General features: G+C 72.2%; 45 protein-coding genes and 2 pseudogenes. 29 read left to right on the forward strand and 18 right to left on the reverse strand.

All coding sequences use genetic code 11. The features are described from left to right. Positions 1-164: 164 nt before the first annotated feature. The 3 genes from ACFSL4_RS32385 to ACFSL4_RS32395 all read left to right on the forward strand — a co-directional run bounded on the left by ACFSL4_RS32385 (position 165) and on the right by ACFSL4_RS32395 (position 3042). The gene (locus ACFSL4_RS32385) at positions 165-1595 is read left to right on the forward strand and encodes a DUF2252 domain-containing protein (RefSeq protein ID WP_381090945.1); all 1431 of its coding nucleotides are present in this window, start codon (positions 165-167) and stop codon (positions 1593-1595) included. Positions 1596-1686: 91 nt separating this feature from the next. After that, on the forward strand, positions 1687-2649 hold the full coding sequence (locus ACFSL4_RS32390) for a J domain-containing protein (RefSeq protein WP_381090948.1): 963 nt from the start codon (positions 1687-1689) through the stop codon (positions 2647-2649). Positions 2650-2712: 63 nt separating this feature from the next. Then, positions 2713-3042, forward strand: coding sequence for a rhodanese-like domain-containing protein (locus tag ACFSL4_RS32395; protein WP_381091051.1), 330 nt, complete (start codon positions 2713-2715; stop codon positions 3040-3042). Positions 3043-3102: 60 nt separating this feature from the next. Here the strand turns inward: ACFSL4_RS32395 and ACFSL4_RS32400 are convergent, their stop codons facing one another. From ACFSL4_RS32400 to paaA, 6 genes are all read right to left on the reverse strand, one after another. Then, the gene (locus ACFSL4_RS32400; protein ID WP_381090951.1) at positions 3103-4242 is read right to left on the reverse strand and encodes an acyl-CoA dehydrogenase family protein; all 1140 of its coding nucleotides are present in this window, start codon (positions 4240-4242) and stop codon (positions 3103-3105) included. 119 nt (positions 4243-4361) lie between these two features. Then, on the reverse strand, positions 4362-5426 hold the full coding sequence (locus ACFSL4_RS32405) for a 2Fe-2S iron-sulfur cluster-binding protein (RefSeq protein ID WP_381090954.1): 1065 nt from the start codon (positions 5424-5426) through the stop codon (positions 4362-4364). Beyond that, the gene (paaD, locus tag ACFSL4_RS32410) at positions 5426-5968 is read right to left on the reverse strand and encodes a 1,2-phenylacetyl-CoA epoxidase subunit PaaD (RefSeq protein WP_381090957.1); all 543 of its coding nucleotides are present in this window, start codon (positions 5966-5968) and stop codon (positions 5426-5428) included. Before paaD ends, ACFSL4_RS32405 begins: the two co-directional genes overlap by 1 nt. After that, positions 5962-6681 carry a 1,2-phenylacetyl-CoA epoxidase subunit PaaC gene (gene paaC, locus ACFSL4_RS32415; protein ID WP_381090960.1) on the reverse strand — a complete coding sequence of 240 codons (720 nt, stop codon included), beginning with the start codon at positions 6679-6681 and terminating at the stop codon, positions 5962-5964. The genes paaD and paaC overlap by 7 nt, the downstream gene beginning before the upstream one ends. Beyond that, a complete protein-coding gene (gene paaB / locus ACFSL4_RS32420) occupies positions 6678-6965 on the reverse strand; it encodes a 1,2-phenylacetyl-CoA epoxidase subunit PaaB (protein WP_361654246.1) in 288 nt (95 codons plus the stop codon). The genes paaC and paaB overlap by 4 nt, the downstream gene beginning before the upstream one ends. 2 nt (positions 6966-6967) lie before the next feature. Next, entirely contained in the window at positions 6968-8023 is a 1056-nt protein-coding gene (paaA, locus tag ACFSL4_RS32425; protein WP_381090963.1) for a 1,2-phenylacetyl-CoA epoxidase subunit PaaA, read from the reverse strand. Between the two features lie 469 nt (positions 8024-8492). Here paaA and ACFSL4_RS32430 point away from each other — a divergent pair, with 469 nt between their 5' ends. The 3 genes from ACFSL4_RS32430 to ACFSL4_RS32440 all read left to right on the forward strand — a co-directional run bounded on the left by ACFSL4_RS32430 (position 8493) and on the right by ACFSL4_RS32440 (position 11443). Then, positions 8493-9377, forward strand: coding sequence for a DUF5819 family protein (locus ACFSL4_RS32430; RefSeq protein ID WP_381090966.1), 885 nt, complete (start codon positions 8493-8495; stop codon positions 9375-9377). Beyond that, a complete protein-coding gene (locus ACFSL4_RS32435) occupies positions 9377-10603 on the forward strand; it encodes an HTTM domain-containing protein (protein WP_381090968.1) in 1227 nt (408 codons plus the stop codon). The genes ACFSL4_RS32430 and ACFSL4_RS32435 overlap by 1 nt, the downstream gene beginning before the upstream one ends. Before the next feature lie 69 nt (positions 10604-10672). Beyond that, entirely contained in the window at positions 10673-11443 is a 771-nt protein-coding gene (locus ACFSL4_RS32440) for a TrmH family RNA methyltransferase (RefSeq protein WP_381090971.1), read from the forward strand. A 6-nt stretch (positions 11444-11449) separates the two neighbouring features. On the opposite strand, the gene paaN is transcribed toward ACFSL4_RS32440, so the two are convergent. Further along, on the reverse strand, positions 11450-13141 hold the full coding sequence (gene paaN, locus ACFSL4_RS32445; protein WP_381090974.1) for a phenylacetic acid degradation protein PaaN: 1692 nt from the start codon (positions 13139-13141) through the stop codon (positions 11450-11452). Positions 13142-13355: 214 nt separating this feature from the next. Here paaN and ACFSL4_RS32450 point away from each other — a divergent pair, with 214 nt between their 5' ends. Further along, on the forward strand, positions 13356-14870 hold the full coding sequence (locus tag ACFSL4_RS32450; RefSeq protein ID WP_381090977.1) for a 3-hydroxyacyl-CoA dehydrogenase: 1515 nt from the start codon (positions 13356-13358) through the stop codon (positions 14868-14870). Then, positions 14867-15457: a TetR/AcrR family transcriptional regulator gene (locus tag ACFSL4_RS32455; protein ID WP_381090980.1), complete on the forward strand. Its 591-nt coding sequence runs from the start codon at positions 14867-14869 to the stop codon at positions 15455-15457. Before ACFSL4_RS32450 ends, ACFSL4_RS32455 begins: the two co-directional genes overlap by 4 nt. Before the next feature lie 100 nt (positions 15458-15557). Here ACFSL4_RS32455 and ACFSL4_RS32460 read toward each other — a convergent pair whose 3' ends face one another. After that, entirely contained in the window at positions 15558-16043 is a 486-nt protein-coding gene (locus ACFSL4_RS32460; RefSeq protein WP_381091053.1) for an Lrp/AsnC family transcriptional regulator, read from the reverse strand. A 189-nt stretch (positions 16044-16232) separates the two neighbouring features. Here ACFSL4_RS32460 and pdhA (ACFSL4_RS32465) point away from each other — a divergent pair, with 189 nt between their 5' ends. The 7 genes and pseudogenes from pdhA (ACFSL4_RS32465) to ACFSL4_RS32495 all read left to right on the forward strand — a co-directional run bounded on the left by pdhA (ACFSL4_RS32465) (position 16233) and on the right by ACFSL4_RS32495 (position 24257). Beyond that, positions 16233-17378, forward strand: a complete 1146-nt coding sequence (gene pdhA, locus ACFSL4_RS32465; protein WP_381090983.1) for a pyruvate dehydrogenase (acetyl-transferring) E1 component subunit alpha — start codon at positions 16233-16235, stop codon at positions 17376-17378. Beyond that, positions 17375-18379, forward strand: a complete 1005-nt coding sequence (locus ACFSL4_RS32470) for an alpha-ketoacid dehydrogenase subunit beta (RefSeq protein WP_381090986.1) — start codon at positions 17375-17377, stop codon at positions 18377-18379. The genes pdhA (ACFSL4_RS32465) and ACFSL4_RS32470 overlap by 4 nt, the downstream gene beginning before the upstream one ends. After that, positions 18379-19803 carry a dihydrolipoamide acetyltransferase family protein gene (locus ACFSL4_RS32475; protein WP_381090989.1) on the forward strand — a complete coding sequence of 475 codons (1425 nt, stop codon included), beginning with the start codon at positions 18379-18381 and terminating at the stop codon, positions 19801-19803. Before ACFSL4_RS32470 ends, ACFSL4_RS32475 begins: the two co-directional genes overlap by 1 nt. A 105-nt stretch (positions 19804-19908) precedes the next feature. Next, positions 19909-20796 (forward strand): NTP transferase domain-containing protein, encoded by an 888-nt coding sequence (locus ACFSL4_RS32480; RefSeq protein ID WP_381090992.1) that lies wholly within the window; start codon positions 19909-19911, stop codon positions 20794-20796. Further along, positions 20793-22472, forward strand: a complete 1680-nt coding sequence (locus tag ACFSL4_RS32485) for a molybdopterin molybdotransferase MoeA (protein WP_381090994.1) — start codon at positions 20793-20795, stop codon at positions 22470-22472. The genes ACFSL4_RS32480 and ACFSL4_RS32485 overlap by 4 nt, the downstream gene beginning before the upstream one ends. Before the next feature lie 56 nt (positions 22473-22528). After that, positions 22529-22960 (forward strand): annotated as a pseudogene (locus tag ACFSL4_RS32490) (Ion channel protein); the annotation flags it as partial. 316 nt (positions 22961-23276) lie between these two features. Further along, positions 23277-24257 carry an NAD(P)H-quinone oxidoreductase gene (locus ACFSL4_RS32495; RefSeq protein ID WP_381090997.1) on the forward strand — a complete coding sequence of 327 codons (981 nt, stop codon included), beginning with the start codon at positions 23277-23279 and terminating at the stop codon, positions 24255-24257. A gap of 37 nt (positions 24258-24294) precedes the next feature. On the opposite strand, the gene ACFSL4_RS32500 is transcribed toward ACFSL4_RS32495, so the two are convergent. Then, on the reverse strand, positions 24295-25239 hold the full coding sequence (locus ACFSL4_RS32500) for a hypothetical protein (protein ID WP_381091000.1): 945 nt from the start codon (positions 25237-25239) through the stop codon (positions 24295-24297). Between the two features lie 159 nt (positions 25240-25398). Here ACFSL4_RS32500 and ACFSL4_RS32505 point away from each other — a divergent pair, with 159 nt between their 5' ends. After that, positions 25399-25965 (forward strand): PadR family transcriptional regulator, encoded by a 567-nt coding sequence (locus tag ACFSL4_RS32505; RefSeq protein ID WP_381091003.1) that lies wholly within the window; start codon positions 25399-25401, stop codon positions 25963-25965. 77 nt (positions 25966-26042) lie between these two features. Further along, the gene (locus ACFSL4_RS32510) at positions 26043-26588 is read left to right on the forward strand and encodes a bacterial proteasome activator family protein (protein WP_381091006.1); all 546 of its coding nucleotides are present in this window, start codon (positions 26043-26045) and stop codon (positions 26586-26588) included. A 94-nt stretch (positions 26589-26682) separates the two neighbouring features. Here ACFSL4_RS32510 and ACFSL4_RS32515 read toward each other — a convergent pair whose 3' ends face one another. Next, on the reverse strand, positions 26683-28314 hold the full coding sequence (locus tag ACFSL4_RS32515) for a protein kinase domain-containing protein (RefSeq protein ID WP_381091055.1): 1632 nt from the start codon (positions 28312-28314) through the stop codon (positions 26683-26685). Between the two features lie 379 nt (positions 28315-28693). Between ACFSL4_RS32515 and ACFSL4_RS32520 the strand changes: the two genes are divergently transcribed. Then, positions 28694-30241 (forward strand): protein kinase domain-containing protein, encoded by a 1548-nt coding sequence (locus tag ACFSL4_RS32520; protein ID WP_381091009.1) that lies wholly within the window; start codon positions 28694-28696, stop codon positions 30239-30241. 85 nt (positions 30242-30326) lie between these two features. Here the strand turns inward: ACFSL4_RS32520 and ACFSL4_RS32525 are convergent, their stop codons facing one another. Next, positions 30327-31337 (reverse strand): phosphotransferase, encoded by a 1011-nt coding sequence (locus tag ACFSL4_RS32525; RefSeq protein ID WP_381091057.1) that lies wholly within the window; start codon positions 31335-31337, stop codon positions 30327-30329. A 575-nt stretch (positions 31338-31912) separates the two neighbouring features. Between ACFSL4_RS32525 and pdhA (ACFSL4_RS32530) the strand changes: the two genes are divergently transcribed. Genes pdhA (ACFSL4_RS32530) through ACFSL4_RS32540 form a run of 3 tightly spaced genes read left to right on the forward strand, consistent with a single transcriptional unit; the run spans position 31913 to position 35550 of the window. After that, positions 31913-33124, forward strand: a complete 1212-nt coding sequence (pdhA, locus tag ACFSL4_RS32530) for a pyruvate dehydrogenase (acetyl-transferring) E1 component subunit alpha (protein WP_381091012.1) — start codon at positions 31913-31915, stop codon at positions 33122-33124. 1 nt (position 33125) lies between these two features. After that, complete coding sequence (locus ACFSL4_RS32535; RefSeq protein WP_381091015.1) at positions 33126-34103, forward strand: alpha-ketoacid dehydrogenase subunit beta; 978 nt, start codon at positions 33126-33128, stop codon at positions 34101-34103. Positions 34104-34113: 10 nt separating this feature from the next. Further along, complete coding sequence (locus ACFSL4_RS32540; protein ID WP_381091018.1) at positions 34114-35550, forward strand: dihydrolipoamide acetyltransferase family protein; 1437 nt, start codon at positions 34114-34116, stop codon at positions 35548-35550. Positions 35551-35640: 90 nt separating this feature from the next. Here the strand turns inward: ACFSL4_RS32540 and ACFSL4_RS32545 are convergent, their stop codons facing one another. Next, positions 35641-36522: a D-alanyl-D-alanine carboxypeptidase family protein gene (locus ACFSL4_RS32545; RefSeq protein WP_381091020.1), complete on the reverse strand. Its 882-nt coding sequence runs from the start codon at positions 36520-36522 to the stop codon at positions 35641-35643. A gap of 217 nt (positions 36523-36739) precedes the next feature. Between ACFSL4_RS32545 and ACFSL4_RS32550 the strand changes: the two genes are divergently transcribed. Both ACFSL4_RS32550 and ACFSL4_RS32555 read left to right on the forward strand, forming a co-directional pair. Continuing rightward, positions 36740-37435, forward strand: a complete 696-nt coding sequence (locus ACFSL4_RS32550) for a GntR family transcriptional regulator (protein ID WP_381091023.1) — start codon at positions 36740-36742, stop codon at positions 37433-37435. Further along, complete coding sequence (locus ACFSL4_RS32555) at positions 37432-38748, forward strand: MFS transporter (protein ID WP_381091026.1); 1317 nt, start codon at positions 37432-37434, stop codon at positions 38746-38748. Before ACFSL4_RS32550 ends, ACFSL4_RS32555 begins: the two co-directional genes overlap by 4 nt. A 157-nt stretch (positions 38749-38905) precedes the next feature. Here ACFSL4_RS32555 and ACFSL4_RS32560 read toward each other — a convergent pair whose 3' ends face one another. Continuing rightward, positions 38906-39700 carry a carbon-nitrogen family hydrolase gene (locus ACFSL4_RS32560; protein WP_381091029.1) on the reverse strand — a complete coding sequence of 265 codons (795 nt, stop codon included), beginning with the start codon at positions 39698-39700 and terminating at the stop codon, positions 38906-38908. A gap of 179 nt (positions 39701-39879) precedes the next feature. Here ACFSL4_RS32560 and ACFSL4_RS32565 point away from each other — a divergent pair, with 179 nt between their 5' ends. Further along, positions 39880-40704, forward strand: coding sequence for a maleylpyruvate isomerase family mycothiol-dependent enzyme (locus tag ACFSL4_RS32565; RefSeq protein WP_381091031.1), 825 nt, complete (start codon positions 39880-39882; stop codon positions 40702-40704). A gap of 181 nt (positions 40705-40885) precedes the next feature. Here ACFSL4_RS32565 and ACFSL4_RS32570 read toward each other — a convergent pair whose 3' ends face one another. Then, positions 40886-41380, reverse strand: a complete 495-nt coding sequence (locus ACFSL4_RS32570) for an LURP-one-related/scramblase family protein (protein ID WP_381091034.1) — start codon at positions 41378-41380, stop codon at positions 40886-40888. Between the two features lie 291 nt (positions 41381-41671). On the opposite strand from ACFSL4_RS32570, the pseudogene ACFSL4_RS32575 reads away from it, so the two are divergent. Further along, a pseudogene (locus tag ACFSL4_RS32575) lies at positions 41672-42160 on the forward strand (IS200/IS605 family accessory protein TnpB-related protein); the annotation flags it as partial. Positions 42161-42258: 98 nt separating this feature from the next. Here the strand turns inward: ACFSL4_RS32575 and ACFSL4_RS32580 are convergent. Then, positions 42259-42477, reverse strand: coding sequence for a hypothetical protein (locus tag ACFSL4_RS32580; RefSeq protein ID WP_381091037.1), 219 nt, complete (start codon positions 42475-42477; stop codon positions 42259-42261). A 151-nt stretch (positions 42478-42628) separates the two neighbouring features. Here ACFSL4_RS32580 and ACFSL4_RS32585 point away from each other — a divergent pair, with 151 nt between their 5' ends. Beyond that, the gene (locus ACFSL4_RS32585) at positions 42629-44479 is read left to right on the forward strand and encodes an NHL domain-containing thioredoxin family protein (RefSeq protein WP_381091040.1); all 1851 of its coding nucleotides are present in this window, start codon (positions 42629-42631) and stop codon (positions 44477-44479) included. 27 nt (positions 44480-44506) lie between these two features. Here the strand turns inward: ACFSL4_RS32585 and ACFSL4_RS32590 are convergent, their stop codons facing one another. The 3 genes from ACFSL4_RS32590 to ACFSL4_RS32600 form a co-directional block, all read right to left on the reverse strand. After that, complete coding sequence (locus ACFSL4_RS32590) at positions 44507-44752, reverse strand: hypothetical protein (protein ID WP_381091042.1); 246 nt, start codon at positions 44750-44752, stop codon at positions 44507-44509. A gap of 99 nt (positions 44753-44851) precedes the next feature. Then, entirely contained in the window at positions 44852-46201 is a 1350-nt protein-coding gene (locus ACFSL4_RS32595) for a M18 family aminopeptidase (protein WP_381091044.1), read from the reverse strand. A gap of 99 nt (positions 46202-46300) precedes the next feature. Then, positions 46301-48142 (reverse strand): acyl-CoA dehydrogenase, encoded by a 1842-nt coding sequence (locus ACFSL4_RS32600; protein WP_381091059.1) that lies wholly within the window; start codon positions 48140-48142, stop codon positions 46301-46303. Positions 48143-48283: 141 nt separating this feature from the next. Here ACFSL4_RS32600 and ACFSL4_RS32605 point away from each other — a divergent pair, with 141 nt between their 5' ends. From ACFSL4_RS32605 to ACFSL4_RS32615, 3 genes are all read left to right on the forward strand, one after another. After that, on the forward strand, positions 48284-48769 hold the full coding sequence (locus ACFSL4_RS32605; protein WP_381091046.1) for an SseB family protein: 486 nt from the start codon (positions 48284-48286) through the stop codon (positions 48767-48769). A gap of 156 nt (positions 48770-48925) precedes the next feature. Beyond that, complete coding sequence (locus tag ACFSL4_RS32610) at positions 48926-49906, forward strand: pirin family protein (protein WP_381091048.1); 981 nt, start codon at positions 48926-48928, stop codon at positions 49904-49906. 93 nt (positions 49907-49999) lie between these two features. Beyond that, positions 50000-51094 carry an AI-2E family transporter gene (locus ACFSL4_RS32615; protein ID WP_381091050.1) on the forward strand — a complete coding sequence of 365 codons (1095 nt, stop codon included), beginning with the start codon at positions 50000-50002 and terminating at the stop codon, positions 51092-51094. Positions 51095-51131 lie beyond the last annotated feature (37 nt).

Here is a 51131-nt window from a genome sequence, read left to right on the forward strand (position 1 = left end):
GCCGGCGCCGATCGCCGTCGGCCGTACCCGGTCTGGCGCGGGTGACCGGGTTTTCCACAGCCGTGGAGTTGTCCACAGGGTCTGACGTCTCCCCTGCCGCCGGCTGTACGGTCATCCGCGGTTGATGTTCGTACGGCTACGGGACAGCGGGGGAGGCGGTCGGTATGACCGAGGCCGGTGCAGGGGCCGGGGCGGCGATGCCGCGGCAGGCGGCCAGGATCTCCGAGGTGCGGGGCTTCGCGCGGTGGCCCGCGCACGGCTCGCCCAAGGAAGAGGGCAAGGCGCTCCGTGCCCGGGTGCGGCGCCGGGAGCACGCCGAGGTCGTCGTGGACGCCGACCGCCCGGACGCGGTCGCCGCGGTCGAGGAGTCCAACCGCGGCCGGATTCCCGAGCTCACGCCGATACGCGTCGGCAGGATGGCGGCCACGCCCTTCGCGTTCCTGCGCGGCTCGGCGGGCCTCATGGCCCACGACCTGGTGCGCACCCCGACGACGGGCATAGGGGCCCAGCTCTGCGGCGACGCGCACGCCGCGAACTTCGGCCTCTACGGCGACGCGCGCGGCCGCCTGGTCATCGACCTGAACGACTTCGACGAAACGGTGCACGGCCCCTGGGAGTGGGACCTGAAACGCCTCGTCGCGTCCCTGGTGCTCGCCGGCCGCGAGGCCGGGGCCGACGAGGACACCTGCCGGGCCGCGGCGCAGGACAGTGTGGGTGCGTACCGGCGCACCATGCGCCTGCTGGCCAGGCTCCCGGCCCTGGACGCGTGGAACGCGATCGCGGACGAGGAACTGGTCTCCCACACGGACGCCCACGATCTGCTCGGCACCCTGGAGCGGGTCTCCGAGAAGGCGCGGGCCAACACGAGCGGGCGGTTCGCGGCGAAGTCGACGGAGCCGTTCGGGGACGGCGGCCGCCGCTTCGTGGACGCGCCGCCGGTGCTGCGCCGCATACCGGACGCTGAGGCGGCGGCGGTCGCGGCGTCGCTGGAGGAGTATCTGACGACGCTGTCGGAGGACCGCCTCCCGCTCCTGGCCCGGTACGCCGTGCACGACGTGGCGTTCCGGGTGGTCGGCACGGGCAGCGTCGGCACGCGCTCCTACGTGGTGCTGCTCCTCGACCACCGTGGCGAGCCGCTGATCCTCCAGGTCAAGGAGGCCCGCCCGTCCGTGCTGCTCCCGCATCTGGCCACGCTGGGTCACCCGGTGCCGAAGGTGGAGCACGAGGGCCGCCGGGTCGTCCTCGGCCAGAAGCGCATGCAGGTGGTCAGTGACATCCTGCTCGGCTGGACATCGGTCGACGGACACCCTTACCAGGTACGGCAGTTCCGCAACCGCAAGGGCAGCGTCGACCCCGCGGCGCTGGCCGCCGACCAGATCGACGACTACGCCCGCATGACCGGAGCGCTGCTGGCCCGCGCCCACGCCCACAGTGCCGACCCGCGACTGATCTCCGGCTACTGCGGCAAGAACGAGGAACTGGACGAGGCGTTCGCCGCGTTCGCCGTGTCCTACGCGGACCGCACGGAGGCGGACCATGCGGAGCTGGTGGCCGCGGTGCGGAGCGGGCGGATCGCCGCGGAGATGGGAGTCTGAGGGAGGAAGAGGGCGGAGGGCGCCCCTGCGTCGCCGGGGCGGGGCACAGGCGGGGCGGGAGCGGCCCCGCCGCGTGTCTTAGGCTGGTCCGGTGACGACGCCCGAAGCCGAGCAGAGCGAGTCCGTGTCCGCTGCCGAGGAGCCGGTCGCCGAGAGCACCGGAGCCGATGAACCCGCGGGCACCACGCCCGGTGGGGCCGACGGCACCGGAGCCGCGGAGACCGCGGGCACCGGGGCCGGAGGTGCCGCCGGCACCGGCGCGGACGCTGCCGCGGCCGGGGGGCGGCCCGAGGATCGGCTCGAGCGGGCCGTGCGGGCCGCCGAGCAGGCGTTGATCGAGTACGAGATAGCCGTGGAGACCTTCCGCATCGAGATCGAGAACTTCTCGCGGCTGCACCACCAGAAGCTGGGGCCGATGTACACCCGCCTCGACGAGTTGGAGGCGGAGATCGCCGAGGCACGGGCCGCCCTCTCCGGTGACCCCGAGGACATACGCCGCGCCCACGAGGCACGCGCCCGGGTCATGCCGATGCCGGGCGTCGAGGAGCTGTTCCACGGCTGGATGGACTCCGACGGACTGTTCCCGGAGGCCCAGGCCATGCTGACGGACCAGCCCGTGCGGACCCCGCCGCGCGTCCGTCCCAGCGAGGAGGCCCGCAAGCTCTACCGCGAGCTCGCCCGCAAGGCCCATCCCGACCTCGCTCAGGACGAGGAGGAACGCAAGCGGCGCGACGAGTTCATCACCCGGGTCAACGCCGCGTACGCCCGTGGCGACGAGGCCCTGCTGCGCGAACTCTCCGCCGAGTGGGCCGCAGGGCCCGTGCCCGCGGAGCGCAGGCCGAGCCCCGGCGAGGAGCTGTACGCCCGCCTCGAATGGCTCGCACAGCGCAAGGAAATGCTCACGCTCGTGGCCCGTGAGCTGGAGGAGAGCGCGATCGGCTCGATGCTCCGGCTCGCCCCCGACGACCCCGACGGCCTCCTCGACGAGATCGCGGAACAACTGCTGGCCCAGGTCACGGCGAAGGAAGCCGAGCTGCGGGCGCTGCACGGCTGATCCGGCCGCGGCGCGCCCCGCGGTCCTGTCGGGTAGCGTCGCACCATGCATTCCGGAGCCGGTGTGCCCACGGTCGAGGTCGCAGACCTCGAGGACGACGCCTTCCTGCTGGACGTCCGTGAGGACGAGGAGTGGCAGGCGGGTCACGCCGAGGGGGCCCTGCACCTTTCCCTCAGCGAGTTCGTGGCGCGATACGGCGAGGTCATGGAGGCGGCGCCGCAGGATGGGCGGGTCCATGTCATCTGCCGCTCCGGTGCCCGTTCCGCCCAGGCCGCGGTGTACCTGGCCCAGCAGGGCGTCGACGCGGTGAACGTCGATGGTGGCATGCAGCTCTGGGCCGCCGAGGGCCGCCCCGTCGTGGACGCCGAGGGCGAGCTCGGCGTCGTGCTGTAGTCCCAGGCCCGGACCGGGCGTGGGCCGGGCCTGGACCGGGCCCGGGGGGAGTCTCCCCGATCATCCCAGCGGATGCGACGCCAGCAGGTCTCCCAGGGCCTCCTCGTGTGCCGGCGCCGGGCCGAGCGACAGTTCGAGATGCTTGGCCCAGGCGTGGTACCGGTGCAGGGGACAATCGGTGTCGGCGCCGAAGCCCCCGTGCAGATGCTGAGCGGTCTGCACCACCCGCCGTACTCCCTCCGACGCCCAGATCTTCGCCACGGCCACGTCTCCGGCCGCAGGCAGCGCACCCGCCGCCCCGGAGCTGATCCGCCACGCGGCCTGCCAGAGCGTGGCCTCCATGGCGCGCAGGTCGATGTACCGGTCGGCGGTCTGCACGGCGACCGCCTGGAACGTCGCGATCGGATACCCGAACTGCTCCCGCTTGCCGGTGTACTCGCTCGTCATCCTCAGCACGCCGTCCCCCAGGCCGAGGGCGAGCGCGCACGTCCCGGTGGCAAGCAGCAGGCGCAGCGACTCCCATGCCCCGTCGGCGTCGAGTACATACCGGCCCGCGATCCGCGCCGACTCCAGCCGGAGTTCCGCGAGACGCTCTCCCGTGGTGGAGATCTGCTCGGCCAGGACGACCCCTTCGTGCACCCGTGGCACCAGCGCGAGCACCGCGCGGCCCGAGTCCTCGGTGTGTGCCGGTACGAGGACGGCATCGGCGTTGTACGCCCACGGAACCGCCGTCTGCATGCCGTCCAGGACCCAGGTGCCGTCGGCGTCCCGCCGCGCGACCACCGCGAGTTCGGCGGGGTCGTGCCCGGTCCGGCCGTGCGCGGCCACCGTGAGCGCCAGGTCCCCGCTGCCCGCCCGAGCGAGCACCTCCTCCTTCAACTCCGCTGTCCCGTAGGTCTGCACGGCGACAGCCGCCGCCGTGTTCTCCAGCAACGGCACCCGGGCCAGCGCCTTGGCGGACTCCCGCAGCACCAGGCAGAGGGCGACGGCGTCCAGCCCCGCTCCACCGTGCCCGGGGTCCAGCAGCAGACTCAGCAGGTCCGCGTCCGCGAGCCGCGCCCAGAGCGATCGGTCGAAATCGTCGGCGACGGCGCCCGTGGTCAGCGCGGGACTGGGCACTCCGTCCGGCGCGACCCCGGCGAACACGGCCTTCGCCGCCTCGACCGCCGCCTGCTGCTCCTCACTGAAGGTGAAGTCCACGGCCTGTCCTCCTGGCGGGATCCGATGATCTGACGGAGCGTCAAGATAGAACAGGTTCTACAAGAAGGGAACGCCCGGCCGGCGGCCCTCGGGAGGAAACCGCCGGCCGAGTCCACCGCTCACCGGTCGAAGTCCAGCTCCACCGCCTCCGTGACCGGGTGCGACTGGCACGCGAGGACGTATCCCGCGTCCGTCTCCTCCGGTTCCAGTGCGAAGTTGCGGTCCATCCGCACCTCGCCCGAGACCAGGAAGGCCCGGCATGTCCCGCACACCCCTCCCTTGCAGGCGTAGGGCGCGTCGGGCCGGTTGCGCAGCACGGTCTCCAGCAGGGACTCACCGTCCTGGACCGGCCACGTCCCCCCGCGCCCGTCGAGCCGCGCGGTCACCGTGCTGTGCGCGGGCGCCGGTACGGACGGCGCGGCCACCGTTCCGTCGTCGACGTGGAAGATCTCCTCATGGACCCGTGTGCGCGGCACCCCTAGTCCGCGCAGCGCCCGCTCCGCCGACTGCACCAGCCCGTACGGCCCGCACAGGAACCAGCCCGTGACCTTCTCCACCGGCAGCAGCGCCGGCAGCAGCTGCGCCAGCCGCTCCCGGTCGAGCCGTCCGGAGGGCAGCCCGGCCTGCTGTTCCTCCCGGGAGAGCGCCGTGACCAGCTGGAACCGCTCGGGGAAACGGTCCTTGAGATCGGCCACCTCCTCCAGGAACATCGTCGAGGCGGAGGTGCGGTCGCTGCGTATGAGGCAGAACCGCGCCGACGGTTCCCGGTCGAGCAGTGTGGCGACGATCGACAGCACGGGGGTGATGCCGCTGCCGCCGACCACCGCCGCGTACAGTCCGGGCGCGGGCTCCAGCGTGAACCGTCCCGCAGGCGTCATCACCTCCAGCTCGTCGCCGACGGCGACCTCCTTGAGCGCGTAGGTGGAGAACGACCCGCCCTCGACCAGCCGCACGCCGACGCGCAGCGTGCGCGGGCCTTCCTCCTCCGGTGCGGGGGCCGGGGAACAGATCGAGTAGGTGCGCCGTATCTCCGTGCCGTCGGCGATGCGGCGCAGGGCGAGGTGCTGACCGGGTGCGTAGCGGTACTCCTCGCGCAGTGCGGGCGGCACGGCGAAGGTCAGGGCCACGGAGTCGTCGGTGAGCCGCTCGACCGCGGCCACCGGGAGCGGGTGGAAGCGGGCCATCACAACTCCTTGAAGTGGTCGAACGGTTCGCGGCAGTCCAGACAGCGGCGCAGCGCCTTGCACGCGGTGGAGGAGAAACGGCTCAGCAACTCGGTCTCGGCGGAACCGCAGTGCGGGCAGCGCACGGGTCCGTCGGTCTCGGGGGAGCCGGCGACCGTGCGGGTCGGACCGAGCCCCACCTTCACCGGCCCGGACGCCTGCCGGCCCCGCACGCGGGGCGGCGCTATCCCGAACTCCTTCAGTTTGCGGCGCCCTTCGTCGGTGATGTCGTCCGTCGACCAGGCGGGGGTGAGCACCTTGCGCACGACGACGTCCCGTACACCGTGCTCGTGCAGGACCCGCTCTATGTCCAGGGACATGGCCTCGACCGCCGGGCAGCCCGTGTACGTCGGGGTCAGCTCGACCTCCACCGACTCCGTGCCGCGCGCGTGGACCGCCCGCACGACGCCCAGGTCCTCCAGCGTGAGGGCCGGAATCTCGGGGTCGGGGACGGAGCCGGCGAGCCGGCGCAGCTCCTCCTCCAGGGTCGTGGCCGTCACCATGACGCTCCCGGGTGGCTGCGGTGCAGATGCTGCATCTCGGCGAGCATCCGCCCGAAGGGCTCGGTGTGCAGTCCCTGCCGCCCGGCGCCTGCGGTCCACGCACCGGACTGCGGGCCCCGGGGGAGCTCCAGGGTGGCCCGGCGCATGATGTCGCCCAGCGAGTCGAGCCAGGCGGCCCGCAGTCCGGCCCAGTCGACGTCGACGCCTTCGATCGGCTCGAACATCTCGCCCGTGAACCGCCACAGCGCCTCGCACGCGTGCTGCATCCGCTCGTGGCTGACGTCCGTGCCGTCGCCGAGCCGCAGCGTCCACTGCTCGGCGTGGTCCTGGTGGTAGACGACCTCCTTGACCGCCTTCGACGCGAGACCGGCGAACTCGCTCTGCCCGGCGGCGAGGTGGGTGTACAGCAGCCGCTGGTAGGTGGAGAAGTACAACTGGCGGGCGATCGTGTGGGCGAAGTCGCCGTTCGGCTGCTCCACCAGCTGGAGGTTGCGGAAGGCGCGCTCCTCGCGGAGGTACGCCAGCTCGTCCTCGTCGCCGGCCATGGACAGCAGCACCCGGGCCTGACCCAGCAGGTCCAGGGCGATGTTGGCGAGGGCGACCTCCTCCTCGAGCGCTGGCGCGTGGCCCGCCCACTCCCCCAGGCGGTGCGAGAGCACCAGGGCGTCGTCGCCGAGGGCCAGGGCGGCCGCGGTGTGCACGGTGACGGTCACAGGTGCTTCACCCCCTCCGGGATGTCGTAGAACGTCGGGTGCCGGTACGGCTTGTCGGCGGCCGGTTCGAAGAACGGGTCCTTCTCGTCCGGCGAGGACGCGGTGATCGCGGCGGACGGCACGACCCAGATCGAGACGCCCTCGCCGCGCCGGGTGTACAGATCGCGCGCGTTGCGCAGGGCCAACTCGGCGTCCGGGGCATGCAGGCTGCCCGCATGCGTGTGCGAGAGCCCACGGCGCGAGCGCACGAAGACCTCCCACAGCGGCCACTCTTCGGTCGTCATCCTCACGCCTTTCCGCTCTCGCCGGCCTGCTGTGCCGACGGTCCACCGGCCGCGCGCGCAGGCCCGTCGGCCGCGCCCGTGGCGCCCTTGTGCTTCGCCGCGTAGGCCGCGGCAGCCTCCCGTACCCACGCGCCTTCGTCGTGTGCCCGCCTGCGCTGGGTCATCCGCTGCTCGTTGCAGGGGCCGTTCCCCTTGACGACCTCCCAGAACTCCGTCCAGTCGATCGGGCCGAAGTCGTAGTGCCCCCGCTCCTCGTTCCACCTGAGTTCGGGGTCGGGGAGCGTCAGGCCGAGCGACTCCGCCTGGGGGACGCTGGCGTCCACGAAGCGCTGGCGCAGCTCGTCGTTCGAATGCCGCTTGATCTTCCAGGCCATCGACTGCGCGGAGTGCGCCGACTCGTCGTCGGGCGGGCCGAACATCATCAGGGACGGCCACCACCAGCGGTCGACCGCGTCCTGCGCCATGGCGTGCTGCTCGGGCGTGCCCTGGCTGAGGGCCATCAGCAGCTCGTACCCCTGGCGCTGGTGGAAGGACTCCTCCTTGCAGATGCGTACCATCGCGCGCCCATACGGGCCGTAGGAGCAGCGGCAAAGGGGTACCTGGTTGGTGATCGCGGCGCCGTCCACCAGCCAGCCGATCGCGCCGACGTCCGCCCAGGTCAGGGTGGGGTAGTTGAAGATCGATGAGTACTTCTGGCGGCCCGCGTGCAGTTTGTCGAGCAGCTCGTCGCGGCTGGTGCCGAGTGTCTCGGCCGCGCTGTACAGATACAGCCCGTGGCCCGCCTCGTCCTGGATCTTGGCCATCAGGATCGCCTTGCGGCGCAGCGAGGGCGCGCGCGTGATCCAGTTGGCCTCCGGCTGCATGCCGATGATCTCGGAGTGCGCATGCTGGGCGATCTGCCGGATCAGGGTGGTGCGGTAGGCGTCGGGCATCCAGTCGCGGGGCTCGATGCGCTCGTCGGCGGCGATGGCCGCGTCGAAGAGGGCCTCGTGCGCCGCCGCGTCCGCCTCTGCCGTGCCGTCCGCGCGCGCCGTCCGCTGTGCCGCTGCCGTCGCCATACGGCCCCCTTGATCTCTCGCCGTCTCCCGACCGATCGTTCGGTCCGTGTCGGTTCAATGGTGAGACGAGGCGCCGTAGGGTGTCAACCGCTGTGGACAACCTCCGAGCCGTTGCCGACGGTCGTCGCGACCGCGGTGCGGACCGCGGTGCCGACCGCGTGCCGGCGGCGGTGCCGGCCGGGTTGTGCGGGCAATGGGCTGTGCGGGGCGCATGGGTCTGAGTACCGTTCCGTGCGAACGCGATGTGCTGCGAACGGGTGATGCGGTGCGCGCGGCCCCGCGGTGCGAGCTGCGGGTGCACCAGGGCCGACGAGGTCGGACGGCATCGCACGGCTCGGTCACGGGCCCGGTTGGCGTCGCACGGCGCAAGCGGCGGCGCACCGCGTCGCACGGCGGCAGGCGGCAGGCGGCAGGCGGCACGGCCGCATCGGCCGGCATCGGGACGCGGAAAGCTGGGAGACGGGGCGGGATGGACGCGTACGACGAGGGACCGGAGCCGCGGCGGGAGCGGCCGGACCGCTCCGGCGGCCCGCTCTCCTCCCTGCCCGAGGGCACCACGCGGGACGCCCCGGGGGATCCGGCGCCCGACGAGCCCACCGGGCCGGGGGACCCCGGCGGGCCGGCTGAGGGCTGTCCGGCCTCGTCCGGCCCTCCACCCGCCTCCGGCGCGCCACCCGAAGCGGCCGCGGAGCCGACCACGGCCCCAGACACCGGGATCGCCGCCCTCTCCCTCCGCTACCGGATCGCCACCGCGCTGGCGCTCGCGGTCGTCGCCGTCGCCGTGTGCGTGCACCTCGGGATGGTCTTCCTGCACGTCGCGCCCGCCAACACCATGACCAAGAAGCACGGCGAGGCGGTCGACGACTGGATATACCCGGAGTTCGAGCAGAACTGGAAGCTGTTCGCCCCCAACCCGCTGCAGCAGAATATCGACGTCCAGGTCCGGGCCGAGGTGCGCACCGGGGACGGCGGGGAGCGGACGACCGGCTGGTACGACCTGTCCGCGCTCGACGGCGCCGCCATCGACGGCAATCCGCTGCCCAGCCACACCCGCCAGAACGAACTGCGCCGCGCCTGGGACTTCTACGTCGCCTCGCACGACGGCGAGAACCGGCCCGTGGGCCTGCGCGGCACCCTGTCCGAGGACTATCTGCGCCGCGTCGTCGTCCTGCGCCTCGGCCGCGAGCACCCGGCCGGCCGCGGCGAGACCCTCGAACGCGTCCAGGTCCGCTCCCGCACCACCAACGTGCCGCCCCCCGCGTGGAGCGACGAGAAGATCTCCACCGCGCCCCAGTACCGCAGACTGCCCTGGTGGTCCATGCCGGAGGGCGAGCGGACGGGGGCGAGCGACTGATGAACCGGTTCGCCCTGTCGGTCTCGCGTGGCATCGCCCGCGTCACCGAGGCTCCCCTCGCCCCGTACCAGAGCGCGGTCGTCCGCATCGGCTTCGCCGGTATCTGGCTGCTGTTCCTGCTGCGCGAGTTCCCGCACCGCCGGGAGATGTACGGGCCCGACGGGCCGTGGAGCTGGGATCTGGCCCAGCGGCTCATCGCGGACAATCACGCCTTCACGATCCTGATGTGGTCCGAGAGCGGGGTGTGGTTCGAGGCGGTCTACGCCCTCGCCGTGCTCTCCAGCGCCCTGCTGCTGGTCGGCTGGCGCACCCGCACGATGTCCGTGCTGTTCATGGTGGGCGTGCTGTCGCTGCAGAACCGCAGCGTCTTCATGGGCGACGGCGGCGACAACGTCATCCATCTGATGGCCATCTACCTGGTGTTCACGCGCTGCGGGCGGGTGTGGTCGCTGGACGAGCGGAGGGCCCGGCGCGAGCGTGCGGCACGCGCGCGTGGAGAGCGTCCCGGCCCCGACCGGGTGGGTCCCGCACTGTGGGGGACGCTCGGCCTCGCGCTGGTCCTGGCGACGGGCATGGGCCGGCTCGACGGCGGCTGGACGGCGGTGTTCTGGGGACTGTGGGCCGTCCAGGGCCTGTGGTGGTACGTCGGCCGGCGCGCTCCTGCCGCGGAGCCCCGCATCCTGCTGGACGTCATCGCGAACCTCGTCCACAGCGCCGCTCTGCTCGTGATGATGGCCGAAGCGTGTCTCATCTACTCGACCGCCGGCTGGTACAAGATCCAGGGCTCGCGCTGGCAGGACGGCACGGCCGTCTACTACCCGCTCCACCTCGACTACTTCTCGCCCTGGCCCGCCCTGTCCGACCTGCTGTCCTCGCACGGCACGATGGTGCTGCTGGTGACGTACGGGACGGTCGCCGCCCAGGTGGCGTTCCCCTTCACGCTTCTGAACCGGCGCGCCAAGAACGTCCTGCTGGCGTTCATGATGACCGAGCACGCGGTGATCGCCGTGGTCCTCGGGCTTCCGTTCTTCTCGCTCGCGATGATCGCCGCCGACTCCGTGTTCCTGCCGACGTCCTTCCTGCGGCGGCTGGGCGGATGGGCGGCGCGCGGGCGCGCACGGCTGCTCACGCCCCGTGGTGCCCGTCCGGCGCCGCCCCGCCCGCGCGGGCCCCAGCCACCCCCTGAGGACGCCACCGAGCACACGCACGTGAGTTCGACGGCGTGAGCGGTGCACGGGCTCCGCAAGGGCCGCCGCACGGGCGGCCGGGCCCGTCCCGCACGTAGGCTGCACCGCATGACGGACCCGCCCCGCGGCACCACCGGCACGCTGAGCACCTGGCACAGGCTCGCCGGCGGCTGCGTCCTGCTCGACGGCTTCCACGCGCTCAAGCACGCCCTGCGCTTCCACGCCCGGGTGCCGGTCGCCGTCACCACCGACCAGCGGGCCGCGCTCACCCTCGCCGATGACCTGGCCCCCGATGTACGCGACAGCCTGGAGGCACTGCTGACGGAGGTCCCGGAGGCCACATACCGGTCTCTCGTGCCCCGGCCGCATCCCACCGGGGTCGCCGCCCTCGCCGTGCGCCCCTCGCGCGAGACCGGTCTCGAAACGCTCCGGCGCATGCCGCGCAGGGCTCCCGTGGTCGTCCTCGACAACCCGCGCAACCTCGGCAACGCGGGGGCGGTGATCCGGCTCGCGGCCGGGTTCGGCGCGACCGGGGTGGTCACGACCGGCACCCTCGACCCCTGGCATCCCACGGTCGTCCGCGGCGGCGCGGGACTTCACTTCGCGACCGCCGTGGAGCGGCTGACCGTGCCCGAGCTGCCTCCGGGTCCGCTCTTCGCGCTGGACCCGGAGGGCGACGACCTTCGCGGGATGAAGCTGCCGGACGACGCCGTGCTCGCGTTCGGCTCCGAGCGCACCGGCCTGTCCGCCGGCCTCCGCGCCCGCACCGACCACCTGGTGTCCCTGCCGATGCGCCCCCAGGTGTCCAGCTACAACCTCGCGACCAGTGTGGCCATGACGCTGTACCACTGGAGCGCCACCGGGGGCGCAGCCGGCTGAGCCGTCCTACGCCTCCCGGCGCACCTCCACCACCCGGAAGCGGTTCGCCACGAACGCCCCGTCGGACAGGGCCGCGTTGGCCGCCGGGTTGCCGCCCGAGCCGTGGAAGTCGGAGAAGGCCGCCGTCTGGTTGACGTACACCCCGCCCGTCAGGTTGAGGGAGAGCTGCGCGCACTCCTCCAGGCAGACCTCCTCGACGGCACGCTCCACCTCCTCCGAGGTGGTGTAGGCGCCGACGGTCATCGCGCCCTTGTCCCTGATGGTCCGCCGCAGCAGCTCCACCGCGTCCTGAGCGGAGTCGACCGCGACGGCGAAGGCGACCGGGCCGAAGCACTCGCTCATGTAGGCGGCCTCCGCGTCCGGCTTCGCGCCGTCGAGCTTCACGATCACCGGGGTGCGCACGACCGCCCCGGGGAAGTCCGGGTTGGCGACCTCCCGGGAGGCCAGGGCGACCTCGCCGAGGCCGGCCGCCGCCTCCAGGCGGGCCTTGACGTCCGGGTTCACGATCGCGCCCAGCAGCGCGTTCGCGCGTGCGTCGTCGCCCAGGAGCCCGCCGACCGACCGCGCGAGGTCGGCGACCACCTCGTCGTACGACTTGGGGCCCTCGTCCGTGGCGATGCCGTCCCGCGGGATCAGGAGGTTCTGCGGGGTGGTGCACATCTGGCCGCTGTACAGCGACAGGGAGAACGCCAGGTTCGACAGCATTCCCTTGTAGTTGCCGGTCGACTCCACGACGACCGTGTTGACCCCGGCCTTCTCCGTGTAGACCTGCGCCTGGCGGGCATGGGTCTCCAGCCAGTCGCCGAACGCGGTCGAGCCCGTGTAGTCGATGATCCGGATCTCGGGGCGCACCGCCAGCGTCTTGGCGATGCCCTCGCCCGGGCGCTCGGCGGCCAGCGCCACCAGGTTCGGGTCGAAGCCGGCTTCGGCGAGCACCTGGCGGGCCACCTGCACGGTCAGCGCGAGCGGCAGCACCGCGCGCGGGTGCGGCTTGACCAGGACCGCGTTGCCGGTGGCCAAGGAGGCGAACAGGCCCGGGTAGCCGTTCCACGTCGGGAAGGTGTTGCAGCCGATGACCAGGGCGACGCCCCGCGGGACCGGCTTGAACGTCTTGGTGAGCGTCAGCGGGTCGCGCTTGCCCTGGGGCTTGGTCCACTCCGCGGTGTCGGGCGTGCGGACCTGCTCCACGTACGCGTAGGCCACCGCTTCCAGGCCGCGGTCCTGCGCGTGCGGGCCGCCCGCCTGAAAGGCCATCATGAAGGCCTGGCCGCTGGTGTGCATGACGGCGTGTGCGAACTCGTGCGTCCGGTCGTTGATCCGCTTGAGGATCTCCAGGCACACCACCGCGCGCATCTCCGCGCCCGCGTCGCGCCAGGCGCCCTGCCCCGCGCGCATGGCGGGCAGCAGCACGTCGAGGTCCGCGTGGGGATAGGTGATCCCCAACTCGATCCCGTACGGCGACACCTCGCCGCCCGTCCAGTCGTCCGTGCCGGGCTGGCCGAGGTCGAGACGGCCGCCCAGGAGGGCGTCGAAGGCGGCCTTGCCCGCCGCCGCGTCCAGACTGCCGTCCTCCCCGTATGCCTTGGGGTGCTCGGGGTGCGGGGACCAGTACGCCCGTGTGCGGATCGCTTCCAGCGCCCTGTCGAGGGTGGGCCGGTGCTGGGCGATCAGATGGTGCGCGGTGAGTTCGACGGCCATGCGGGACCAACTCCTCGTCTCGTGAGCTCTCCCTTGAGCTCGTGACCTGGGCAGGATTGAATCCGGAGGTGCGGTGCGACGCGCCTCGTACGGAGCGGTGGTGAAGCGACGGGGGCGACGGGATGGGCGGACAGAGTTAGAGTAACCGAACGATCGGTCGGGACAAGGGGGTCCGCCGCATCTGTGGACAACGCCGTGCGGGAGGATCGCGAACATGACAGCACTCGACCTCAGCAGCCCCGTGGCCGTCGTGGGCACCGGCACCATGGGCCAGGGCATCGCCCAGGTCGCACTGGTCGCGGGCCACCCCGTACGGCTGTACGACGCACTACCCGGCCGTGCCCGCGAGGCGGCCGCCTCGATCGGTGCCCGCCTCGACCGGCTCGTCGAGAAGGACCGGCTCACCGGAGCCGAGCGGGACGCGGCCCGCGCCCGTCTCGTGCCCGCCGAGAGCCTGGCGGAGCTCGCGGACTGCTCCCTCGTCGTCGAGGCCGTCCTGGAGCGACTGGAGGTGAAGCAGCAGCTGCTGCGGGAGCTGGAGGACATCGTCGGCGACGACTGCCTCCTCGCCACCAACACCTCGTCGCTGTCCGTCACCGCGATCGGCGGCGCCCTGCGCAACGCGGGCCGGTTCGTCGGCCTGCACTTCTTCAACCCCGCCCCGCTGATGCCGCTCGTGGAGGTCGTCTCCGGGTTCGCCACCGACGTCACGTCGGCCACGCGCGCGTACGAGACTGCCCGCGCCTGGGGCAAGACCCCGGTCGCCTGCGCGGACACCCCCGGTTTCATCGTCAACCGCATCGCGCGACCCTTCTACGCGGAGGCGTTCGCCGCCTACGAGGCGCAGGTCGCCGACCCCGCCACGATCGACGCGGTCCTGCGCGAGTCGGGCGGCTTCCGGATGGGGGCGTTCGAGCTGACGGACCTGATCGGGCAGGACGTCAACGAGTCCGTCACCCGGTCGGTGTGGGAGTCCTTCTTCCAGGACGTGCGCTTCACCCCCTCGCTCGCCCAGCGCAGACTGGTCGAGTCGGGCCGGCTCGGCCGCAAGACCGGGCAGGGCTGGTACGGCTACGGCAACGGCGCCGAGCGGCCCGAGCCGCACAACGCGGAGAAGGCGCAGCCGCCCGCGTACGTGGTCGCCGAGGGCGACCTGGGCCCCGCCGCGGAACTCCTCGCGCTCATCCGCGAGGCGGGCATCGGCGTCCGCGAGGACGACGAGGACGAAGGCACCCGTCTGGTGCTGCCCGGCGGCGGTCAGCTGGCCCTGGCCGACGGGCAGACCTCCGTCGAGTTCCGCGATGTCGTCTACTTCGACCTGGCGCTCGACTACCGCAGGGCGACCCGCATCGCCCTGTCCGCGTCCCAGGACACCTCCCCGCAGACCCTTGCCGAGGCCATCGGGCTCTTCCAGGCGCTCGGCAAGGACGTCAGCGTCATCGGGGACGCACCCGGCATGATCGTCGCCCGCACGGTGGCCAGGATCGTGGACCTGGCGCACGACGCCGTCGCCAAGGGCGTGGCCACCGAGGAGGACATCGACACCGCGATGCGCCTCGGGGTCAACTACCCCCTGGGTCCCTTCGAGTGGAGCCGCAGGCTCGGCCGCGGCTGGGCCTACGAGCTGCTGGACGACCTGCACATGCGCGATCGCTCCGGGCGCTACGCCCCGTCCCTCGCGCTCTACCGGCACGCGTACGCCTCCGACAAGCGGGAGGGCACCTCATGACCACCGCCAAGCGCGACACGTACACGCCGGAGAGCCTGCTCTCCGTGGCCGTGCAGGTCTTCAACGAGCGCGGCTACGACGGCACCTCCATGGAGCACCTCTCCAAGGCGGCCGGCATCTCCAAGTCGTCGATCTACCACCACGTCTCGGGCAAGGAGGAGCTGCTGCGCCGCGCCGTCAGCCGGGCGCTGGACGGCCTCTTCGCGATCCTCGACGAGGAGCACGCGCGCGTGGGGCGTACCGGGGACCGGCTTGAGTACGTCGTTCGGCGCATGGTCGAGGTGCTCACGGCCGAGCTGCCGTATGTGACGCTGCTGCTGCGCGTGCGCGGCAACACCGGCACCGAGCGGTGGGCGCTGGAGCGGCGCCGCGAGTTCGACCACCGGGTCGCCGGACTGCTCAAGGCCGCGGCCGCCGACGGGGACGTGCGCGGGGACGTGGAGGTACGGCTGGCGACGCGGCTGGTCTTCGGAATGATCAACTCCATCGTGGAGTGGTACCGGCCGGACGGGCGTGGCATGGGGGAGCGCGAAGTCGCCGACGCCGTGGTGCGGTTGGCCTTCTCCGGGCTGCGCGGGGACCGCTGAGCCGGCCCAGGCCGGACCTCTGAGCCGGCCCGTGCCGGACTGCTGGGACCGGCCCGTGCCGGACCGCTGAGGCCGACCCTCCCGGTCCGGACGGCCCAGGTCAGCCCTCCGGCTCCAGGTCCTCCTCCTCGAACACCAGCAGCGTGCGGGTGCTGAGCACCTCGGGGATCGCCTGGAGCCGGGTGAGGACCAGCTCGCGCAGCGCCCTGTTGTCGGGCGTGTGCACCAGCAGCAGCACGTCGAAGTCCCCGCCGACCAGCGCGATGTGGGAGGCGCCCGGGAGCAAGCGCAGTCGCTCGCGGACCGCGCGCCAGGAGTTCTGCACGATTTTCAGGGTGATGTACGCCGAGGTCCCCTGACCGGCGCGCTCATGGTTCACCCGGGCTCCGAAGCCGCGGATCACACCGTCCTCGATGAGCCGGTTGATCCGCGCGTAGGCGTTGGCGCGCGAGACGTGGACGCGCTCCGAGACCGAGCGTATCGAGGCGCGGCCATCCGCTTGGAGTATCTGCAGGATGTCCCGGTCGATGGCGTCGAGGGTGCGCGGGGGTGGCAGTGAGGGACCGTGCTCCGATGGCTCGGCCATTTGTTCAGGTGCCATGCGCCCCCGCCTTCCTACCATGGACGTACTGCGTATATCTCAGGCTGTGGAGAACCGTTTGTCCACAGCCTTGAGCCGCCTGTAGCCAAAATGTGCCGACGACCGAACAATCGGTTGGTGAGGCGCATCACATCCGTGACGCGCCTGAAGCCGCTCCCACGAGGAGGTGCCGTCATGACGGTCATGGAGCAGCGGGGCGCCTACCAGCCGACCCCGCCGCCCGCCTGGCAGCCCCGTACCGATCCCGCTCCGCTGCTGCCCGACGCACAGCCGTACCGCGTCCTCGGCACCGAGGCGGCCGCCAAGGCCGACCCGGAGCTGCTGCGCCGGCTGTACACACAGCTGGTGCGCGGCCGCCGGTACAACGCGCAGGCAACGGCCCTCACCAAGCAGGGCCGCCTGGCCGTCTACCCCTCCAGCACCGGGCAGGAGGCCTGCGAGGTCGCCGCCGCGCTCGTCCTGGAGGAACGCGACTGGCTCTTCCCCAGCTACCGCGACACGCTCGCGGTCGTCACCCGCGGTGTCGACCCCGTCCAGGCCCTGACCCTGCTGCGCGGCGACTGGCACACCGGATACGACCCGTACGCGCACCGGGTGGCGCCCCTGTCCACCCCGCTCGCCACCCAGCTCCCGCACGCCGTGGGCCTTGCGCACGCGGCGCGTCTGAAGGGCGACGATGTGGTCGCGCTCGCGATGGTCGGCGACGGCGGCACCAGCGAGGGCGACTTCCACGAGGCCCTGAACTTCGCCGCGGTCTGGCAGGCGCCGGTCGTCTTCCTCGTCCAGAACAACGGCTTCGCGATCTCTGTCCCGCTCGCCAAGCAGACCGCGGCGCCCACCCTGGCCCACAAGGCCGTCGGCTACGGCATGCCGGGCCGCCTCGTCGACGGCAACGACGCGGCCGCCGTGCACGAGGTCCTCGGCGACGCCGTGCGCCATGCCCGCGCGGGCGGCGGCCCCACCCTCATCGAGGCCGTGACCTACCGGCTCGACGCCCACACCAACGCCGACGACGCGACCCGCTACCGCACCGACGCCGAGGTCGAGGCATGGCGGGCCCACGATCCGGTCGGGCTGCTGGAGCGGGAGCTGACGGACCGCGGCCTGCTCGACGAGGACGGGATACGGGCCGCGCGTGAGGACGCCGAGACAATGGCGGCGGACCTGCGGGCGCGGATGAACCAGGACCCGGCGCTCGACCCCATGGACCTCTTCGCCCATGCGTACGCCCGGCCCACCACCCAACTGCTCGAACAGGAAGCACAGCTGCGGGCCGAGCTGCAGGCCGAGGCCGCCGGAGCGGAAGGAGCCGGGCGATGACCACCGTTGCCCTCAAGCCGGCCACCATGGCGCAGGCACTCACGCGGGCGTTGCGCGATGCCATGGCCGCCGACCCGTCCGTGCATGTCATGGGGGAGGACGTGGGCACGCTCGGCGGCGTCTTCCGGGTCACCGACGGACTCGCCGAGGAGTTCGGCGAGGACCGCTGCACCGACACGCCGCTCGCCGAGGCGGGAATCCTCGGCACGGCCGTCGGCATGGCGATGTACGGGCTTCGGCCGGTCGTGGAGATGCAGTTCGACGCGTTCGCGTACCCCGCGTTCGAGCAACTGGTCAGCCATGTCTCCCGCATGCGCAACCGCACGCGCGGCGCGATGCCGCTTCCCCTGACGATCCGTGTCCCCTACGGGGGAGGCATCGGCGGTGTCGAGCACCACAGCGACTCCTCCGAGGCGTACTACATGGCGACTCCGGGCCTCCATGTCGTCACGCCCGCCACGGTCGCCGACGCGTACGGACTGCTGCGCGCATCCATCGCCTCCGACGACCCGGTCGTCTTCCTCGAGCCCAAGCGGCTGTACTGGTCGAAGGACTCCTGGAACCCCGAGGAGCCCGCGACCGTGGAGCCGATCGGCCGGGCCGTGGTCCGGCGCACGGGCCGCAGCGCCACGCTCATCACCTACGGCCCCTCGGTGCCCGTCTGCCTGGAGGCGGCCGAGGCGGCCCGTGCCGAGGGCTGGGACCTCGAGGTCGTCGATCTGCGCACGCTGGTGCCCTTCGACGACGAGACGGTGACGGCGTCCGTGCGCCGCACGGGCCGGGCCGTGGTGGTGCACGAGTCGACCGGCTTCGGCGGTCCGGGCGGGGAGATCGCCGCCCGGGTCACGGAGCGCTGCTTCCACCATCTGGAGGCTCCGGTGCTGCGGGTGGCCGGATTCGACATCCCGTATCCGCCGCCGATGCTGGAGCGGCACCATCTGCCGGGCGTCGACCGGATCCTGGACGCCGTGGGGCGCCTGCAGTGGGAGGCGGAGAGCTGATGACCCAGGTCCTGGAGTTCAGGCTGCCCGACCTCGGGGAGGGCCTCACCGAGGCGGAGATCGTCCGCTGGCTGGTGCAGGTCGGGGACGTCGTCACCGTCGATCAGCCGGTCGTCGAGGTGGAGACCGCCAAGGCGATGGTCGAGGTGCCGTGCCCCTACGGCGGTGTGGTCACGGCCCGCTTCGGCGAGGAGGGCACGGAACTTCCCGTGGGGGCACCGCTGTTGACGGTGGCCGTCGGAGCCTCCACGGAGGCGGCCGAGGAGTCCTCCGGGAACGTCCTGGTCGGGTACGGCACATCGGCGGCCCCCGCCCGGCGCCGACGGGTGCGGCCGTCCCCGCACGGCGCGCGGCCCGCGGACGGGCCGCGGCGAGAGGCTGTGCCCGGGTCCGGGCGCGGGACGTTGCCGGCCGAGGAGGCCACCGGGGCGACGGCGGCCGCTGCCCCGGTCCGCACGCGCCGTGAGGCCGCCCCGGCCCGCTCCGACGGCCCGATTCCGGTGATCTCCCCGCTGGTCCGCAGGCTTGCCCGCGACCATGGCGTGGATCTCCGTCAGCTGGCGGGTTCCGGGCCCGACGGGCTGATCATGAGGGCGGACGTGGAGGACGTTCTGAGGACCACGGCCGCCCGCACGGGCACGACGGGGACACCGGAGGCCGCGGCGGCAGCGGTCCCCCAGGGGCGCGGGGCGGTCACCGCCGAAGCGGCCTCCCAGGCGCCCGGGGCGGTCACCGGGGGCACCCGCATCCCCCTCAGGGGCGTCCGCGGCGCGGTCGCCGACAAGCTCTCCCGCAGCCGGCGGGAGATCCCGGACGCGACCTGCTGGGTGGACGCCGACGCAACGGAGCTCATGCGCGCGCGGGCGGCGATGAACGCGACCGGAGGGCCCAAGGTCTCCCTGCTCGCGCTGCTGGCTCGCATCTGCACCGCCGCGCTCGCCCGTTTCCCGGAGCTCAACTCCACCGTCGACGTGGAGGCCAGGGAGATCGTCCGGCTGGACCAGGTGCACCTCGGGTTCGCCGCGCAGACCGAGCGGGGACTCGTCGTGCCCGTCGTACGGGGCGCGCATGCCCGGGACGCCGAGTCCCTGACCGCCGAGTTCGCGCGGCTGACCGAGGCCGCGCGCGCCGGGACCCTCACCCCGGGGGATCTCACCGGTGGCACCTTCACGCTCAACAACTACGGAGTGTTCGGCGTCGACGGCTCCACACCGATCATCAACCACCCCGAGGCGGCCATGCTCGGCGTCGGACGCATCGTCCCCAGGCCCTGGGTGCACGAGGGCGAGCTGGCCGTCAGGCAGGTCGTGCAGCTCTCGCTCACCTTCGACCACCGGGTGTGCGACGGCGGCACGGCGGGCGGGTTCCTGCGGTACGTGGCGGACTGCGTGGAACAACCGGCGGTGCTCCTGCGCACGCTGTGATCGGGGCCGCGGCGGGGGGCCCGGAGAGCTGGTGAGGAAGCCCGCAGGCAGCCGCCGCGCCCCCCGGGGGTGGCAATGATCCGCGCGGCGCCCATACTCGGGTACATGACCGCGTACAAGTCGCTCGGCGACCCCCGCGCCGACCGGTACGACGCCGTCGTGCTCGCCGGCGGTGCCGCCCGGCGGCTCGGCGGGGTCGACAAACCTGGCGTGCGCGTGGGTGGGCGGGCGCTGCTGGACCGCGTGCTGACGGCCTGCGCAGGCGCGGCCGGCACGGTCGTCGTGGCCGATCCCCGGCCCATCGCGCGCCCCGTGGCCTGGGCCCGGGAGGAGCCTCCCGGCGCGGGACCGGTCGCCGCGCTCGACGCGGGCCTGAGGCGGACCACGGCGGCGTACGTCGTCGTGCTCTCCGCCGATCTGCCGTTTCTGGAGGAGGGAACGGTACGCCGACTGCTGGGCGCCCTCCTGGCGAGCGGGTCCGACGGCGTGGTGCTCACCGACACCGAGGGCCGCGACCAGCCTCTCGTCGCCGCCTACCGCAGCGCTGCGCTGCGCCGCGAGCTGGAGCGGCTGTCCAGCGAGCACGCCGGGCTCACCGGTCTCCCGCTGCGCCGCCTGCTCGCGCGGCTCGGCCTCACCCGTATCTCCGATCCCGTCGCGTCCTTCGACTGCGACACCTGGGACGACATCGCCACCGCCCGATCACGCATCAGGGAGCATGGGCACGTGTTGGATGAATGGATTTCCGCAGTCAAGGACGAGCTGGGCATCGATCTCGATGTCGACACCGGCGTCCTCCTCGACCTCGCTCGCGACGCCGCGCACGGTGTCGCCCGCCCCGCGGCCCCGCTGACGACGTTCCTCGTCGGCTACGCCGCCGCGCGGGCCGAGGGCGGGCCGGAGGCGGTCGCCGAGGCCGCCCGCAAGGCGGCCGCGCTGGCCCTGCGCTGGGCGGATGAGGACACCGCCCCGGCCGAGCCGGACGCCGGATGACCGGGCGGGGCGTCCGGGGACGCCTGGACACCGAGGACCGCGACGAGAAGGAGGCACCGGGCGTGGCCGATGACAGCGGTCGGCGCGACGGCCCGCGGGAGGCCCGGCCCGCTCGCGGACCCGGGGACCCGCGCGGCGGTGAACGGGACGGCGGGGGCCGGCACGGCGCCGAACGAAACGACGTGGACCGGCACGACGTGGACCGGGACGACGTGGACCGGGGCGACGTGGACCGGGACGACGTGGACCGGCACGACCTGGACCGGCACGACCTGGACCTGGAAGAGGCCCTGGCCCTGGTGCGGGACCCGGACCCGCACGCCACCCATTCAGGGCCCCGTTCGCGGCGCGACCCCGGCGCCCAGGTCCCCGTCCCGGACCACGGCCCGGCGGACGCCGGTCCTTCCCCCACGGCTGCCTCCGCCCCGCCCGGCCCGGGCCACCACGCCCGCCACCGGGCGACCTCCTGGCCCGATGCCCGCGCGATCGCCGAACGAGCCGCGCTCTCCGCACCACGTCGGGAGCCCGTGGACGTTCCCCCCGAGGCCGCCCTCGGCCTGGTGCTCGCCGCACCGCTCACCGCCCTCACCGATCTTCCGTCCTTCGACAGCTCGGCCATGGACGGCTGGGCGGTCGCCGGCCCCGGACCCTGGGACGTGCGGGAGGAGGGCATCCTCGCCGGGCAGGCGGAGCCGACGGCGCTCACCGACGGCGCCGCCGTGCGGATCGCCACCGGTGCCCGCGTCCCCGCGGACACCACCGCCGTCCTGCGCAGCGAGCACGGACGCATCGACGACAAGGGGCGGCTGCATGCCGCCGTCCCCCAAGCTCCCGGCTCCGCCCGAGCAGGGGGGACCCCCGCCGTCGTACCCGGGCAGGACATCCGGCCGCGGGGCCAGGAATGTCACGCCGGCGACCAGTTGCTGCCCCCGGGCGTCCAGGTCTCCCCGGCGGTGCTCGGGCTCGCCGCGGCCGCCGGGTACGACACCCTGCGCGTGGTGCCCCGCCCCCGCGTCGACGTCCTCATCCTGGGGGACGAGTTGCTCACCGAGGGTCTGCCCAAGGACGGGCTGATCCGGGACGCCCTCGGCCCGATGCTGCCGCCGTGGCTGCACGCGCTCGGGGCGGAGGTGGTGGCCGTGCGCCGGCTCGGCGACGACGCCGAGGCGCTGTTCGACGCGGTGAGGACGTCCGACGCCGACCTGATCGTCACCACCGGCGGCACGGCCTCGGGGCCCGTGGACCACGTTCACCCCATCCTGCGCCGCGTCGGCGCGGAACTGCTGGTCGACGGCGTGAAGGTGCGACCGGGCCACCCCATGCTCCTCGCCCGCACCCGCGAGGACCAGCACCTCGTCGGACTGCCCGGCAACCCCCTCGCGGCCGTCTCCGGGCTGCTCACGCTCGCCGAACCGCTGCTGCGCGTCCTCGCGGGCCGGGCGGCGCCGGAGCCGTATGCGCTGCCCGTGGAGAGCTCCGCCCACGGTCACCCGCACGACACCAGGCTCATCCCCGTCGTCGTGGGGGCCGACAGGGTCGTGCCGTTGCACTACAACGGGCCCGCCATGCTGAGGGGCATCGCCGCCGCCGATGCCCTCGCCGTGGTACCGCCGGGGGGCGGCCACTCCGGTCAGGAGCTGGAACTCCTGGACCTTCCCTGGGGGGTGGCCGGGTAGCCGGGCAGGGTGAGCAGGGACGGGGAGTGTTTCACGTGAAACTTCCGGGCCGGGACGTGATCGCCCGCCAGCCGGACGAACACCGGCTCAACCGTGCGGCGAAGATCGTGGCGGCGGTGCGGGAGAAGGAGAACGCTCCGCTGCTGCGGCAGTCCGGCGCCGACGTGGTGATCACCGGTGCCAGTGCCGCCGGGCGGCTCCTCGGCCTCTCCGTGCTCAGCCCGGCCGTCGGCATGGTGACGGAGGACCTCATCCGCCAGGGCAGCGGGCTCGACCTCGTCGAGCGGCCGGTCACCGAGGCCGGGGCGGGGCACGGGGTGCGGGAGACGGACGACCTCGTGGTGAGTGTGCTGCGCGGGCAGCGGGTCCTCGGCCACGACGATCCGGCCGTCGGCACGCTCCAGCTGACGGACCGGCTGATCACGATCGTGCGGGCCTCGCCGGGCACACAGATGACGCCGCACAGCCGTCCGCTGCCACGGGACTGAGACGGCAGCGACGCGGAGTTGCCCCGGGCACCATGCGCGCTCGGACCGCTCCCGGTTTACCGTGAGGGCAGCGTTCCCTCACCGCCGCCCGCCGGGCCGGCATCCGGTCGTCGTACGGCTGCGCACCACTCGACCAGCCCGCGCGGCGCCCGCGCCGCAGAGCACCCGGCGACGCCGAGCACGCCGGGGACCCGTGGGCTCAGGGCCGGGGACCCGCGGGCTCAGGGCCGGGGACCCGCGGGCTCAGGACCGTCCGGGGCGTGCGGCTGACGGGGCTCACTCCTGCTCAGCCCAGAGGAACGGTAGCGTCGGTCCCATGCATGCGATCAGCATCCCCGAACCGGGCGGACCCGAGGCGTTGGTGTGGGCCGAGGTCCCCGATCCCGTACCCGCCGAGGGCGAGGTGCTCGTCGACGTGGTGGCCAGTGCCGTCAACCGCGCCGACCTCCTCCAGCGGCAGGGCCTCTACAGCCCGCCGCCCGGTGCGTCCCCGTACCCCGGGCTCGAATGCTCCGGGCGGATCGCCGCGCTCGGCCCCGGTGTCTCGGGATGGGCCGTCGGCGACGAGGTGTGCGCGCTGCTGGCGGGCGGCGGGTATGCCGAGAAGGCCGCCGTCCCGGCCGGGCAGCTGCTGCCCGTGCCCGAGGGCATCGATGTGCGGCAGGCGGCGGCGCTGCCCGAGGTGACCTGCACGGTCTGGTCGAACGTGTTCATGGTCGCCCACCTGCGGCCGGGTGAGACGCTGCTCGTGCACGGCGGGTCCAGCGGCATCGGCACGATGGCGATCCAGCTGGCCAAGGCGGTGGGCGCGAAGGTCGCGGTCACGGCCGGCAGCAAGGAGAAGCTGGACCACTGCGCCGAACTGGGCGCGGACGTGCTGATCAACTACCGCGAGCAGGACTTCGTGGAGGAGATCCGGCAGGCCACGGCGGGGGCGGGCGCGGACGTCATCCTCGACAACATGGGCGCGAAGTACCTGGACCGCAATGTGCGGGCGCTCGCGGTGAACGGCCGGCTCGCGATCATCGGCCTGCAGGGCGGGGTGAAGGGCGAGCTGAACATCAACACGCTGCTGCGGAAGCAGGCGGCGATCACCGCGACCTCGCTGCGGGCGCGGCCGCTGGGTGAGAAGACGTCGATCGTGGCGGCGGTACGGGAACACGTGTGGCCGTTGATCGGCTCCGGGCATGTCCGCCCGGTCGTCGACCGCGAACTGCCGATGAGCGACGCGGCCACGGCCCACCGGGTGCTGGACGAGAGCGGGCACATCGGGAAGGTGCTGCTGGTGGTGCCCTGAGCGTGCCGCTGTCGCGTGGGTGCCACGGGGGCTTCGGCTACTCCCGGCGCAGCCGCAGGGCGAGGAGCGCGATCGCGAGGCCGAGACCGACGAGGATCAGGCCGCTGCCGAGGGGCAGTGTCTCCACCACGGGTTGCGAGGCGGCGGCCTGCCGGGCGGGGCCGGCGGAGTGCGGGCGGGAGGTCGGGGAGGTCGCCGCGGGGCCGGCCGGACCGGTGGAGGCGTCGATGCCCGGATCCGGTGCCTCGGTGCCGCGGTCCGTCGGTTCCGGCGCCCGGTCCGGGATCGTCGGATCCTCGTCGGTGTACGCCGGCTCGTCCTCCGCGTTCTCGGGTTCGGGGTCCGGTCTCCCGGGCCGCACCCGTCCCTCTCCGGCCCGGCTTCCGGCGCTGGAGGGGCCGACCGAGGGCCGGGAGACGGACGGGCGGGCGGCGGAGCGCTCCCGGCCGGAGCGCTCCGCCGCGGAACGATTTCTGGGGGAGCCCGACGTGGTGTGCCCCGGGTGGGATATCCGCGGGTGCCGGGCGGGGTCCCGGTGGCCGGGGTCACCGGACGGTGCCCTGGCGGGCGTCGCGTGCCGGGAGCCGGGCGAAGGGGCCGGGGGTGCGGTGCGGCGCTTCGGCTCGTGCGCGACCCGGGTGATGTCCGCCCGCGGTGCGGCCGCGCGGCGGAAGGGACCGGCGAGTGGACCGGCGACGGGACCGGCGAGCGGACCGGCCGCGTACGGGGGCCTTGGGGTGTCGGTCGGCTGAACGGCGTGACGGGTCTGGGCGGGCCGGCCGGACGGAGGGGATTGGCCGGACGGGGCGGTGTCCGTGGAGGCGACGGCGTACGGGGCGGGCCGGAGTCCGTGACCGGGCCCGATCCCGTACGCGGTGGATATGCCGAACGCGCCGAAGACGGCCGTCGTCGTGAGGACCGGCGGCAGGACGGCCGCACGGAGCGTGCGGGCCGTGGTCGGTGTGCGGAGCCATGACGTCAAGCGCGTGACCCCCTCCGGTGATCGGGCGGCAAGATCAACGGCACAAGCGTCACACGGACTGCGGCGCCCGGCATCTCGGCCGCCGGCCCGGCGCGTCCGCGCCGCCACGTAGGCGGCCCCGGCTGGCACTCCCCCGCTCGACCCGCTACAGATACCGGCATGTCGATACGCCACGGTCTGCTGGCGCTGCTGGAGCGGGGTCCCCGCCACGGCGCCAGGCTGCGCGCCGAGCTGGAGGCGCGGACCGGAGCAGTGTGGAGACTGGACGTCGGGCAGGTCTGCACGGCCCTGGCGCGACTGGAGCGCGACGGGCTGGTCGTCCAGCAGGGCCGGGATCCGAAGGGGCGCGTGGTGTACGCGATCAGCGACGCAGGGCGGGGCGAGGTGCGCGCCTGGTACGCCCGTCCGGTGGAACGCACGGGGCCGCCGCGCGACGAGCTGGTGATCAAGCTGGCCATGGCCTTCGGGGCGTCCGGGGTCGACGTACGGGCCGTGGTCGACGTACAGCGCCGGCATCTGAGGGAGGCGCTGCGGGAGTACACCCGGCTGCGGTGCGAGGCCCTCGCCGAGCCGCCCGCCCATCAGGACGAGGTCGCCCGGCTGCTCGTCCTGGAACAGCGGGTGCTGCACACCGAGGCCGAACTTCTCTGGCTCGACCACTGCGTGGTGAGACTGCAGCGCCTCGCCGGGACCGCGGCGGCGCAACCCCCTCCGCAGCTCGCCTGAGGCCGACGGACACCCGTGGAGCGCTTCCGGTGGGGGCGTCCGGGTGATGCGGTAGTCGGGTGCGAGACAATGACGCCATGGAGATGCCGAGGAACGAAAGGTCGTCGGAGAACCCCCAGAAGATCCTGGTCGTGGGCCAGGACGGGATGGCTCTCGGCGGCACCGGAGATGACGACTCCCGCGAGGTCCCGGTGACGGAGCAGGTGGAGCAGCCCGCGAAGGTCATGCGCATCGGCAGCATGATCAAGCAGTTGCTGGAGGAGGTGCGTGCCGCTCCTCTCGACGAGGCGAGCCGTCAGCGCCTGAAGGAGATCCACGCCAGCTCGGTGAAGGAGCTGGAGGACGGTCTCGCCCCCGAACTCGTCGAGGAGCTTGAGCGGATCTCCCTGCCCTTCACCGACGAGACGATCCCGAGCGACGCGGAACTTCGCATTGCCCAGGCCCAGTTGGTCGGCTGGCTGGAGGGACTCTTCCACGGGATCCAGACCACCCTGTTCGCCCAGCAGATGGCGGCGCGGGCCCAACTGGAGCAGATGCGCCGCGCCCTCCCTCCGGGCGTAGGGGTGCCCGAGGGCGAGGAGGACCGCCGCGCGGGCGGCCGCACGGGCGGCCCGTACCTGTAGCGGGCGGCCCCTACTTGTAGAGCCCGGCCGGTCGTGCGCGGGGCCCGGCACCTCCGAGGTGCCGGGCCCCGCGCATCGTGGGATCAGGTGCGGCTCAGGAGGGGTTGCCGGTCGACACCTTGAGTTCGATCTCCGGCATGTCCTTCGGGTCGACGTCCGTACCGGCCGACGGGAACTGGTCCGTGATCATGTCCTGGCCCCAGGTGTTCTCGTCGACGGAGGTGACCTTCATCTGCCATCCCGCCGCCTGGAAGCAGCTCTTCACCGAGCCGAGGTACTTGTAGGTGAAGTCCGGGACCCGGATCTTCTTCGGGTCGTTGTACGACACGTCCGGCTCCGTGCACTTCGTCGTCTCGATGGTCTTCGTGGTGTCCGGGCCCTTGTGACCCGCGACCGCCGAGGCGGAGGCGCTGGGGCTGCTGCCGCCCCCGGAGCCGCCGCCGTTGCCGTTCAGCGACAGCGCGGTGATCAGACCGCCGACCGCGGCCAGCGCGACCACGATCGAACCGATGATCACGGCGCGGTTGTTCTTCCCGCCCGAGCCGCCGGTCGCGGGGGCCGGGGACTGCGGGGTGATGTTGTACGGCGGCGGGGTCGCCGCGGCATGCTGGGGGGCGTACGCGGCGGTCGGCTGCGGCGTCGGGTAGCCGACCTGCTGCGGGTAGCCGTACGCGGGCGACTGGGGCGGCACGGGCGTCGGGTTGCCGTACGGGCCGGGCTGGTAGGGCGTCTGCACGGGCCCGGGCGGGGCCGACGCCGACTGGTCGACCGGCGGGAAGACCGCGGAGCTCACCCCGGCGCCGCTCGACGTCTGCGCTCCCGGCACGATGCTCGGTGTGGCGGCTGTGAAGGACGCCGCCACGCGCAGGCACTCGTCGCGCATCGCCTCGGCGCTCGGGAACCGCTCGTTCGGGTTCTTCTTCAGCGCGCGGGCGACGAGCGCGTCCACCGCGGGCGGCAGCGAACGGTTGACCGAGGAGGGGGCGACCGGCTCCTCCTGCACGTGTGCGTATGCGATCGCCAGCGGCGAGTCGGCCTCGAACGGCAGCCGTCCGGTGACGAGTTGGAAGAGCATGATGCCGACCGAGTACAGGTCGGAGCGCGCGTCCACCCCTCGTCCGAGGGCCTGCTCCGGCGACAGGTACTGCGGTGTGCCGACCACCATGCCCGTCTGGGTCATCGAGGTGACGCCGGACTGCATGGCGCGGGCGATGCCGAAGTCCATCACCTTGACGACGTTCCGCTTCGTCACCATCACATTGCCCGGCTTGATGTCCCGGTGGACCAGGCCCATTTCATGGCTGATCTCCAGGGCCGCCAGCACGTCCGCGGTGACCTTCAGCGCCTTGTCCGCCGGCATCGCGCCGTACTGCCGGATGTCCGCGTCGAGGACGGAGCCGAGCGGCTTGCCCTCGATGTACTCCATGACGATGTACGGGGTCGTCGTCCCGTCGATCTCGTCCTCGCCGGTGTCGAAGACCGAGACGATGTTCGTGTGCGTGAGCTTTGCCACGGACTGCGCCTCGCGGCGGAACCGCTCCCGGAACGCCTGCTCACGGCCCAGCTCGGTGTGGAGTGTCTTGATCGCGACCTGACGGTCGAGCACCGTGTCGTACGCGAGATGCACCGAGGCCATGCCGCCTTCGCCGAGCAAGTCGCGCAACTGGTAGCGGCCGCCGGCGACTGGTCGCCCCGCATACCAGCCCTGTGCGCCGTCCTGGCTCATCTTCTGCGTCCCCCATCGGCGCGGCGGCAGCGGCTGATCGTGCTCCCGCGGTCCGTGATCCATGTCCCGTGGCTTCGGCGATCGACAGCGAGGTTCCGTGATCGACTGGCCTATTCCCGGCCAAGTCTGCCCCAGGACAGTGACACGTCAAGCGCGGTGCCCGTTCCGTGACCGTACGCGAAAGAAGCGTCGCGGAAGCGTTACAGGGCACGTACCGCCGGTACACAGGATTCGCACGCGGGACGCAGCACAGCGTTTGACGGCCCGTTCGTCTCGCCCCCTTCCCGGAACGGAGCCTCGCGCGAAGCCTGTAGCGTGGTCCGTCGGAGACCGTACCAACCACCGCGCGGACCGCGGGCAGAAACGACGGCGAGGACCGATGGCACAGACGCAGCGCGCCCAGGGCCCGTCCGACCCCGAGGCGACTGGCGGCGGGATGTCGGACGCGCCGGAGACGTGGGGCAACGGCGGACTTGTCGGGGACGGTCGGTACCGGCTGACCCGCAGACTCGGCCGGGGCGGCATGGCCGAGGTGTTCGCCGCGGAGGATGTGCGTCTGGGCCGGACGGTCGCGGTCAAGCTGCTGCGGTCCGACCTCGCCGAGGACCCGGTCTCCAAGGCCCGGTTCACGCGCGAGGCCCAGTCGGTGGCCGGGCTCAACCACCATGCGATCGTCGCCGTGTACGACTCGGGCGAGGACCATGTGGGCGGCCAGTCGGTGCCGTACATCGTGATGGAGCTGGTCGAGGGCCGTACGATCCGCGATCTGCTGATCAACGCCGAGGCGCCCGGACCCGAGCAGGCCCTCATCATCGTCTCGGGCGTCCTGGAAGCGCTGGCCTACTCGCACCAGCACGGCATCGTGCACCGCGACATCAAGCCGGCGAACGTCATCATCACCGACAACGGCGCCGTGAAGGTGATGGACTTCGGCATCGCGCGCGCCCTGCACGGGGCGTCCACCACGATGACGCAGACCGGCATGGTCATGGGCACGCCGCAGTACCTCTCCCCGGAACAGGCGCTCGGCAAGGCCGTCGACCACCGCTCCGACCTGTATGCGACGGGCTGTCTGCTGTACGAACTGCTCGCGCTGCGGCCCCCGTTCGTGGGCGAGACGCCGCTGTCCGTGGTGTACCAGCACGTCCAGGACATCCCGGTGCCGCCGTCCCAGACCTCGGACGGGTGTCCGCCCGAGCTGGACGGCCTGGTGATGCGCTCGCTCGCGAAAGAGCCGGACGACCGGTTCCAGACCGCCGAGGAGATGCGCGGGCTGGTCCAGTACGCGCTGCAGATGCTGTACGACCAGGGCGGCCACACCGGCACCTGGAACACCGGGCCCGTGAAGATGCACGACGGCCGGCACACGCCGGCGGCGGGCTTCGCCGGCACGACGGCGCTGCCGCACCCCGCGGGTTTCTCGGGAACCACCCAGATCCCGCAGCCGATCCTGCCCGCGGGCTACGGCTCCGGGGACGACGGAGGCTTCGAGGGGTACGGCAACCGGGGCAGTGGCCGGGGCAAGTTGTGGGTCCTCGCGGTCTTCGCGGTCATCGCCATCGCGGCGGGCGTCGCGCTTGCGCTCAACAACACCCGCGGGACGGGCTCAGGCCCGGGCACCACGCAGTCGCCGACCCCCACGAGGTCCCAGGAGAACACGCAGGCCGACGAGACGCCGACGGACCAGGCCACCGAGTCGTCCCCGAGTGACAGTGCGGGCACGGGCGGCGGGTCGGAGTACACGCCCTCGTACACGCCGTCCCAGAGCTACAGCGAGCCGCCGGCCGAGCCGTCCACGACGCCGGACCAGCCGACCGAACAGCCGACGCAGACGGCGCCCACGGACCAGCCGACGGACTCGCCCACGGGCGGCGGCCCCGACCCGTCGTCGGCGCCCGCCACCACGGGCGGCTCGCAGTTCCCCTGATGGTGCGGCACGGGCCGCGCCGCAACGGCCTCCACGCGCGCGGTGCGGGTGCGCCCCGGCTGCGGGGCCGGGTCCGCGCCCGGGCTCAGCGGGTGAACGCCTCGCACACCGCCTCGTACTCGCGCGTCCACCACACGGCCAGGGCCGAGGCCGCCGGGAACTGGGAGTCCGCGCGGGTGTCGCCGCGCTCGTAGCGCCAGCGCAGCATCCAGAAGTCGTTGAGCCGCTCCCACCACACCCGGTGGACGGCGGCGGTGAGTTCGCAGGGCGTGGCGCCCGCGGCACGGCGGTACGCGCGCGCGTAGGACCGTACCTTCGCGAGGTCGAGCGCGCCGACGGGGCGTACGAAGAAGATCGCCGCGGCCCGTACCGCCTCCTCCGCGCGGGGCTGCACGCCGAGCCGGTCCCAGTCGACGATCGCGGCGTGCGTGTCCCCCCGGTAGAGCAGGTTGAAGGGGTGGAAGTCGCCGTGCACCCACCCCACCGGGCCACCGCGCGGCGGCCGCCGGTGCGCGTGCCGCCGCAGCAGTGCACGCCGCTCCAGCAGACGGTGCCGGGCCAGTTCGTCGAAGGCGTCGGCGGGCCGGTGCCCGCGCACCCGGCGCAGCAGGGCGTCGATGAGCGCGAAGGTGTCGGCGGGATCGGCACTCCGGGAGCGCGCGCCGGGCGCGGACCGGGCTCGGGAGCACGACATGACCCGCTCCAGGCTCGCGTGCACCACCCCCAGGAGCGCCCCCAGCCGTCCGCACTGCTCCGTCGTGAGCTGGCCGCCGTGCCGGTGCCGTCCGTCGACCCACGGGTACAGGGCGTACGCGTGGCCGCCGACGACCGCGACGGTGCGGCCGTCGCGGCGGGCCAGTGGCGGCGCCACCGGGACGCCGAGGTCGGCCAGCCGCCGGGTGGCGTGGTGCTGGCGGGCGATCGCCGCGGGGGCGGCGGTCTCCGGGTCGAAGTGGTGCTTGAGGAAGTAGCGGCCGCGCGTCGTGTGGAGCCGGTAGCCGCGGTTGAGCAGCCCCTGCTCGACGGGCTCGCAGGCCAGCGGGGACCCCGCGGTGTACTGGCGGAGGAGGGCGCCCACAGGGGGCGCGTGATGCACGGGGGGTGGTACGGATGAGCGCGGCACGCGGCAGAGGGTAAGGCACCGGACGGCCCTGTGAGCTGCGGTTTGTGACAGAAAGTCGCAACCGGTCACATGGCGTTCCTGAACGTGATCACAGGACGCGCGGTCCGGTCACAGAGCGTTGGTTCCGGTCACGGGGCGTGCGGTGTGATCAGCCGCGCGTAGCGGGGGGCGCGCTGTCCGTGAGGGCGGCGGCGCGTCGGCCGCGCCACACCGGATGACGTCTTCCCGTGCTCCAGGTGAGCGGGATAACGTGCCGTTGTTCCGGCCCCCTGCAAGGCTGTGACCAGCGACTGTTCCCGGCTTACTCGATTTACTTGGAAATCCAAGCAAAATCCCAGGTCAGGAGGGGTTTCACAGAAATGTGGAGCACTGGGTAACGTGCCTTCTGCAGGCGCTCGCCGGGGCACCTGTCACGTCTGTCTCGAACGTGTCGCACCCACCCTGTGCGTCCGTGAGCTGCAGGCGAGCCGCTCCCCAAGGCCCGGAACGGGCCGAGGGGACCCCAGGCACCCGGCGAACCCGGGCGCCGGACCGACGGAGGAGCACACGTGACCGTGGAGAGCACTGCCGCGCGCAAGCCGCGACGCAGCGCCGGAAAGGCCGGCACCACCGGCAGCAAGCGCACCGCCCGCACGACTCCCGGGAAGGAATCGCAGCCGGACCTCGTCCAGCTGCTGACGCCCGAGGGCCTGCGGATCGAGAACACCGCCTACGACCCGTATGTCGAGGACATCACCCCCGAGCAGCTCCGCGGTCTGTACCGGGACATGGTGCTGACTCGCCGCTTCGACGCCGAGGCCACCGCCCTGCAGCGCCAGGGCGAGCTGGGGCTGTGGGCCTCCCTGCTCGGCCAGGAGGCCGCCCAGATCGGCTCCGGCCGGGCCCTGGACGACGAGGACTACGTCTTCCCGACCTACCGCGAGCACGGCGTCGCCTGGTGCCGCGGGGTCGACCCCACCAATCTGCTCGGCATGTTCCGCGGTGTGAACAACGGCGGCTGGGACCCGAACAGCAACAACTTCCACCTCTACACGATCGTCATCGGCTCGCAGACGCTGCACGCCACCGGCTACGCCATGGGCGTCGCCAAGGACGGTGCCGACTCGGCCGTGATCGCGTACTTCGGCGACGGCGCCTCCAGCCAGGGCGATGTCGCGGAGTCGTTCACCTTCGCCGCGGTCTACAACGCCCCGGTCGTCTTCTTCTGCCAGAACAACCAGTGGGCGATCTCCGAGCCCACCGAGAAGCAGACCCGTGTGCCGCTCTACCAGCGCGCGCAGGGCTTCGGCTTCCCCGGCGTGCGCGTGGACGGCAACGACGTCCTGGCCTGCCTGGCCGTCACCAAGTGGGCGCTGCAGCGGGCGCGCAACGGCGAGGGGCCGACCCTGGTCGAGGCGTTCACGTACCGCATGGGCGCCCACACCACCTCGGACGACCCGACCCGCTACCGCCACGACGACGAGCGGGCCGCCTGGGAGGCGAAGGACCCGATCGCCCGACTGCGCGCCTACCTCGAGGCGTCACACCACGCGGAGGAGGGGTTCTTCGCGGAACTCGAGGCGGAGAGCGAGGCGTTGGGAAGGCGGGTACGCGAGGCGGTCCGCGCCATGCCGGACCCGGACCACTTCGCGATCTTCGAGAACGTGTACGCGGACGGGCACGCGCTCGTCGACGAGGAGCGGGCGCAGTTCGCCGCCTACCAGGCGTCGTTCGCGACCGAGTCCGACAGCGGCGTCGCCGCGGCAGAAGGGGGACGGTGACATGGCCGAGAAGATGGCGCTCGCCAAGGCGATCAACGAGTCGCTGCGCAAGGCCCTGGAGTCGGACCCCAAGGTCCTGCTGATGGGCGAGGACGTGGGCAAGCTCGGCGGCGTCTTCCGCGTCACCGACGGCCTGCAGAAGGACTTCGGCGAGGAGCGGGTCATCGACACCCCGCTCGCCGAGTCGGGCATCGTCGGCACGGCGATCGGCCTCGCGCTGCGCGGGTACCGCCCGGTGGTCGAGATCCAGTTCGACGGCTTTGTGTTCCCGGCATACGATCAGATCGTCACACAGCTGGCGAAGATGCACGCCCGCTCGCTGGGCACGGTCAAGCTCCCCGTCGTCGTCCGTATCCCCTACGGCGGCGGCATCGGGGCGGTCGAGCACCACAGCGAGTCCCCCGAGGCGCTGTTCGCGCACGTGGCCGGCCTGAAGATCGTCTCTCCCTCGAACGCGTCGGACGCCTACTGGATGATGCAGCAGGCGATCCAGAGCGACGACCCGGTCATCTTCTTCGAGCCGAAGCGGCGGTACTGGGACAAGGCCGAGGTCGACCCGGAGGCGATCCCCGGACCCCTGCACAAGGCGCGCGTGGTGCGCGAGGGCACGGACCTGACGCTCGCCGCGTACGGTCCGATGGTGAAGGTCTGCCAGGAGGTCGCGGCCGCCGCCCAGGAGGAGGGCAAGTCCCTGGAGGTGCTGGACCTGCGCTCGGTCTCCCCGCTCGACTTCGACACCCTCCAGACGTCGGTGGAGAAGACCCGCCGCCTGGTCGTGGTGCACGAGGCACCGGTGTTCTTCGGCTCGGGCGCGGAGATCGCCGCCCGTATCACAGAGCGGTGCTTCTACCACCTGGAGGCGCCCGTGCTGCGGGTGGGCGGCTATCACGCCCCGTACCCGCCGGCGCGGCTGGAGGAGGAGTACCTGCCGGGGCTGGACCGGGTGCTCGACGCCGTCGACCGCGCCCTGGCGTACTGAGGAGAGGGTCGTGACGACGATGACTGAGGCGTCCGTGCGTGAGTTCAAGATGCCCGACGTGGGCGAGGGACTGACCGAGGCCGAGATCCTCAAGTGGTACGTGCAGGTCGGTGACTCCGTCACCGACGGGCAGGTCGTCTGCGAGGTGGAGACGGCGAAGGCGGCCGTCGAACTGCCCATCCCGTACGACGGGGTGGTCCGCGAACTGCACTTCCCCGAGGGCACCACGGTGGACGTGGGCACCCCGATCATCGCGGTGGACGTCATAGGGGCTGCCCCCGCCGGGGAGACGCCCGCGACCGCCGGGACGGCCACGACCGCCGGGACGGCCACGACCGCCGGGACGGCCGTGGCCCCGGAGCCCGCGGCCGAGGAGAAGCCCGCGCAGGAGGGCCGCAAGCCGGTCCTCGTCGGCTACGGTGTCGCGGAGACCTCCACGAAGCGCCGCCCGCGCAAGACGGTTCCGGCGCCCGTGGAGCAGCCCCCGCGTCCGGTCGCGCCGGCCGAGGGCGACCTGAACGGCCGCGGCGGGCAGGTGCGCCCGCTCGCGAAGCCGCCGGTGCGCAAGCTCGCCAAGGACCTGGGCGTCGACCTGGCGACGGTGACGCCGTCGGGTCCGGACGGGATCATCACCCGTGAGGACGTGCACGCGGCCGTGGCACCCCCGCCGGCCCCCGGGGCGCCCGCCGCCCCCGAGGCGCCCGCCGCCGTCGCGGCGCCGGCGCCGACGGTGACGTACGACGGCGGACGTGAGACCCGTGTTCCCGTCAAGGGAGTCCGCAAGGCCACCGCACAGGCCGTGGCCGGGTCGGCGTTCACCGCGCCGCACGTCACGGAGTTCGTCACGGTCGACGTGACCCGCACGATGCGGCTGGTCGAGGAACTCAAGCAGGACAAGGACCTGCAGGGTCTGCGCGTCAACCCGCTGCTCCTCATCGCCAAGGCGTTGTTGGTGGCGGTGAAGCGGAACCCGGACATCAACGCGTCCTGGGACGAGGCGAACCAGGAGATCGTCCGCAAGCACTATGTGAACCTGGGCATCGCGGCCGCGACCCCGCGCGGTCTGATCGTGCCGAACATCAAGGACGCGCACGAGAAGACGCTGCCGCAGCTGGCCCAGGCGCTCGGCGAACTGGTGGCCACCGCCCGTGAGGGCAGGACGTCCCCGGCGGCGATGCAGGGCGGCACGATCACCATCACGAACGTGGGCGTGTTCGGCGTCGACACCGGGACGCCGATCCTCAACCCGGGCGAGTCGGCGATCCTCGCGGTCGGTGCCATCAAGCTCCAGCCGTGGGTGCACAAGGGCAAGGTCAAGCCGCGCCAGGTCACCACTCTGGCGCTCAGCTTCGACCACCGCCTGGTCGACGGAGAGCTGGGCTCGAAGGTCCTCGCGGACGTGGCGGCCGTCCTGGAGCGGCCGAAGCGCCTGATCACCTGGGCCTAGCGCTCAGGAGCCCTGGTACGGCGAAGGGGCCGGCCGCTGGACCCCGAGGTCCGCGGCCGGCCCCTTCGCACTGCCGTGCGGGGCGGGATATCAGACGGCGAAGCCGTAGTTCAGCAGCTTCTTCGCGTCCGCCGTGCGGTTGCTCACCGACGTGGACGCCAGGACCGTACCGATGACCGTCTTGCCCTTGCGGGTCGCGGCGAAGACCAGGCAGTACTTGGCCTCCGGGCCGGAGCCCGTCTTCACACCGATCGCGCCGCTGTAGGTGCCGAGCAGCGGGTTGGTGTTGCTCCAGTTGTAGTAGCGGTAGCCGCCGCTCTTGGTGGTCACCTTCTGCTTCGTGGACTTCGTCTTCACGACCGCGCGGAAGGTCGAGTTCTTCATGGCGCTGCTCGCGATCTTCGTCAGATCGCGGGGCGTCGAGTAGTTGCTGCCGTTGCCGATGCCGTCGAACGAGTCGAAGTGCGTGTTCTTCAGCTTGAGGCTCTTGGCGGCGCTGTTCATCTTGCCGATGAACGACTTCACGCGCGCGGCGCGCGTCGAGCCGGAACCGAACTTGTCCGCGAGGGCGTAGGCCGCGTCGCAGCCGGAGGGCAGCATCAGCCCGTACAGCAGCTGGCGGACGGTGACCTTGTCGCCGACGATCAGGTGGGCCTGGGAGGCGTTCTTCGCGACGACGTAGTCGCTGTACGCCTTCTGGATCGTGACCTTCGCGTTCAGGTTCAGGTTCGGCTGCGACAGCACCACCTTGGCGGTCATGATCTTGGTGGTGGAGCCGGTGGACAGCTTGGTGTCCGCTGCCTTGGTGAACAGGCTCTTGCCGGTGGCGTTGTTCATCACGAACCCGCCCTCGGCGGTGATCGAGGGCTTCGTGACGGCCTGCGCGGGTGCCGCGGTGAGGACGCCGGCGGTGAGCACGGCTGCGGTGGTGACCGCTGCTGCGGCTGCTCTGCGAACACGCACGCTCTTCATACCGGTGATCAAGTTGAACGCTCCGATTGCGTCTTGGATGCGCTGAACGCATCCACATGCCCCTGGAGGGCGGTCGGATGACCGGACTGCCCTCTCGGAGAGACATGCGGGAAGCGCAAATGGATGCGCGGTCGCGGCAACGAATGTGACGGGGGTGCGCCGGTCCGGATGGCGGACACCTCTCGGTATGCGTACGTGTTGTATCTATGATGTGCGCATGCCTTCAGCGCCGTCCGCCGCCCCTGCTTCCGCTTCCGCTTCCGAGAGGCTGCCCGCCAAGCAGCCGCCCGCGGCCGACCGCGTGTACGCGCACGTCAAAAAGGGTGTCCTGGAGCGCCGTTACGAGGGCGGGACGCTGCTCACCGAGGGGGAGCTGGCCGAGGAGGCCGGCGTCTCACGGACCCCCGTGCGCGAGGCGCTGCTCCGGCTGGAGGTCGAGGGGCTGATCAGGCTATACCCGAAGAAGGGCGCCCTCGTCCTGCCCGTCTCCGCCCAGGAGATCGCGGACGTGGTCGAGACGCGCCAGCTCGTCGAGGAGCACGCGGCGCGCAAGGCCGTACCCGCGCCGCCCGGGCTGATCGCCCGTCTGGAGGATCTGCTCGCACGGCAGAAGCAGCAGGCCGCCGCCGGCGATCTGGCCGGGGCGGCGGCCACCGACCGCGCGTTCCACGCCGAGATCGTGCGCAGCGGCGGCAACGAGATCCTCTCCCGCCTGTACGACCAGCTCCGCGACCGCCAGTTGCGGATGGGCGTCGCGGTCATGCATTCGCATCCCGACCGGATCGCCAAGACGCTCCACGAGCACGAGGCGATCCTCGGGGCGCTGCGCTCCGGCGACGCCGAGGAGGCCGTCGACATCGTCCACCGTCACGTCAGCTGGTTCTCCCACCTGGCCCGGGGTGAGGTGCGATGACCTCCCGATCCGCCGGTTCCCGCGCCGTCTCCCTGCCCGGTGATCCACCGGGCGGCCGGCGCGCCGTCGCCGTGTGGGCCATAGGCGTCTCGGTCTACTTCGTCGCCGTCATCTTCCGTACGTCGCTGGGCGTGGCCGGACTCGACGCCGTGGACCGCTTCCACGTCCACGCGTCCGCCCTGTCCACCTTCTCGATCCTCCAGCTCCTCGTGTACGCGGGCATGCAGATACCGGTCGGCCTGCTGGTGGACCGGCTCGGCACCAAGAAGGTGCTGGCCATGGGCGCCGTCCTCTTCACGGCCGGCCAGCTGGGGTTCGCGTTCTCGCCGTCGTACGGCATGGCGCTCGCCTCGCGGGCACTGCTCGGCTGCGGTGACGCGATGACGTTCATCAGCGTGCTGCGGCTCGGGGCGCGCTGGTTCCCGGCGCGGCGCGGCCCCATGGTCGCTCAGCTCGCCGGCCTGGTCGGCATGGCGGGCAACCTGGTCTCCACGCTCGTACTGGCCCGGCTGCTGCACGGGGTGGGCTGGACGGCGGCGTTCGGCGGCAGCACGCTCGCCGGGGCCGTCGTGCTCGTCCTGCTTCTGCTCTTCCTGAAGGACCATCCCGAGGGGTACGAGCCGGAGCCGTACCCGCACCGCGGATCGGCCTACGTGCGGCGCCAGATCGTGGCGTCCTGGAAGGAGCCGGGCACGCGCCTCGGCATGTGGGTGCACTTCACCACGCAGTTCCCGGCGATGGTGTTCCTGCTGCTGTGGGGCCTGCCGTTCCTCGTGCAGGCGCAGGGTCTGTCGCAGGCGACGGCCGGTGAACTCCTCACCCTCGTCGTCCTGTCCAACATGGTCGTCGGCCTGGTCTACGGGCAGATCGTCGCCCGGCACCACGCCGCGCGGCTGCCGCTGGTGCTCGGCACGGTCGGCGGGACGGCGGTGCTGTGGGCGGTCACGCTCGCCTACCCGGACCGGCACGCGCCGGTGTGGCTGCTGATCACGCTGTGCGTGGTGCTCGGCGCCTGCGGTCCGGCCTCGATGATCGGCTTCGACTTCGCGCGCCCGGCGAATCCGCCGGAGCGTCAGGGCACGGCCTCCGGCATCACCAACATGGGCGGTTTCGTCGCCTCCATGACGACGCTGCTGGCAGTCGGCGTGCTGCTGGACGCCACGGGCGGCGACTACACCGTGGCCTTCTCCGCGGTGTTCGTCCTCCAGACGCTGGGGCTCAGCCAGATCCTGCGGCTGCGGAAGCAGGCGGCGCGCAGGGAGCGGGAGCGGCTGGTGGCGAGCCGGGTGGAGACGGTGCACGTACCGGCGTAGCGGCCGGGCCCGGCCTGGGGGAGCCGGAACGGGCCCGGGGGAGCCGGAACGGGGCCTGGTGCGCGGGCCCGCGCGGGGAGCCCGTCAGTGCGGCGGGCACTCCAGCCCCGCCATCCGGTCCTTCAGCGCCGTGGGGGCTTCCCCGCAATCCGGTCCTTCAGCGCCGTGGGGGCTCCAGCCCCAGCACCCGGTCCTTCAGCGCCGGGAACTGCTCCCGTGTGGCGGCGACCTTCGCCGGGTCGAACTCCACCGTGAGGATCTCCTCCTCGGCACCCGCCTCCGCGAGGACCTCGCCCCACGGATCCACCACGATCGAGTGACCCGCTTGCGGAACCCCCGCGTGTGTCCCGGCCGTTCCACAGGCAAGGACGTACGCCTGGTTCTCGACCGCCCGCGCCCGGGCCAGCAGCGTCCAGTGGGACCGGCGGCGCTCCGGCCAGCCCGCCGGGATCACGAGCGTCTCGGCCCCCGCGTCCACGAGCGAGCGGAAGAGCTCGGGAAAGCGGAGGTCGTAGCAGGTGGCCACGCCGACGGTCGTCTCCGGCAGACGTACCGTCACCGGCACGGTGCCCGCGCCCATCAGGACGGCCTCGCCCTTGTCGAAGCCGAAGCGGTGGATCTTGCGGTAGGCGGCGGCCAGTTCACCGGAGGGGGAGAAGACGAGAGACGTGTTGTAGAGGGGACCGTCAGGGTCACGTTCCGGGATCGATCCGGCGTGCAGCCACACGCCCGCGTCGCTCGCGGCCTTCGCCATCGCCTCGTACGTCGACCCCTCGAGCGGCTCGGCCTCGGTCCCGAAGTCCTCGTAGGCGAACGCGCCGGTCGTCCACAGCTCGGGCAGCACCACCAGATCGACTCCGGCTTGATCCTGCACGAGCGAGACCGCCCGCCGCCTGCGGAAATCGGGCGATTCGTCCGGGTCCACCCGCATCTGGATCAGGGAGGCGCGCACACTACCACCGTCCTGGCATTCGAGCTGTTGTCCACGGGCCTACGATCGTCACACGAAAGCACTGCCGGGGTGCCTCGTAGCAGCGTAACTTAACCTCCCAAGACACCCGCCGACAGCCGCCTCCCGCCAATACCGCCGTAACAACCGCCCGTGCACCGACCGCCGAGGGGTCCCGTTCCGTGAGTCTGCATCCCACCCTCCAGCCCTACGCCGACGCCTGGACCCACTCGATCGAAGCGATATCCGAGCTGGTGCAGCCGCTCGTGGAAGGCGAGTGGAACCGGCGCACGCCATGCCCCGGCTGGTCCGTACGCGACGTGGTCTCCCACGTCATCGGCCTGGACTGCGAGATGCTCGGCGACCCGCGCCCGATCCACACCCTCCCGCGCGACCTGTTCCACGTCACCAACGAACACCAGCGCTACATGGAGATGCAGGTCGACGTCCGCCGTCACCACACCGCGCCGGAGATGACGGCCGAACTGGAGTACACGATCATCCGCCGCAACCGCCAGCTGCGGAACGAGTCGCGCGACCCGGGCACCAAGGTGCGCGGCCCGCTCGGCACCGAGCAGACCCTCGAAGAGGCCATGCGGATCCGCGCCTTCGACGTGTGGGTGCACGAGCAGGACCTGCGCACGGCGCTGGGCCGGCCGGGCAGCCTGGACTCTCCGGGCGCGCACATCGCCCGGGACCACCTGCTGGCCGCGCTGCCGAAGGTCGTCGCCAAGGACGCGGGTGCGCCCCCCGGCGCGGCGATCGTCTTCGACGTCCACGGCCCGATCGACTTCCTGCGCACCGTCCGGGTCAACGCGGAGGGCCGCGGCTCCATCGACGGCACGCCCTCACTGGGCCCGACGGTGTCGCTGACGCTCGACTGGGAGACGTACGTCCGCCTCGCCTGCGGCCGGGTCACCGCGGACGCCGTGGCGGACCGCATCAAGGTGGAGGGGGATCCTGAGCTGACGGCGGCGATCCTGGGGTCGTTCGCGGTGACGCCGTAGCGGACGGCGACCGACAGCCGGCCGCGCCCGGCCGGTGCCCGGACCAGCGGACCGCCGCGGGGACGTACCGGAGCCGGGCGGAATGTCCGGCGGGCGCCCCATGGGACGCCGGACGGGGAGCACCGTCGCATGCCTCGGGTGCCGGCGCCCGCCTCGGGCAGGGCGTCCCGCACCACGGTGCTCAGTCCTCCTCGTGCTCCTTCTCCGCCAGGTGGATCACGCACACCGCCACCGCGATCAGCAGCGCCGGGTCCGCGTCGTCACGCACGATGTCGACCCCGTAGGTCTCGCGGACGTGCAGCCAGCGCCGGGAGATCTGCGCGAGTAGTTCCCCGTCGTACTCGACGGCGAACTCGCGATCCAGGATCTTGCCGCTGACGTCGAGTTCCGTGCCGTCCACCAGCGAGACCCGGTAGTGGTTGCGCAGCAGGGACAGGCGTTTGCGCCTGATCGTTGCCAGTGGGTCGCCACCGCGCTCGACGACCATCGTGTCGCGCAGGGCGAACATCTTCCGGTGGATGTCGATCAGGACGTGTCCCTGCGTGTCCTTGAGTTCGAACGTGTCCCGCAGCCGCATGGCCTTGCCGTCGACCAGGAAGACCTTGTTGCCGTGCTGGTCCTCGATCCAGTAGTCGTCACCGAAGCCGAGGAGCCGGTCGCGTACGAGGAATCTCATACGACCAGGACTTCCCCGGCGGCCGGTCCGAAACGCCGCCGGTAGGCCGACGGGCTGAGTCCCGTCTCGCGCCGCAGCCGCGCCCGCGTCGGGCCGGTTCGGCACGATCAGTGTGTCCGCGTCGAGCCCCGCCACATCGGTGAGCGTGAAGAAGCCGTCCCGCATCCGGGTCCTGGGAGCGGCCGCACACAGCCGGGAGCCGTACAGCTCGTGGCCGAGTCCGGGCCGTCCCAGCCCGAAGACCTCGATGGCACAGCTCGTCTCGAAGGGGTCTCACTGCTGGCTCTCGATGGTGGCATGGGGCAGCCCGGCGGCTGTCGGTCCCGACGGGAGTGGTTCGCCAAGTCCCGTCGCCTGGCGGTCCTTGAGGACCGGTACGAGCATGTACGCGCCGAGCGGGAAGCTGGCCGGGTGTCTGTGGTGCGCGGTGGCCGTCGGCTGCTGGGCACCCGCCACAACCTGGCCGCCGCCGGACTGACCCAGACACAGTGGCGGGAACGCTGGGAAGCGGCGCGCTGGTTCCTGTCGGCCGATGGGGAGTCGGGCAAGCGCTACGGCAACGAGACGATCCGTGTCATCCCCGACGGAGAGGTCAGCGTCAAGCCGCCCACTCCGCTGGCCGCCCTGGTGAACGCGGAGCACGGCCGGTACGTCTTCACTGCCCGCGTGGCGTTCCCGCACCGGGGCGAGGAGTGGCGCGACCGGGTCGAAGCGAACCGTGCCGTGGCCTACCACATCCACCTGGACACGGTCCGGGGCCGCTGGTACCTGGACGCCTCCGCACGCGCTCTCCTGGGCACCCCGGCCCCCGGGGACGCCGACGGGTCCCCCGCACGCCGCGGGGGACCCGTACAGGACCGCGAACGGCGGCGTGAGGGCTACCGGTAGCCCTCCTGCATGTCCTCGTCGTGGTCCCACGTCGAGCGCCGGTCCTCGCGCTCACGGTGCGTGCCCGGCCTCCGCGTGTCGTCCGACGGGCCGGAGCCGCCCGCGGCGGGGTCCCGCCCGTTCCGGTCGCGCCTCTCCTCGCCGGTGATCTCACCGTGCTCGCGGGCACGGTCCTGGCGGCGCGGCTGGTCGTCGATGTCTCGTGGCATGGAAACTGCTCCCTTGGGGTGGCCCCCCTTTGTGCGTCGAGCATCTCTCCGCGCGGGCCCGTGCGCATCCGGTACGGATCCGTACACGCAGCGTCACCGCGGTTGTCCACAGGCTTCCCGGGCACCCGGCCCCGGATGGCACCCTTGAGCCATGAACGACTCCCCATCGCGTCGCGTCCGTGTCCGTGCCCCCGAGCTGATCGGCAAGGGCGGATGGATCAACGCCGGCGGGAAGGATCTGAAGCTGGCCGACTTCCGAGGTCGCATATTGATCTTGGACTTTTGGACCTTCTGCTGCATCAACTGCCTGCACGTCCTGGACGAGTTGCGCGAACTGGAGGAGAAGCACCGCGACACCGTGGTGATCGTCGGCGTGCACTCTCCGAAGTTCGTCCACGAGGCGGACCACCGGGCGGTGGTGGACGCGGTGGAGCGGTACGGCGTGGAGCACCCGGTGCTCGACGACCCGGAGCTCGCCACCTGGAAGCAGTACGCCGTCCGGGCCTGGCCGACACTCGTCGTCATCGACCCCGAGGGGTACGTGGTCGCCCAGCACGCGGGAGAGGGCCACGCCCACGCGATAGCGCGGCTCGTCGAGGAGCTGGAGGAGGAGCACACGGCGAAGGGCACGTTGCGCCGCGGCGACGGCCCGTACGTGGCGCCGGAGCCCGAGCCCACGACGCTGCGCTTCCCCGGCAAGGCGCTTCTGCTTCCGTCCGGGACCTTCCTGGTCAGCGACACCACCCGGCACCAGCTGGTGGAGCTGGCGGCGGACGGCGAGACGGTCGTGCGGCGCGTCGGTTCGGGCGTACGGGGCCTCGTGGACGGCCCGGCGCAGGCGGCGGGCTTCAACGAGCCGCAGGGCCTGGCGCTGCTGGAGGAGGGCGCGGTGGTCGTCGCGGACACGGTGAACCACGCGCTGCGCCGGCTGGACCTGGCGACCGGCGAGGTCACCACGCTCGCGGGCACCGGCAGGCAGTGGTGGCAGGGCTCGCCCACCTCCGGTCCCGCCCGGGAGGTGGACCTCTCCTCGCCGTGGGACGTGGCGGTCTTCGGCGGCCGGGTGTGGATCGCGATGGCGGGTGTGCACCAGCTGTGGACGTACGACCCGCGGGCGGCCACGGTCGCGGTCGCGGCGGGCACCACGAATGAGGGACTGGTGGACGGCCCGGGCGACGGGGCGTGGTTCGCGCAGCCGTCGGGACTCGCGGTGTCGGCCGACGGGGAGCGCCTGTGGCTGGCGGACTCCGAGACGAGTGCCCTGCGCTGGGTGGACCGGGACGGCGCGGTCCACACGGCGGTCGGCACGGGGCTGTTCGACTTCGGTCACCGGGACGGCGCGGCCCAACAGGCCCTGCTCCAGCATCCGCTGGGCGTGACCGCGCTGCCGGACGGCTCGGTGGCGGTCAGCGACACCTACAACCACGCGCTGCGGCGCTACGATCCGGCGACGGACGAGCTGACCACCCTGGCGACGGACCTGCGGGAGCCGTCGGACGCCGTGCTGGACGGCGGGGACATCGTGGTCGTGGAGTCGGCCCGGCACCGGCTGACCCGGCTGCGGCTGCCGCAGGAGGCGGTGCGGGTCGCCTCGGTCGCCCACCGCACCCAGCGCGCCGCCACCGAAGTGGCGCCCGGCACGCTCCGGTTGGACGTGGTCTTCCAGGCGCCGGCCGGCCAGAAGCTGGACACGCGCTACGGCCCGTCGACCCGTCTGCTGGTCTCCTCGACCCCGGCCGGGCTGCTGCTTCGGGGCGAGGGCGCGGGCACCGACCTGGCACGCGAACTGGAGCTGGATTCGTCCATACCGGAGGGCGTCCTGCACGTCTCGGCGATGGCGGCGTCCTGTGACGACACAGCGTCCGACGGCGGCTCCGCCGCGGGGACGAACGAGTACCCGGCGTGCCACGTCCACCAGCAGGACTGGGGCGTCCCGGTCCGGATCACGGAAGGGGGCACGTCGCGGCTTCCGCTGGTGCTGGCGGGCATGGACACGCAGTAGGGCCACCGGGGCGGCGCCGGGGCGGGGTCAGATCCCGTACCCGTCGCCACATCCGTCCCGGTGGTGGTGCCGCTCCTCGTCGATCACCGGGGTGGGCGGCACCACGACCCACCTCCGGCAGTGGACGCTGCTGGAGATCGCGGCCCCGATCAGCCCGACGACCATGAAGATGACGCCGACCAGATGCAGGTTGACGCCGTTCATGTGCCAGTCGGTCGCGAACGCGAGGATCGCTCCCGCGGCGATCAGGATGATGCACCCGCCCAGGCCCATGAGTCCTTCCCTCCCTGTGGGTCCCGCCCTTCCGGCCCCGGTCCGGTACCCGGCGCGGCGGAGGGCATGCGGGGCGGCCGGCGGGCGGGCCGCCGGGGCTCAGCCCGCGAGGAACGCGGCGAGCGCGTTCGCCAGCAGGTAGGGGTCCTTGGCGCTGCACAGTTCGCGGGCGCTGTGCATCGACAGGATCGCCGCTCCGATGTCGACCGTCTTGATGCCGTGGCGGGCCGCGGTGATGGGGCCGATGGTCGTGCCGCAGGGCATCGCGTTGTTGGAGACGAAGGACTGGAACGGCACGTCCGCCTTCTCGCAGGCGGCCGCGAAGATCGCCCGGCCCGAACCGTCCGTGGCGTAGCGGTTGTTGACGTTGACCTTGAGGATCGGACCGCCGCCCGCCCGGGGGTGGTGCGTCGGGTCGTGCCGCTCCGCGTAGTTGGGGTGGACGGCGTGCCCGGTGTCGGAGGACAGGCAGACGGCGCCCGCGAAGGCCCGCGCCCGGTCCTCGTAGGAGCCGCCGCGTGCGAACACCGAGCGCTCCAGGACCGATCCCAGCAGCGGGCCGTCGGCGCCGGTGTCCGACTGGGAGCCGTTCTCCTCGTGGTCGAAGGCCGCGAGGACCGGAATGTACGACAAGGAGGCGTCGGAGGCGGTCACGGCCGTCAGTGCCGCGACGGCCGCGTGCACCGACAGCAGGTTGTCCATGCGCGGGCCCGCGACCAGCTCCTCGTCCCGGCCCAGATAGGCCGGCGGCTCGACGGAGTGGGTCATCAGGTCCCAGCCCGTCACCTCGCCCGCGGCCAGGCCCAGCTCCTGTTCCAGGAACGCGATCAGGTCACCGTCCCGTACGTCGTCGCCGAGTCCCCACACCGGCTGGAGATGGCGCTGCTGGTCCAGCTTCAGTCCCTCGGACGAGACCGAGCGGTCGAGGTGGACGGCCAGCTGCGGCACGCGCAGCAGCGGCCTGTCGACGTTCACCAGGCGCGTCGAGCCGTCGCGCAGGGACAGCCGTCCGGCCAGGCCCAGGTCGCGGTCCAGCCAGGAGTTGAGCAGCGGGCCGCCGTAGATCTCCACCGCGATCTGCCGCCAGCCGTGCGCGCCGCTGTCCGGGCGTGGCTTGACCCGCAGGTTCGGGGAGTCGGTGTGCGCGCCCACGATCCGGAAGGGCGTGTGCGGGTCGGCGCCCTCGGGGACGTACCAGGCGATGATCGCGCCTCCGCGCTGCACGTACCGGCCGCCGCTCGTCCCGTCCCACGCGTCCGTCTCGGCGACCTGCCGGAAGCCGGCCTTCTCCAGCCGCTCGGCGGTGTTCGCCACCGCGTGGTATGGCGTGGGGGTCGCCGCGAGGAAGGACAGCAGGTCGTCGGTGTGGCCGCGGTCGAAGGTGAGGGGCGCGCGCGCAGCGCTCCCGGAGGGCGCGGCGGCGTGAGGCGGGCGGGCACTTGTGCTCATGGGTTCACCTTAACGACGGACGAGGGCCCGCTCCCGGCGATGGGGAGCGGGCCCTCGTAAGGGGGATGTGGAGGTCGGGGCCAACCGGGCGGAGCGGGCCTAGAAGGCGGCCTCGTCCAGCTCCATGAGGTCCAGGTCCACGTCCTCGGACACCTTGCGGGCGAGGGTCACGCCCGGCAGGACGTTGGCCGCGAAGAACTTCGCCGCCGCGATCTTGCCCTGGTAGAACGCCAGGTCCTTGGAGGACACGGCCTTGGCGGAGGCCGTCGCCAGCTTCTCGGCGGCGACCGCGGCGCCCTTCAGCAGCAGATAGCCGACGACCACGTCACCGGAGGCCAGCAGCAGGCGGGTGGTGTTCAGGCCCACCTTGTAGATGTTCTTGACGTCCTGCTCGGTGTCCGCGAGGTCGGTCAGCATCAGGCCGACGATGGCCTCCAGCTCCACGGCCGCCTTGGCCAGGTGCTCGCGGGCGGCGGCCAGCTCGTCGCCGCCGGTGCCGAGCGCCAGGAACTTCTTGATGTCCTCGGCGAGCGAGTTCAGCGCGGCGCCCTGGTTGCGGACGATCTTCCGGAAGAAGAAGTCCTGGCCCTGGATCGCCGTGGTGCCCTCGTACAGGGTGTCGATCTTGGCGTCGCGGATGTACTGCTCGATCGGGTACTCCTGCAGGAAGCCGGAGCCGCCGAAGGTCTGCAGCGACTGGGCGAGCTGCTCGTAGCCCTTCTCGGAGCCGTAGCCCTTGACGATCGGCAGGAGCAGGTCGTTGAGGGCGTGCTCGGCGGAGGCGTCCTCGCCGGTCGCCTCCTTGACCGCGATGGTGTCCTGGACGGAGGCGGTGTAGAGGACGAGAGCGCGCATGCCCTCCGCGTACGCCTTCTGCGTCATCAGGGAGCGGCGCACGTCGGGGTGGTGCGTGATGGTGACCTTGGGCGCGGTCTTGTCCATGAAGTTGGCCAGATCCGGACCCTGGACGCGCTCCTTGGCGTACTCCAGCGCGTTCAGGTAGCCGGTGGACAGCGTGGAGATCGCCTTCGTGCCGACCATCATGCGGGCGAACTCGATGATCCGGAACATCTGGCGGATGCCGTCGTGCTTGTCGCCGATCAGCCAGCCCTTGGCCGGGTGGCGGTCGCCGAAGGTCATCTCGCAGGTGTTGGACGCCTTCAGGCCCATCTTGTGCTCGACGTTCGTGGCGTACACGCCGTTGCGCTCGCCCAGCTCGCCGGTCTCGAAGTCGAAGAGGTACTTCGGGACGAGGAAGAGGGACAGGCCCTTGGTGCCGGGGCCGGCGCCCTCGGGACGGGCGAGCACGTAGTGGAGGATGTTCTCCTCCATGTCGTGCTCACCGGAGGTGATGAAGCGCTTCACGCCCTCGATGTGCCAGGAGCCGTCCTCCTGCTGGATCGCCTTGGTGCGCCCGGCGCCGACGTCCGAGCCGGCGTCCGGCTCGGTGAGCACCATGGTGGAGCCCCAGGTCTTCTCGACGGCTATCTTGGCGATCTTCTTCTGGACCTCGTTGCCCTCGTCGAAGAGGATGCGGGCGAACGCCGGGCCGGAGGAGTACATCCAGATCGCCGGGTTCGCGCCGAGGATCAGCTCCGCGTAGGCCCAGATCAGGGTCGGCGGCGCGGTGGTGCCGCCGACCTCCTCGGGCAGGCCGAGGCGCCAGTACTCGGAGTCCATGAACGCCCTGTAGCTCTTCTTGAAGGACTCAGGGACCGGGGCGGTGTTCGTCTCGGGGTCGAAGACCGGCGGGTTGCGGTCGGCGTCCGCGAAGGACTCGGCCAGCTCGTTCTCGGCGAGGCGGGTGAGCTCCTCCAGGATGCTCTTGGCGGTGTCCGTGTCCATCTCCGCGAACGGGCCGGTGCCGTACAGCGTGTCGCGGCCGAGCACCTCGAAGAGGTTGAACTCGATGTCGCGGAGATTCGACTTGTAGTGCCCCATGGCGACGGCTCCGTAGAGGGATCGGCGAGGCACTGACTCCTCGCATCGTTCACGTACCAACAAGTAGCTCCGATGATGCTACCCGTCGGTAATAAGAATCAACCCCTGATGGCCCATATGTGGCCCACTACTCTTTGGGGCATGTACGGCTACCAGAACACCGGAGCGCAGCAGTACGCCCCGCCGCAGCAGCAGATGCCCGGGGCGATGCCGGGTGGTCAGATGCCCGGCGGGTACGGCCAGCAGCCGCCGCTCTACCCCGAGCCGTCGCCGCCGTCGCTCGCGGACGCGGTCCGCGCCTTCACCACGGGTTCGATGTCGGCCGAGGACTTCCAGCAGATCTTCGCCACGTCCAAGGTGTACTGCCCGCGCGGGGACAACCCCGGTTTCCTCGCGCTGCACAACACTCAGCAGCCCGTGATTCCGATGTTCACCACGCTCAAGGAGCTGCGCCGGTACGCCGGCAAGGAGTCCAAGTACTTCGTGATCACCGGGGCCGAGGTGATCGACCTGCTGCCGACCGGGTACGGGTTCGTCCTCGACATGGAGGGCGAGCACCGGATGGTGTTCGACGCGAAGGCGGTCGAGCAGATGGTCGAGTTCGCGATGCGGCGGATGTACGGCTAGACGCCCCTGTATACCCCTGTATACCCCTGTACGCCCCCTGTGCGCCCCGCGGGGGAGCACCCCGAGCCCAGAGGGAATGCCCTCCGGGCTTTCTGTGTTCCTGGGTGGTGGAAAGTTCAATCGTCAACTAAAGTGGGAGCACAAGGAGGTACCGACATGCCTGCAGTGACCGTCGAGAACCCGCTGACCCTTCCCCGTGTGGTGGCGCCGGCCGGCGCCGTGGCCCGTCCCGTGCTCGGTGTCACGACCGCGCCCAGCGGCTTCGAGGGCGAGGGTTTTCCGGTCCGCCGCGCGTTCGCCGGGATCCACTACCGCCACCTCGACCCGTTCATCATGATGGACCAGATGGGTGAGGTGGAGTATCAGCCTGGGGAGCCGAAAGGGACCCCGTGGCATCCGCACCGCGGCTTCGAGACCGTCACGTACATCATCGACGGCATCTTCGACCACCAGGACTCCAACGGTGGCGGCGGCACCATCACCAACGGCGACACCCAGTGGATGACCGCGGGCTCGGGGCTGCTGCACATCGAGGCCCCGCCCGAGTCGCTCGTCCTGTCCGGCGGCCTCTTCCACGGCATCCAGCTCTGGGTGAACCTCCCCGCCGAGGACAAGATGATGGCCCCGCGCTACCAGGACATCCGTGGCGGTCAGGTCCAGCTGCTGACCACCCCCGACGGCGGCGCGCTGCTGCGCGTCATCGCCGGTGAGCTGGACGGCCACAAGGGCCCCGGGATCACGCACACGCCGATCACCCTGCTCCACGCCACGGTCGCGCCCGGTGCGGAGGTCACGCTGCCCTGGCGCGAGGATTTCAACGGCCTCGCGTACGTCCTGGCCGGCCGCGGCGGGGTGGGCATCGAGCGGCGCCCGGTCCACGTCGGCCAGACCGCCGTGTTCGGTGCCGGATCCTCGCTGACCGTCCGGGCGGACGACAAGCAGGACTCCCACACTCCGGACCTGGAGGTCCTGCTGCTGGGCGGACGGCCGATCCGTGAGCCGATGGCGCACTACGGCCCGTTCGTGATGAACACCCGCGAGGAGCTCCAGCAGGCGTTCGAGGACTTCCAGAAAGGCCGGATGGGGACGGTCCCCGCGGTCCACGGGATGACCGGGGGCGGCCCCCAGGACGCCTGACCGAGGGGTGCCCGGCCGCCGGATCTGACAGGGTGTCACCCGGGCGGGCCGTCCGCACAGGACAGCCCGCCCCCGCCGTGGTCGGCTGGAGGCGTGCAGCTCCTCCCCGACCCCGTACGCCGGCTCGCCGCCTGGTGCGTCGTCGTCCTGCTGGTGGCGGGGGTCGGCTGGGTCGGGGTCCAGCTGTGCGGGCAGTTCCGCACGGCCGTCGTGCCCGTGCTGCTCGCGCTGCTCGGGACCGCGCTCCTCGGCCCCTTGCACCGGCGGCTGGTAGGGGTCGGCGTGCACCGGTCGCTCGCCGCCGCGGTCACCTGCGTCGCCGTGGTGGCGGTGGTCGGCGGGGCCGTGTACATCGTCGTCGCCGCGCTCGTCGACAACGGCGACCAGATCGTCTCCTCGCTCAAACGGGCCGCGAAGTCCCTCGCGGAGTACTTCGGGGCGGCCGGCACCTCGCTGGACGACCTGGCCTCCAACTCCAGGGAGCTGCTCGGCAGGTTCGGCGGGACCGCCGCCTCCAACGTCATCAGCGGGGTCAGCGTTGTCGGCGAGACCGTCGCCATGGCCGTGCTGGCCCTGCTGCTCGTCTTCTTCTTCCTGCGCGACTCCTACCGGGTCGCGGAGGCGCTGCGCTCCCTCGCCCCGCACGGCGCCGCCGACACCGTCGAGATCATGGCGCGACGCGCCTTCGCGGCGGTCGAGGGGTTCATGCGCGGGACCACCTTGATCGCCTTCATCGACGCGACCTGCATCGCCGTGGGGCTGCTGATCCTGGGCGTCCCGGGCGCGGTGGGGCTCGGCGCGATCGTGTTCGTCGGCGCCTACATCCCCTACCTCGGTGCCTTCATCTCCGGCGCGGTCGCGGTCCTGGTCGCCCTCGCGGACCGCGGGTTCGTCATCGCGCTGTGGGCGCTCGGGGTGGTCGTCGCGGTGCAGGTGCTGGAAGGGCACGTGCTCCAGCCGATGGTGCAGAGCCGGACCGTGCAGATGCACCCGGCGGCCGTGCTGCTGGCGCTCACCGCGGGGGCGTCGGTCGCCGGGATCCTCGGGATGCTGCTGGCGGTGCCGCTGACGGCGGCGGCGTTCGGCGTCGCGCACGAGGTGCGGGAGCGGTACGGGAGCGGGGAGGGGGAGGGCGCGGCGGGGGCGGGGGCGGAGCCGTGCGCGGAGGGGGAGCCGCCGGAGGCGTGACGGGGGGGGGTGCCCCTATCTGTTTCGTCAACCCTGG

This window comes from Streptomyces caeni (assembly GCF_042678285.1).
Classification (GTDB): Bacteria; Actinomycetota; Actinomycetes; order Streptomycetales; family Streptomycetaceae; genus Streptomyces; species Streptomyces caeni.

Excerpts from the sequence above, each read along its gene's own strand:
- ACFSL4_RS32585 (WP_381091040.1), top strand. The coding sequence starts at position 42,629 with ATGAACGACTCCCCATCGCGTCGCGTCCGTGTCCGTGCCCCCGAGCTG.
- paaD (WP_381090957.1), bottom strand. The coding sequence starts at position 5,968 with ATGGTGACGGCCACGACCCTGGAGGAGGAGCTGCGCCGGCTCGCCGGC.
- ACFSL4_RS32480 (WP_381090992.1), top strand. The coding sequence starts at position 19,909 with ATGACCGCGTACAAGTCGCTCGGCGACCCCCGCGCCGACCGGTACGAC.
- ACFSL4_RS32405 (WP_381090954.1), bottom strand. The coding sequence starts at position 5,426 with ATGGCCCGCTTCCACCCGCTCCCGGTGGCCGCGGTCGAGCGGCTCACC.
- ACFSL4_RS32580 (WP_381091037.1), bottom strand. The coding sequence starts at position 42,477 with ATGCCACGAGACATCGACGACCAGCCGCGCCGCCAGGACCGTGCCCGC.
- pdhA (WP_381090983.1), top strand. The coding sequence starts at position 16,233 with ATGACGGTCATGGAGCAGCGGGGCGCCTACCAGCCGACCCCGCCGCCC.
- ACFSL4_RS32610 (WP_381091048.1), top strand. The coding sequence starts at position 48,926 with ATGCCTGCAGTGACCGTCGAGAACCCGCTGACCCTTCCCCGTGTGGTG.
- paaB (WP_361654246.1), bottom strand. The coding sequence starts at position 6,965 with ATGACGACCGAAGAGTGGCCGCTGTGGGAGGTCTTCGTGCGCTCGCGC.
- ACFSL4_RS32520 (WP_381091009.1), top strand. The coding sequence starts at position 28,694 with ATGGCACAGACGCAGCGCGCCCAGGGCCCGTCCGACCCCGAGGCGACT.
- ACFSL4_RS32600 (WP_381091059.1), bottom strand. The coding sequence starts at position 48,142 with ATGGGGCACTACAAGTCGAATCTCCGCGACATCGAGTTCAACCTCTTC.
- ACFSL4_RS32515 (WP_381091055.1), bottom strand. The coding sequence starts at position 28,314 with ATGAGCCAGGACGGCGCACAGGGCTGGTATGCGGGGCGACCAGTCGCC.
- ACFSL4_RS32595 (WP_381091044.1), bottom strand. The coding sequence starts at position 46,201 with ATGAGCACAAGTGCCCGCCCGCCTCACGCCGCCGCGCCCTCCGGGAGC.
- ACFSL4_RS32440 (WP_381090971.1), top strand. The coding sequence starts at position 10,673 with ATGACGGACCCGCCCCGCGGCACCACCGGCACGCTGAGCACCTGGCAC.
- ACFSL4_RS32590 (WP_381091042.1), bottom strand. The coding sequence starts at position 44,752 with ATGGGCCTGGGCGGGTGCATCATCCTGATCGCCGCGGGAGCGATCCTC.
- ACFSL4_RS32470 (WP_381090986.1), top strand. The coding sequence starts at position 17,375 with ATGACCACCGTTGCCCTCAAGCCGGCCACCATGGCGCAGGCACTCACG.
- ACFSL4_RS32455 (WP_381090980.1), top strand. The coding sequence starts at position 14,867 with ATGACCACCGCCAAGCGCGACACGTACACGCCGGAGAGCCTGCTCTCC.
- ACFSL4_RS32605 (WP_381091046.1), top strand. The coding sequence starts at position 48,284 with ATGTACGGCTACCAGAACACCGGAGCGCAGCAGTACGCCCCGCCGCAG.
- ACFSL4_RS32495 (WP_381090997.1), top strand. The coding sequence starts at position 23,277 with ATGCATGCGATCAGCATCCCCGAACCGGGCGGACCCGAGGCGTTGGTG.
- ACFSL4_RS32435 (WP_381090968.1), top strand. The coding sequence starts at position 9,377 with ATGAACCGGTTCGCCCTGTCGGTCTCGCGTGGCATCGCCCGCGTCACC.
- ACFSL4_RS32550 (WP_381091023.1), top strand. The coding sequence starts at position 36,740 with ATGCCTTCAGCGCCGTCCGCCGCCCCTGCTTCCGCTTCCGCTTCCGAG.
- ACFSL4_RS32570 (WP_381091034.1), bottom strand. The coding sequence starts at position 41,380 with ATGAGATTCCTCGTACGCGACCGGCTCCTCGGCTTCGGTGACGACTAC.
- ACFSL4_RS32485 (WP_381090994.1), top strand. The coding sequence starts at position 20,793 with ATGACCGGGCGGGGCGTCCGGGGACGCCTGGACACCGAGGACCGCGAC.
- ACFSL4_RS32385 (WP_381090945.1), top strand. The coding sequence starts at position 165 with ATGACCGAGGCCGGTGCAGGGGCCGGGGCGGCGATGCCGCGGCAGGCG.
- ACFSL4_RS32450 (WP_381090977.1), top strand. The coding sequence starts at position 13,356 with ATGACAGCACTCGACCTCAGCAGCCCCGTGGCCGTCGTGGGCACCGGC.
- ACFSL4_RS32545 (WP_381091020.1), bottom strand. The coding sequence starts at position 36,522 with ATGAAGAGCGTGCGTGTTCGCAGAGCAGCCGCAGCAGCGGTCACCACC.
- ACFSL4_RS32505 (WP_381091003.1), top strand. The coding sequence starts at position 25,399 with ATGTCGATACGCCACGGTCTGCTGGCGCTGCTGGAGCGGGGTCCCCGC.
- ACFSL4_RS32555 (WP_381091026.1), top strand. The coding sequence starts at position 37,432 with ATGACCTCCCGATCCGCCGGTTCCCGCGCCGTCTCCCTGCCCGGTGAT.
- ACFSL4_RS32475 (WP_381090989.1), top strand. The coding sequence starts at position 18,379 with ATGACCCAGGTCCTGGAGTTCAGGCTGCCCGACCTCGGGGAGGGCCTC.
- ACFSL4_RS32510 (WP_381091006.1), top strand. The coding sequence starts at position 26,043 with ATGGAGATGCCGAGGAACGAAAGGTCGTCGGAGAACCCCCAGAAGATC.
- ACFSL4_RS32535 (WP_381091015.1), top strand. The coding sequence starts at position 33,126 with ATGGCCGAGAAGATGGCGCTCGCCAAGGCGATCAACGAGTCGCTGCGC.
- paaA (WP_381090963.1), bottom strand. The coding sequence starts at position 8,023 with ATGGCGACGGCAGCGGCACAGCGGACGGCGCGCGCGGACGGCACGGCA.
- ACFSL4_RS32460 (WP_381091053.1), bottom strand. The coding sequence starts at position 16,043 with ATGGCCGAGCCATCGGAGCACGGTCCCTCACTGCCACCCCCGCGCACC.
- paaN (WP_381090974.1), bottom strand. The coding sequence starts at position 13,141 with ATGGCCGTCGAACTCACCGCGCACCATCTGATCGCCCAGCACCGGCCC.
- ACFSL4_RS32430 (WP_381090966.1), top strand. The coding sequence starts at position 8,493 with ATGGACGCGTACGACGAGGGACCGGAGCCGCGGCGGGAGCGGCCGGAC.